Annotated in this window: 48 protein-coding genes; 27 read left to right on the plus strand and 21 right to left on the minus strand. The window is 66.8% G+C overall.

The window, feature by feature from the left end; genetic code table 11:
• Window positions 1-45: 45 nt before the first annotated feature.
• Window positions 46-1,578 carry an anthranilate synthase component I gene (gene trpE, locus EPO41_RS24680; protein WP_296331211.1) on the minus strand — a complete coding sequence of 511 codons (1,533 nt, stop codon included), beginning with the start codon at window positions 1,576-1,578 and terminating at the stop codon, window positions 46-48.
• A 10-nt stretch (window positions 1,579-1,588) separates the two neighbouring features.
• Entirely contained in the window at window positions 1,589-3,517 is a 1,929-nt protein-coding gene (locus EPO41_RS24685; protein ID WP_296331212.1) for a peptidylprolyl isomerase, read from the minus strand.
• A gap of 140 nt (window positions 3,518-3,657) precedes the next feature.
• Here EPO41_RS24685 and tpiA point away from each other — a divergent pair, with 140 nt between their 5' ends.
• The 5 genes from tpiA to EPO41_RS24710 all read left to right on the plus strand — a co-directional run bounded on the left by tpiA (window position 3,658) and on the right by EPO41_RS24710 (window position 8,334).
• On the plus strand, window positions 3,658-4,413 hold the full coding sequence (tpiA, locus tag EPO41_RS24690) for a triose-phosphate isomerase (RefSeq protein WP_296331214.1): 756 nt from the start codon (window positions 3,658-3,660) through the stop codon (window positions 4,411-4,413).
• A 51-nt stretch (window positions 4,414-4,464) separates the two neighbouring features.
• A complete protein-coding gene (gene secG / locus EPO41_RS24695) occupies window positions 4,465-4,872 on the plus strand; it encodes a preprotein translocase subunit SecG (protein WP_296331216.1) in 408 nt (135 codons plus the stop codon).
• A 98-nt stretch (window positions 4,873-4,970) separates the two neighbouring features.
• Window positions 4,971-6,602, plus strand: coding sequence for a CTP synthase (locus EPO41_RS24700; protein ID WP_296331218.1), 1,632 nt, complete (start codon window positions 4,971-4,973; stop codon window positions 6,600-6,602).
• Window positions 6,603-6,662: 60 nt separating this feature from the next.
• A complete protein-coding gene (locus EPO41_RS24705) occupies window positions 6,663-7,415 on the plus strand; it encodes a hypothetical protein (protein WP_296331221.1) in 753 nt (250 codons plus the stop codon).
• Window position 7,416: 1 nt separating this feature from the next.
• Entirely contained in the window at window positions 7,417-8,334 is a 918-nt protein-coding gene (locus EPO41_RS24710; protein ID WP_296331224.1) for a peptidoglycan-binding domain-containing protein, read from the plus strand.
• 85 nt (window positions 8,335-8,419) lie between these two features.
• Here the strand turns inward: EPO41_RS24710 and EPO41_RS24715 are convergent, their stop codons facing one another.
• Both EPO41_RS24715 and EPO41_RS24720 read right to left on the minus strand, forming a co-directional pair.
• On the minus strand, window positions 8,420-9,496 hold the full coding sequence (locus EPO41_RS24715; protein WP_296331227.1) for a tartrate dehydrogenase: 1,077 nt from the start codon (window positions 9,494-9,496) through the stop codon (window positions 8,420-8,422).
• Window positions 9,497-9,509: 13 nt separating this feature from the next.
• Window positions 9,510-10,484: a tripartite tricarboxylate transporter substrate-binding protein gene (locus EPO41_RS24720; protein WP_296331337.1), complete on the minus strand. Its 975-nt coding sequence runs from the start codon at window positions 10,482-10,484 to the stop codon at window positions 9,510-9,512.
• Between the two features lie 125 nt (window positions 10,485-10,609).
• Here EPO41_RS24720 and EPO41_RS24725 point away from each other — a divergent pair, with 125 nt between their 5' ends.
• A complete protein-coding gene (locus EPO41_RS24725; RefSeq protein ID WP_296331229.1) occupies window positions 10,610-11,527 on the plus strand; it encodes a LysR family transcriptional regulator in 918 nt (305 codons plus the stop codon).
• 111 nt (window positions 11,528-11,638) lie between these two features.
• Here the strand turns inward: EPO41_RS24725 and EPO41_RS24730 are convergent, their stop codons facing one another.
• From EPO41_RS24730 to nthA, 3 genes are read right to left on the minus strand one after another with little or no spacing between them, the layout of a single operon-like run.
• Window positions 11,639-12,007: a nuclear transport factor 2 family protein gene (locus EPO41_RS24730; protein ID WP_296331231.1), complete on the minus strand. Its 369-nt coding sequence runs from the start codon at window positions 12,005-12,007 to the stop codon at window positions 11,639-11,641.
• 4 nt (window positions 12,008-12,011) lie between these two features.
• Window positions 12,012-12,629, minus strand: coding sequence for a nitrile hydratase subunit beta (gene nthB / locus EPO41_RS24735; RefSeq protein ID WP_296331234.1), 618 nt, complete (start codon window positions 12,627-12,629; stop codon window positions 12,012-12,014).
• A 15-nt stretch (window positions 12,630-12,644) separates the two neighbouring features.
• A complete protein-coding gene (gene nthA, locus EPO41_RS24740) occupies window positions 12,645-13,241 on the minus strand; it encodes a nitrile hydratase subunit alpha (protein ID WP_296331237.1) in 597 nt (198 codons plus the stop codon).
• Window positions 13,242-13,361: 120 nt separating this feature from the next.
• On the opposite strand from nthA, the gene eno reads away from it, so the two are divergent.
• Window positions 13,362-14,639, plus strand: a complete 1,278-nt coding sequence (eno, locus tag EPO41_RS24745) for a phosphopyruvate hydratase (protein WP_296331239.1) — start codon at window positions 13,362-13,364, stop codon at window positions 14,637-14,639.
• On the opposite strand, the gene EPO41_RS24750 is transcribed toward eno, so the two are convergent.
• Window positions 14,636-14,863, minus strand: coding sequence for an antibiotic biosynthesis monooxygenase (locus EPO41_RS24750; RefSeq protein ID WP_296331241.1), 228 nt, complete (start codon window positions 14,861-14,863; stop codon window positions 14,636-14,638). The genes eno and EPO41_RS24750 overlap by 4 nt on opposite strands.
• A gap of 125 nt (window positions 14,864-14,988) precedes the next feature.
• On the opposite strand from EPO41_RS24750, the gene EPO41_RS24755 reads away from it, so the two are divergent.
• Both EPO41_RS24755 and EPO41_RS24760 read left to right on the plus strand, forming a co-directional pair.
• Window positions 14,989-15,819: an AraC family transcriptional regulator gene (locus tag EPO41_RS24755; protein ID WP_296331244.1), complete on the plus strand. Its 831-nt coding sequence runs from the start codon at window positions 14,989-14,991 to the stop codon at window positions 15,817-15,819.
• Between the two features lie 48 nt (window positions 15,820-15,867).
• The gene (locus EPO41_RS24760) at window positions 15,868-16,584 is read left to right on the plus strand and encodes an alanyl-tRNA editing protein (protein WP_296331246.1); all 717 of its coding nucleotides are present in this window, start codon (window positions 15,868-15,870) and stop codon (window positions 16,582-16,584) included.
• A 67-nt stretch (window positions 16,585-16,651) separates the two neighbouring features.
• Here EPO41_RS24760 and EPO41_RS24765 read toward each other — a convergent pair whose 3' ends face one another.
• Entirely contained in the window at window positions 16,652-17,299 is a 648-nt protein-coding gene (locus tag EPO41_RS24765; protein ID WP_296331247.1) for a glutathione S-transferase family protein, read from the minus strand.
• A gap of 124 nt (window positions 17,300-17,423) precedes the next feature.
• On the opposite strand from EPO41_RS24765, the gene EPO41_RS24770 reads away from it, so the two are divergent.
• From EPO41_RS24770 to EPO41_RS24800, 7 genes are all read left to right on the plus strand, one after another.
• Window positions 17,424-17,699 (plus strand): septum formation initiator family protein, encoded by a 276-nt coding sequence (locus tag EPO41_RS24770; RefSeq protein WP_296331249.1) that lies wholly within the window; start codon window positions 17,424-17,426, stop codon window positions 17,697-17,699.
• 212 nt (window positions 17,700-17,911) lie between these two features.
• Window positions 17,912-18,955, plus strand: coding sequence for a pyruvate dehydrogenase (acetyl-transferring) E1 component subunit alpha (gene pdhA / locus EPO41_RS24775; protein ID WP_296331251.1), 1,044 nt, complete (start codon window positions 17,912-17,914; stop codon window positions 18,953-18,955).
• 4 nt (window positions 18,956-18,959) lie between these two features.
• The gene (locus EPO41_RS24780) at window positions 18,960-20,339 is read left to right on the plus strand and encodes a pyruvate dehydrogenase complex E1 component subunit beta (protein ID WP_296331252.1); all 1,380 of its coding nucleotides are present in this window, start codon (window positions 18,960-18,962) and stop codon (window positions 20,337-20,339) included.
• A 15-nt stretch (window positions 20,340-20,354) separates the two neighbouring features.
• Window positions 20,355-21,638: a pyruvate dehydrogenase complex dihydrolipoamide acetyltransferase gene (locus tag EPO41_RS24785; RefSeq protein ID WP_296331255.1), complete on the plus strand. Its 1,284-nt coding sequence runs from the start codon at window positions 20,355-20,357 to the stop codon at window positions 21,636-21,638.
• A gap of 9 nt (window positions 21,639-21,647) precedes the next feature.
• Window positions 21,648-23,060, plus strand: a complete 1,413-nt coding sequence (gene lpdA, locus EPO41_RS24790) for a dihydrolipoyl dehydrogenase (protein ID WP_296331261.1) — start codon at window positions 21,648-21,650, stop codon at window positions 23,058-23,060.
• 6 nt (window positions 23,061-23,066) lie between these two features.
• Complete coding sequence (lipA, locus tag EPO41_RS24795) at window positions 23,067-24,026, plus strand: lipoyl synthase (RefSeq protein ID WP_296331263.1); 960 nt, start codon at window positions 23,067-23,069, stop codon at window positions 24,024-24,026.
• 7 nt (window positions 24,027-24,033) lie between these two features.
• A complete protein-coding gene (locus tag EPO41_RS24800) occupies window positions 24,034-24,504 on the plus strand; it encodes a type II toxin-antitoxin system RatA family toxin (RefSeq protein ID WP_296331266.1) in 471 nt (156 codons plus the stop codon).
• Window positions 24,505-24,590: 86 nt separating this feature from the next.
• On the opposite strand, the gene EPO41_RS24805 is transcribed toward EPO41_RS24800, so the two are convergent.
• Window positions 24,591-25,082: a CinA family protein gene (locus EPO41_RS24805; protein WP_296331269.1), complete on the minus strand. Its 492-nt coding sequence runs from the start codon at window positions 25,080-25,082 to the stop codon at window positions 24,591-24,593.
• 7 nt (window positions 25,083-25,089) lie between these two features.
• A complete protein-coding gene (locus EPO41_RS24810) occupies window positions 25,090-26,253 on the minus strand; it encodes a bifunctional 2-C-methyl-D-erythritol 4-phosphate cytidylyltransferase/2-C-methyl-D-erythritol 2,4-cyclodiphosphate synthase (protein ID WP_296331271.1) in 1,164 nt (387 codons plus the stop codon).
• A 122-nt stretch (window positions 26,254-26,375) separates the two neighbouring features.
• Here EPO41_RS24810 and dusB point away from each other — a divergent pair, with 122 nt between their 5' ends.
• The 11 genes from dusB to EPO41_RS24865 all read left to right on the plus strand — a co-directional run bounded on the left by dusB (window position 26,376) and on the right by EPO41_RS24865 (window position 38,083).
• Complete coding sequence (gene dusB, locus EPO41_RS24815; protein WP_296331274.1) at window positions 26,376-27,383, plus strand: tRNA dihydrouridine synthase DusB; 1,008 nt, start codon at window positions 26,376-26,378, stop codon at window positions 27,381-27,383.
• Between the two features lie 29 nt (window positions 27,384-27,412).
• The gene (locus EPO41_RS24820; RefSeq protein WP_296331277.1) at window positions 27,413-28,492 is read left to right on the plus strand and encodes an ATP-binding protein; all 1,080 of its coding nucleotides are present in this window, start codon (window positions 27,413-27,415) and stop codon (window positions 28,490-28,492) included.
• Window positions 28,489-29,964 (plus strand): nitrogen regulation protein NR(I), encoded by a 1,476-nt coding sequence (ntrC, locus tag EPO41_RS24825; RefSeq protein ID WP_296331280.1) that lies wholly within the window; start codon window positions 28,489-28,491, stop codon window positions 29,962-29,964. Before EPO41_RS24820 ends, ntrC begins: the two co-directional genes overlap by 4 nt.
• 4 nt (window positions 29,965-29,968) lie before the next feature.
• Window positions 29,969-32,200 (plus strand): PAS domain-containing sensor histidine kinase, encoded by a 2,232-nt coding sequence (locus EPO41_RS24830; RefSeq protein ID WP_296331282.1) that lies wholly within the window; start codon window positions 29,969-29,971, stop codon window positions 32,198-32,200.
• Between the two features lie 32 nt (window positions 32,201-32,232).
• Window positions 32,233-33,642: a sigma-54 dependent transcriptional regulator gene (locus EPO41_RS24835; protein WP_296331285.1), complete on the plus strand. Its 1,410-nt coding sequence runs from the start codon at window positions 32,233-32,235 to the stop codon at window positions 33,640-33,642.
• A 15-nt stretch (window positions 33,643-33,657) separates the two neighbouring features.
• Window positions 33,658-34,521: a D-amino-acid transaminase gene (dat, locus tag EPO41_RS24840; RefSeq protein WP_296331288.1), complete on the plus strand. Its 864-nt coding sequence runs from the start codon at window positions 33,658-33,660 to the stop codon at window positions 34,519-34,521.
• On the plus strand, window positions 34,518-35,174 hold the full coding sequence (locus tag EPO41_RS24845) for an HAD family hydrolase (protein WP_296331291.1): 657 nt from the start codon (window positions 34,518-34,520) through the stop codon (window positions 35,172-35,174). The genes dat and EPO41_RS24845 overlap by 4 nt, the downstream gene beginning before the upstream one ends.
• A gap of 105 nt (window positions 35,175-35,279) precedes the next feature.
• Entirely contained in the window at window positions 35,280-35,525 is a 246-nt protein-coding gene (gene hfq, locus EPO41_RS24850) for an RNA chaperone Hfq (RefSeq protein WP_068189217.1), read from the plus strand.
• A gap of 76 nt (window positions 35,526-35,601) precedes the next feature.
• Window positions 35,602-36,882, plus strand: coding sequence for a GTPase HflX (hflX, locus tag EPO41_RS24855; protein ID WP_296331339.1), 1,281 nt, complete (start codon window positions 35,602-35,604; stop codon window positions 36,880-36,882).
• Window positions 36,883-36,953: 71 nt separating this feature from the next.
• Window positions 36,954-37,241 carry a co-chaperone GroES gene (locus EPO41_RS24860; protein ID WP_296331294.1) on the plus strand — a complete coding sequence of 96 codons (288 nt, stop codon included), beginning with the start codon at window positions 36,954-36,956 and terminating at the stop codon, window positions 37,239-37,241.
• A gap of 5 nt (window positions 37,242-37,246) precedes the next feature.
• Window positions 37,247-38,083, plus strand: a complete 837-nt coding sequence (locus EPO41_RS24865; protein ID WP_296331297.1) for an inositol monophosphatase family protein — start codon at window positions 37,247-37,249, stop codon at window positions 38,081-38,083.
• 67 nt (window positions 38,084-38,150) lie between these two features.
• Here the strand turns inward: EPO41_RS24865 and mazG are convergent, their stop codons facing one another.
• From mazG to EPO41_RS24915, 10 genes are all read right to left on the minus strand, one after another.
• On the minus strand, window positions 38,151-38,984 hold the full coding sequence (mazG, locus tag EPO41_RS24870) for a nucleoside triphosphate pyrophosphohydrolase (RefSeq protein ID WP_296331299.1): 834 nt from the start codon (window positions 38,982-38,984) through the stop codon (window positions 38,151-38,153).
• A gap of 74 nt (window positions 38,985-39,058) precedes the next feature.
• A complete protein-coding gene (locus EPO41_RS24875; RefSeq protein ID WP_296331302.1) occupies window positions 39,059-39,718 on the minus strand; it encodes a hypothetical protein in 660 nt (219 codons plus the stop codon).
• An 84-nt stretch (window positions 39,719-39,802) separates the two neighbouring features.
• A complete protein-coding gene (locus tag EPO41_RS24880; protein WP_296331305.1) occupies window positions 39,803-40,573 on the minus strand; it encodes an MBL fold metallo-hydrolase in 771 nt (256 codons plus the stop codon).
• Complete coding sequence (locus tag EPO41_RS24885) at window positions 40,564-41,352, minus strand: TatD family hydrolase (RefSeq protein ID WP_296331307.1); 789 nt, start codon at window positions 41,350-41,352, stop codon at window positions 40,564-40,566. The genes EPO41_RS24880 and EPO41_RS24885 overlap by 10 nt, the downstream gene beginning before the upstream one ends.
• 2 nt (window positions 41,353-41,354) lie before the next feature.
• A complete protein-coding gene (metG, locus tag EPO41_RS24890; RefSeq protein ID WP_296331310.1) occupies window positions 41,355-42,962 on the minus strand; it encodes a methionine--tRNA ligase in 1,608 nt (535 codons plus the stop codon).
• Between the two features lie 142 nt (window positions 42,963-43,104).
• Entirely contained in the window at window positions 43,105-44,247 is a 1,143-nt protein-coding gene (locus tag EPO41_RS24895) for a DNA polymerase III subunit delta' (RefSeq protein ID WP_296331312.1), read from the minus strand.
• A 3-nt stretch (window positions 44,248-44,250) separates the two neighbouring features.
• Window positions 44,251-44,877 carry a dTMP kinase gene (gene tmk / locus EPO41_RS24900; protein WP_296331314.1) on the minus strand — a complete coding sequence of 209 codons (627 nt, stop codon included), beginning with the start codon at window positions 44,875-44,877 and terminating at the stop codon, window positions 44,251-44,253.
• Window positions 44,878-44,885: 8 nt separating this feature from the next.
• Window positions 44,886-46,178 carry a serine hydrolase gene (locus EPO41_RS24905; protein ID WP_296331316.1) on the minus strand — a complete coding sequence of 431 codons (1,293 nt, stop codon included), beginning with the start codon at window positions 46,176-46,178 and terminating at the stop codon, window positions 44,886-44,888.
• Window positions 46,162-47,232: a septal ring lytic transglycosylase RlpA family protein gene (locus tag EPO41_RS24910; protein WP_296331318.1), complete on the minus strand. Its 1,071-nt coding sequence runs from the start codon at window positions 47,230-47,232 to the stop codon at window positions 46,162-46,164. The genes EPO41_RS24905 and EPO41_RS24910 overlap by 17 nt, the downstream gene beginning before the upstream one ends.
• A gap of 57 nt (window positions 47,233-47,289) precedes the next feature.
• Window positions 47,290-47,744: lytic murein transglycosylase (locus EPO41_RS24915; RefSeq protein ID WP_296331320.1), on the minus strand; the 455-nt coding region annotated here is incomplete at its 5' end.

The raw sequence follows: 47,744 nt of genomic DNA on the forward strand, positions 1-47,744 counted from the left end.
CCGGTCCGCATCGAGAAATCCGACAAGGGCAGGAAAGCGCCGAGGTCAGCGCCGCGTGTTGCCGGCGCTCCACTGGCCGGCGCTGGCGAAGCGCACGGCTTCCTCGGCGGCATCGACCAGCGCGCGCGCCTTGAGAACGCTCTCCTGGTATTCGGCCTCGAGGTCTGAATCGGCGACGACACCGACGCCCGCCTGGACGTACATCACGTCGTCCTTAACCAGCGCCGTGCGCAGCAGGATGCAGGTGTCCATCGAACCGTTGGCCGCGAAATAGCCGGCACAGCCTGCGTAGATGCCGCGCCGAACCGGCTCGACCTCGTCGATGATCTCCATCGCCCGCACCTTGGGGGCGCCGGACAGGGTGCCGGCGGGAAAGCCCGCTTTCAGCACGTCGATTGCGTCGAGCCCATCCTCGATCGTGCCCTCGACATGGCTGCTGATGTGCTGGAGGCGGCTGTACTTCTCGATCGTGAATTGCTCGACGACCCGCACCGAGCCGATCCTGGAGACACGGCCGACATCGTTGCGCGCCAGATCGACCAGCATCAGATGCTCGGCGTGCTCCTTGGGATCGGCCAGGAGCTTCTCGGCGAGTTGCTTGTCCTCTTCCGGCGTGGCGCCGCGGCGGATCGTGCCGGCGAGCGGCCTGATGGTGACGATATTGTCGCGCAGCCGGACCAGGATCTCGGGCGAAGAACCCACGATCTGGAAGTCGCCATAGTCGAAGAAGATCAGGAACGGCGAGGGGTTGATGCGGCGCAGCGCCCGGTAGAGCGACAGCGGCGGTAGCTTGAACGGCAGCGAGAAGCGCTGCGACGGCACGATCTGGAAGGCGTCCCCCGCGCGGATGTACTCCTTGCAGGTTTCGACCATCTTCTTGAAATCTTCCTTCGACATGTTGGCCTGCGGCTTGGGCAGGGCGTCGAGGTCGTCGGCGCTGTCGCGGCGGAAGGGAAGGGTGCGCTCGAAGTCGGAAACGGCATCGGCCAGCCGCTCCTGCGCGGCCTCGTAGGCGGCGCGTGCGCTGGTCCCCGCCTGCGGCCAGACGGGCGTGACCAGGGTCGCGTTGTCTTCCAGCCGGTCGAAGATGCAGATCAGGGTCGGCCGCACCATGATCGCGTCGGGCAGGCCGATCGGGTCGGGATTGGTGTCGGGCAGCCGCTCCATGTCGCGGACCATGTCGTAGCCCAGGAAGCCGAACAGGCCCGACGCCATCGGCGGCAGGCCGGGCGGCAGGTCCATCTGGCACTCCTTGATCAGGACGCGCAGCGTCTCCAGCGGCCGGCCCTCGAGCTTCTCGAAGGCATGGGAATCGGCCTGGGCGCGCCGGTTGATCTCGGCCTGGCCCTTGCGGCAGCGCCACACGACGTCGGGCTTGAAGCCGATGATCGAATAGCGGCCGCGCACCGAACCGCCCTCGACCGATTCGAGGAGGAAGGAGTTGGCGCGGCCGTCGGCCAGCTTGAGATAGGCCGAGACCGGCGTCTCGAGGTCGGCGACGAGCTTGGTCGAGACGACCTGCGGTGTGCCGGAGTCATAGCGCGCCGCGAAGGCGTCGAAGTCGGGCGAGATCGACATGGGAAGTCTTCTATTGCTGGGTCGCGAAGGTCGCCTGGAAGGCGGCCTCGTCGACGGTGACGCCATATTTGGCGCGAAGCGCTGCGACGAGCTGCAGGATCAGGTCGTTGGCCACCATCGTGTCGAGCTGCTTGCCGAAGCGATCGAGCTGGTCCTTGTCCTTGGCGAGATCCGGCGGCTCGACGGATTTGACGCGCACCAGCACGCTGCCATCGCCGGTCCGCACCGATTGCGTCTTGTCCGGCGCGAGCTTGAAGAGCTCCTGCACGACCGGCTGGCTGAGATAGTTTCCGGCATCGGCCTCGAAGCGGGTGACCGGCTTGGTGATCCGCGCCTCCAGGCCGAGTTCCTTGGCCAGGGCCACGAAATCGGTGCCGCTGTTGGATTTCTCGACCGCTTCCTTGACCTTCGCGTCGGCCAGCTTGCGGCGCTCCTCGGCCTGCCAGGCATCCGTGACCTTGGCTTCGACCTCGGAGAGCGCCGGCGAGCGAGCCGGCGTAATGCGGTCGGTGCGGACGATGAAATACTCGCCGCGCGGTGTTTCCAGCAGCTCGCTCTCGGCGCTCTCGCGGGTGGCGAACGCCGCCTGCACGAGTTCGGCGGATGCCGGGCCGATCACGACCTGCTTGCCGGCGGCGTCCTGGCCGCGTGCATCCACGTTCTCGTAGGTCCGGACCTTGAGGCCCATGTCCTCGGCGGCAGCCTTCATCGATTGCGTCCTGCCCAGTACGCGCTCGAAGTCGGTCACCAGCTTGATCAGGAGGTCGGGCGCCTGCTGCGCCTTCAGGTCCTTCTCCAGCTTCTCCTTGACCTCTTCGAAGGGCACCGATTTGCCGGCCTCGATCTTGTTGATGCGCACGATGTGCCAGCCGAGCGGCGACTGGATCGGCGCGGCGGCGATGCCCTCCGGCAGGCCGAAGATACCGTCGGCCAGCGGACCGGGCGGCAGGTCCTTCTTGGTCACCGGGCCGAGCTTGATCACGCCGTCGGCGTTGCCGGTCACTTCCTTGGCGGCGTCCTCGAGCGACTTGCCGCCCTGGACGGCGGCGATGATCGCCTTGGCCTTGTCCTCGGTGTCGGTCATCGCCTGGTCGACGTCGCGCTTCTCAGGTGTGCCGAACTCGGCGGTCCGCGCCTCGTATTCCTGGCGCACGGCATCGGCGGTGACGGCCACCTGGTTCTGCACGTCGTCGACCGTGATCATGACGTAGGAAAAGGCGCGGAACTCCGGCACCTGGAACTTGGCCTTGTTGGCCTCGAAATAGGCGTTGAGCTGCTCCGGCGTCGGCTTCGGCACGTCGACGACGATGGCGTCGGGAATGTAGATCGTCTCGGCCGTGCGCTTCTCGCTCTCGAGCTTGAAGATGTCGTTGCGCAGCGACACCGGCGCGAGACCGTCTGCCCGCACGACGCCGAACAGCTGGCTGGCGGCGATCTCGCGGCGCATGTCGACCACGAACTGCGCCTCGCTGATGCGGGCCTGCTGCAGGCGGTTGCGATAGAGCAGGGGATCGAACGAGCCGCCGGTGCCCTGGAAGGCCGGATTACGCGCGATGACCGCACGGACTTCCTCGTCGCTGATGATCAGGCCGAATTCCTGGACGGCATAGTCGAGCACGGCCCTCTGGATGACCTCTTCGAGGGCGCGCACGTGCAGGCCGTAGCGCAGCGCCTGTTCCTGTTCGGGACGCTGGCCGGTCTGGCGCTGGATCGCCTCGAGCTGGCGATTGAACTGCTCGCGGACCTCGCTGGCATAGACGGGAGCGCCGCCGACCCACCCATAGAGGGGAATCTTCGTGCCGCCGACATGCGCGACTTCGGTGCTGCGCCCGACCGCCTTCAGCATGTCGCCGACGCCCCACAGGCCGAAGCTGATGATCAGCATGCCGAAGAGAATGGAGAGAACGATGTAGCGGGCGTACTTGCGGAACTGATTCACGGGCCAGACAGGGGGTTCTTGACGGGGCGCCATGCCTACCACCGGCCCCATGGACAGGCAACCAAGCGGCCTTTGACCGCAAACGCCACCACCTTTAGATACGCCTCGGGCACGATGGACCGGACGGGAAGGGGAATTCGATGGCGCGTACGAGGCGGCCGCTGATCGCGGGCAACTGGAAGATGAACGGTCTCAAGGCCGATGCCCTCGCCCTCGCCAGGGATGTTGCCGCCGGCGTGAAGCAGGCCGGCTGGAGCGACCGCGAGCTGCTGGTCTGCCCGCCGGCGACGCTGATCGCGGCCGTTGCCGACGCCGCCAGGGGAAGCGGGCTGCTGGTCGGCGGCCAGAACTGCCACGCCAAGGCGAGCGGCGCCCATACCGGCGACGTGTCCGCCGAGATGCTGAAGGATGCCGGCGCCAGCCACGTCATCGTCGGGCATTCCGAGCGCCGCGCCGACTGCGGCGAGACCAATGCGATCGTGCGGGCCAAGGCCGAAGCGGCCTGGCGCGCCGGACTGGTGCCGATCGTCTGTATCGGCGAGACCCTGTCCGAGCGTGAGGCCGGCGACACCCTCTCGGTGCTCGAGACCCAGCTGGGCGGAAGCGTGCCTCCAGGCGCGACGGGTACCAATCTGGTCGTGGCCTATGAGCCGGTCTGGGCAATCGGTACCGGAAAGACCCCGACCGTGTCCGAGGTTGCCGCAGCTCACGCGCATATTCGCGGTGTGCTGGCTGGGCTGACCGGCGAGGCGGCCGCGGTGCGGCTGCTCTACGGCGGCTCGGTGAAGGGCAGCAATGCCGTCGAGCTTCTGGCCGCAGGCGACGTCGACGGCGCCCTCGTGGGCGGCGCAAGCCTCAACGCCGCCGAATTTTTGGCTATCGCCAAGGCCGCCTAAAGGGGCTAGAAGCGCCCGCTTGCGAAGATGCCCTCCTAGCGCTGGACGAAAATGGACGCCGTAAGACACTTCCTCCACGAATGGCGCCTCGTGCTGCTCGTCATCCATGTCGGTGTGACCAGCGCGATGATCATCGTGATTCTCCTGCAGCGCAGCGAAGGCGGCGGCCTGGGCATGGGCGGCCGGTCGGACGCGCTGTTCTCGGTGCGGGGCCAGGCCAACGTGCTGTCGCGCATGACCGCGATCTTCGCGAGCATCTTTTTCGTCCTGAGCCTCATCATGGCGTGGAGCATGACCGATCCGGTTCGTGCCACGAGGTCCATCATGGACCGCGCGCCGGTCGGCTCGGGTGCGCCGGCCGCTCCCGCTCCAGGCAGCGGCGGCCCAAGCAGCGGTGGCATGGCGCCTGCGCCAGCGGCTCCCGCCGCACCGGCGCAACCGGCCGCTCCGACCCGCTAAGGCCCACATGAAACCAGCTTCCTCCCTCCGCCGAATTGTCTCCGGCGGGGCGATATCCCCATGGCTGCGCTCCGCAAGCGCTTGTATGCTGTAAGCCCATGACGCGCTTTATTTTCATAACGGGCGGCGTGGTTTCCTCGCTTGGCAAGGGTCTTTCCTCGGCGGCGCTCGGCGCGCTGCTGCAGGCGCGCGGCTACAAGGTCCGGCTGCGCAAGCTCGACCCCTATCTGAACGTCGATCCAGGGACGATGAGCCCCTACCAGCACGGCGAGGTCTTCGTGACCGACGACGGGGCGGAAACCGACCTGGACCTCGGGCACTACGAGCGCTTCACCGGCGTCGATGCCCGCCAGAGCGACAACATCACCACGGGCCGCATCTATTCGACCGTGATCGCCAAGGAGCGGCGGGGCGAATATCTCGGCGCAACCGTCCAGGTGATCCCGCACGTCACCGACGCCATCAAGGATTTCGTCCTTGCCGACACGGACAAGGAAGATTTCGTCCTGGTGGAGGTGGGTGGCACGGTCGGCGACATCGAGAGCCTGCCGTTCCTCGAGGCCATCCGCCAGGTCGGCAACGAGCTCGGCCGCGAGCGCACGATGTACGTGCACCTCACCCTGCTTCCCTGGGTTCCGACGGCCGGTGAGCTCAAGACCAAGCCGACCCAGCACTCGGTGAAGGAGCTTCTCAGCGTCGGTATCCAGCCCGACCTGCTGGTCTGCCGCAGCGGCGACAAGGAGATCCCGGCCAACGAGCAGCGCAAGATCGCCCTGTTCTGCAACGTGAAGCCGGAGCGCGTGATCGAGGCCCGCGACGTCGACACGATCTACCAGGTTCCGATCGCCTATCACGAACGCGGCTTCGACCGCGAAGTCTGCCGCTATTTCGGCCTGCCGGCCGACGAGGAGCCCAATCTCGACCGCTGGCGCGGCGTCGTGCGCTCGGTGCGCGAGCCCGAGGGCAAGGTCACTATCGCCGTGGTCGGCAAGTACACGGTGCTTCTCGACGCCTACAAGTCGCTCTCCGAGGCGCTGACCCATGGCGGCTTCGGCAGCAACGTGAAGGTCGGCCTCGAGTGGATGGACTCCGAGATCTTCGAGCGCGACGACGCCGTCAGCCATCTGGAGCATGTCCACGGCATTCTGGTGCCCGGTGGTTTCGGCGAGCGCGGCACAGAGGGCAAGATCCACGCGGTGAAGTTTGCCCGCGAGCGCAAGGTGCCGTTCTTCGGCATCTGCTTCGGCATGCAGATGGCGGTGATCGAGGCGGCGCGGAACCTGCTGGGCATCGAGACGGCCTCGTCGAGCGAGTTCGGTCCGACCGACCATGCGGTGGTGGGCCTGATGACCGAGTGGATGAAGGGCAACCAGCTCGAGAAGCGCTCCGCGGACGGTGACATGGGCGGCACGATGCGCCTTGGCGCCTACCCGGCGCATCTGCGGCCGGGGACGAAGGTCCACGAGATCTACGGGCAGGACGTGATCAGCGAACGGCACCGCCATCGCTACGAGGTGAACGTCAACTACAAGGACCGGCTGGAGCAGGTGGGCCTGCGCTTCTCGGGCATGTCGCCCGACGGCATCCTGCCCGAGATCGTCGAGATTCCCGACCATCCCTGGTTCATCGGCGTCCAGTACCATCCCGAACTGAAATCGCGGCCCTTCGCGCCGCATCCTCTGTTCACCTCGTTCATCGGCGCCGCCAAGACACAGAGTCGCCTCGTCTAGGAAGGGACGGGGCCGCGGCCGGGTCGCATTTCCGTCACCTTTCTCAGGTGAATTGCCGTCATGGTCCGTATTGCCGCGCTCGTCACGCTCGCCGTCCTCACGCTCGGCTCGAATGCCTGGGCGCAGTCGTCCTACGGCAAGGCCGAGCGGCGTGATCCCCTCTTCCTGCGCTTCGCTGAGATGGCGAATCGCTACTGGGTGAACACCGAGACCAATTCGGCCAGCCACAAGGTCGTGGCGATCCCGATGCCCAAGCAATGCGCCTTCCTCTATGCCGACGCCTACACGCGCGGGCAGCAGAGCGAGAGCGAGGTGCAGCAGATCGCTCTGTCGAACTGCAATCGGCGCCTCCAGGAGCTCGGGCCCCTGGGCGAGAACTACGGCGTCGACTGCCGGTGCCAGGTGGTCATCAGCGACGAGACCTATGTCGTCCCGAAATCCTCCATGCCGGACGACGCCTATGGTCCCGCCTCGATCTTCTACCGCGACGATCGCGGCAACGTCGCGCGGCTGAACGGGCTGGTGCGCTACGGTGCGCTGATCGGCCGGGATCGCTCCGTCACCTTCACGGTGGACAATCCGCGCGGCGAGCAGGTGTGCAACGGCACCATGACCAACGAGACTCCCGGCAGCGGGCAATTTTCACTGTCCTGCTTCGGCGGCAAGTTCGCCGGCCGCGGCACGTACGAAAGCAAGACCGGCGCGCCCAACGACCACATCATCGCCCGGGGCCAGACCGGACGTGGCCAGCCCGTGACCATGGTGATCGGCCTGCCGGCGCAACTCGCGGCCAACACCTATGGCAGCCTCTGAAATGCGTCTCGCCATGGCCCTGATCGGCCTGGTGCTCGTGGCACCGGCCGTCGCCTCGGCGCAAAGCGCCAGTGAGGTCGAACGCTGCTTCCAGAATCCCGGCGCCTGCGCGTCCGGCGGAGGAGGCGGGGGCGCCGCCGCGCCAGCCCCTCATGCCCCGGCGCCCGTCGCCGCGGCCCGGCCGGCCCCCGCGCCCGACTACACCACGGTGTTGAACAGTCCCGAGGCCGACCGCAGGAAGATCCAGGAGTCGCTGCGCACGCTCGACAAGTACAACGGTCCGATCGACGGCAACCTGCAGTCCGAAGCCACGGTGAAGGCGATCGGCGACTGGCAGAAGGGGCGCAACACGCCGGCCGTCGGCAAGCTGACGCCGCAGGAAGCCGCCCAACTCAATGCCGAGGCGGCGCGCGCCCCGATCCGCCGGCTCGAATCGCCGCCGCCGCAGACCGCCACGCCGGTTCCGCTGGCGCCTGCGCAGCCTTCCAATGCCGATACGCTGAAGGCCATGCAGGCCCGTCTGGCGGAGCGCCGCAAGGCCGCCGAGCCGAAAGCCAATGCGGCGGCGCAGGCGCTGGTGCGCGACCTCAAGGCCTATGTCGCCGCGGACGGCAAGGGCGTGGCCGGCGACCAGTTCGCGGAATTCGCCAAATGGTACGCCGACAACAAGGCGGCCGGCCGCACCATCGGCGAGATCACGCCGGTGATCGACGACTATGGCGACGCCAAGGCGGGCGCCGCGACCGCCACGGAAGTGAAGTTCGAAACGAAGCAAGGCGACAAGACCTACGGCCAGTGCCTGGTCTTCGCCTGGATCGAAGGCACTCCGCGCAAGAACCCGCAGGCCTTCACCTGCGACGATGTCGCCGCGGTCGAGAAGTGGAAGACCGACCAGGCGCTGAAGAGCGCCTGGCGCTGATTCATTGGAGCGCGCCACTCCAGTGGCGCAATCATGAATCATGAGCGCCACTGGAGTGGCGCGCTCCAATGACGACTATCTCACCTTAAGCATTCGCGCCGTGGATCGCCTCGATCACGGCTTTCGTGACGTCGATCGTCCGCGCCGCGCCGCCGAGATCGGGCGTGTGGAAGCGCTTGTCGGCCGTCACCCGTTCGATGGCCTTCATCAGGCGCCCGGCGGCGGCCGGTTCGCCGAGATGTTCCAGCATCATAACCGCCGACCAGAAGGTGCCGACGGGATTGGCCACGCCCTTGCCCATGATGTCGAAGGCCGAGCCATGGATCGGCTCGAACATCGAGGGGAAGGTTCGCTCGGGATTGAGGTTGGCGGTCGGTGCGATGCCCAGCGAACCGGCCAGCGCGGCGGCGAGGTCCGACAGGATGTCGGCGTGGAGGTTGGTCGCCACCACCGTGTCGATGCTGCCGGGCTTCATGACCATGCGCATGGTCATGGCATCGACCAGCATCTTGTCCCAGGTGACGTCCTTGAATTCGGCCGCGACCTCGTTGGCGATCTCGTCCCACATCACCATGGCGTGGCGCTGGGCGTTCGACTTGGTGACGACGGTGAGGAGCTTGCGCGGCCGCGACTGCGCGAGCCTGAAGGCGAAGCGCAGGATGCGCTCGACACCGGCGCGCGTGAACATCGACACGTCGGTCGCCGCCTCGATCGGCGAGCCCTGGTGGACGCGGCCGCCGACGCCGGAATATTCGCCCTCGGAATTCTCGCGCACGATCACCCAGTCGAGCTCGTTGCCGTTCACGTGGCGCAGCGGCGAGGTGATTCCCGGCAGCACGCGCGTCGGGCGGACGTTCGCGTACTGGTCGAAGGGCTGGCAGATCGCCAGCCGCAGGCCCCACAGGGTGACATGGTCGGGAATGTCCGGATGCCCGGCCGACCCGAACAGGATCGCATCGTGTTTGGCGATCTGCTCGCGTCCGTCCAGCGGCATCATGCGGCCGTGCTTCTTGTAATAGTCGCCGCCCCAGTCGAAATGGTCGATCTCGAAGGCGAAGCTGCCCTCTCGGCGGGCAATAGCTTCCAGCACCTCGACCCCCGCCGACACGACTTCGGTGCCGATGCCGTCGCCGGGAATGGCTGCGATCTTGTAGGTCTTCATCAGGATATCCGGATCAATTGCTGGCCTTGACGCCGGCCGCCTTGATCACGGCGTCCCAGCGTTTCACTTCGGATTCGAGATAGCCCTTGAGCGCCTCCGGGCTGACCTGCGCCTCCGCGACGGGCTCCGTGCCGAGACCGGCGAAGCGCTCGAGCACCTTGGGGTCCTTCAGCGCGACCTTGAGCGCCGCCACGAGCTTGTCCGTGACGTCCTTCGGCAATCCTTTCGGCGCCCACAGCGCGTGCCAGGCCGAAACCTCGAAGCCGGGCAGGGTGCCGCTGTCGAAGGTCGGCAATTCGGGCACGGACGAGACCTTGGCCTTGGTAGTGACGGCGTAGCCCTTGATGCGTCCGTCCTTGATATGGCCGGTCGTGTTGGTCGTCTGGTCGCACATCACGTCGAAGGTACCGCTGATCAGGTCGTTCATCGCCGGCCCGGTGCCGCGATAGCCGACGCCCTCCATCTTGATGCCCAGCTCCTTCATCAGGATCAGCATGCAGAGATGCGAGGCCGAGCCGATGCCGGCATGGCCGTAGGTCGCCTTGCTCTGGTTGGCCTTCATCCAGGCGACGATTTCGGCGATGTCCTTGGGCGGCAGACCCGCCTTGGAGACGAGTGTCATCGGCACGTCGGTGATGCGGCCGAGATGGTCGAAATCGCTCACGACGTCATACTTGAGGCCGTCATAGAGGGCAGGGGCCGTGGCCTGCGCGATGTGCCAGACGGCGATCGTGTAACCGTCGGGCGCTGCCCGGGCGACCTTCGCCATGCCGATCGTGCCGCCGGCGCCGCCGACATTCTCGACGACGACGGTCTGGCCGAAGGTCTTTGTCATCGATTCGGCGATCAGGCGCGCCACCGTGTCGGTGGGGCCACCGGCCGCGGCCGGCACGATCAGCGTCACCGGCTTGTTGGGATAGGCCTGCGCGGCGGCAGTTCCGGCCACGGCGAACGACGCGAGGCAGGTGGCGGCTGCGGCGCAGGTCAGCAGGGCACGACGTAGAAAGCTCACGGTTCACTCCCTTGGATTCTTGATTTGCCGCCTCTTTACGTCCGTCGGCGGAGGGCGGCAATTGGCGCTGGATTATACAAATTTCTGATATAATCGCCGTTATGGATCTGCATCAGCTTCGCTGTTTCGTGGCCGTGGCCGACGAATTGCATTTCGGCCGGGCGGCGCGACGGCTCGAGATGATGCCGTCGGCGCTGAGCCGCGACATCCGTCTTCTGGAGACCTCGCTGGGAACGTCCCTGCTGCTGCGCACCACGCGCAACGTGATGCTGTCGCAGGACGGTGCCGCCTTCGTCGACGACGCCCGTGCGCTGCTGGCGAGGGCCGATGCGCTGGCGGCCGAGGTACGCGAGCGCGGACGTCGTCAATCCCGTAGCCTCATCCGGGTCGGCGCGATCGACACGGCGGCGGCCGGTTTGATCCCGCCGCTATTGCACGATTTCCGCGAGCAGCGCGCCGCGGTCGCCGTGCAGCTGGTCGAGGACAAAACCGTCCGCCTGGTGCCGAAGTTGTTGTCGGGCCGGCTCGATGTTGCCTTTATCCGTCCGCCCGCGCGGCTCGACAGGCGCATCGAGACGATGATGCTTTTCCACGAGACGCCGGTCGTCGCCATACCGTCGCGGCACCGCCTCGCGGGCCGGCGCCGCCTGTCCATCGAGGCGCTGGCGGACGAGCCGATGATCGTGCCCGACCGCAGCTCGCGGCCCCACAGCCACGACCTCACGATCAAGCTGTTCCAGCGCGCCGGCCTGCGTCCCCGCGTGTCGCAGATCGCCGAGGAGAAGCAGACCATCGTCCAGCTGGTCGCGGCGGGATTGGGTTTGGCTATCGTGCCGCGCTGGGCCTCGCGGCTCGGCATGGCGGGCGTCCGCTTCGTCCCGCTCGCCTCCCGCGAGGCTAACGCCCTCGACCTGCTGCCGATGGCCGCCGCCTGGCTGCGCAACGCCCGCGACCCGCTGCGCGACGAGATGCTCGACATGCTACGCCTGCGCCTGCCGCGCTACGGGGCGGGTGCGTGAGAGAGGCGATCTATCAACGGAGCGCGCCACTCCAGTGGCGCCCATGATCATGATTGCGCCACTGGAGTGGCGCGCTCCACTGAGCCTGCTTAAGCCGCCCGGACTGGCCTTTCATGACGTCGGCATTGTCTGGCCGGCCGCCCAAAGCCACTTGCCGTTGGCATCGGTGAAGACGCAGAGCGAACGATAGGTCGCCAGGACTTCGCGCCCTCCGGCGTTGAAGCGGTCGCGCACTGTCAGCGTTGCGACGGCGAAGCCGGGAAACTCGCCGACCAGGAGATCGTCGATTTCCTGCTCATGGAACACGACCTTGCCGGATGTGCAGTAAGTCTCGATATAACCCAGCTTGTCGAAGCGCGTGCCGCCGGCATTGACGTAGATGAAGTCGTCGTGGAGCAGCGCGGTCAGCGTCTCGGCTGACCGGCGCACCATTGCATCCGCCTTTGCCGCGAGAACCTGCCGGATGGCGTCGGCAGGCATCGCGCTACTTCGCGCGTTCGAGGTAGCTCTCGAAGACGCCGACATGGACGAACGCCGGGTCGGCCGAGTCCGACCACAGGTCGCGTGCATCGAAGCGCACGTCGTAGGTTGGTTCCTCGTCGGCCTCGATCCCGTGACCGTGGGCGTCGGGGAACGGGTAGGGCGGCGACACGCCGACCACGACACCGCTCTTGCCGCGGATGTAGCCCGGCATGCGGACATGGCCGGGGACGTAATCGGTCTTCACCCTGACCTTGTCGCCGACCTTCAGGGTCTCGCGCGTGGCGACATTGGCTCGGCCGGGAGCGCTGGGCGAGGCGAGGGGGAAGGCGCCCTGGGCGCGGCGTTCCAGCTCCTCGTGGGTGACGATGCCCTTCTCGACGCAGAGGGTGGCAAGGCTGGTCAGCGAGCGCTCGTAGTAGCTGGCCGAGAGATAGTGCCGCGGCTCCATGCGCTCGATGGCGTGGCGGTACTCGTCCATGTTGAAGATGCCGAGCTTCACCGCCAGGGAGTAGAGCGCGTTGACCCGCTTCTCCCACGGCTCGTGGAAGGTCTGGGCGCGGAGCGAATAGCGGACACGGCCGAAGCCCTGCTTGCCGCCGAGATCGTGCATGCCGTCCATGGTGTTTCTCCGATCCTAGAGGCGCGACACGCCGATCATGGAATCCTTGGTGACCAGGCCGGCGAGCTTCTCCTCGGACCAGCCCTCGGTGCCGGCGGGCCGAACCGGCAGCACCATGTAGCGTGTGTCGGCCGTCGTATCCCAGACCCGGATCTCCATGTCGGCCGGCAGGTCGAGGCCCATCTCCTTCAGCACGGTGCGCGACTGGCGCACGATGCGGGCGCGGTATTCCAGGTCCTTGTACCAGTCCGGCGGCAGGCCGATGATCGAGAACGCGGTGCACGAGCATAGCGTGCAGCAGATCACGTTGTGGACGCTCGGCATGTTCTCCAGCACGACCAGATGCCGGTGATGCGGCGGCATCGAGAGACCGAGTTCCGCCACGGCGGCGCGGCCGTTGGCGAACAGGCGCTCGCGGAAGGCGGGATCGGTCCAGGCCCTGGCGACAACGCGCGCCCCGTTCTGCGGCACCCATTCCTCCTCGGCGAGATGCTTGAACTCGCGGATGAAGTTGGCGGGCTCCATGCCGCGCTCCTGGAAGGCGGCCTCGATGGCGTCGGTCCGCGCCTCGACGGAGGCGGCGGCCTGATGGTGATGGGTCTGGTCAGGCATTGTTTTCTCCCAGGCGGCGGCAATTCTCGCCGGGCAGTATAGGAAGCGCGCGCCATTGCGTCACTTGCTCCCCGCCGCCCACGCGGGCTAGACAGGCCGCGCCCAACAGGAGTTTTTCTCATGAGCGCCATCGCCGAAGTCCGCGGCCGCGAAATCCTCGACAGCCGTGGCAATCCCACCGTCGAAGTCGAAGTCGAACTCGACAGCGGCGCGATAGGCCGCGCAGCCGTCCCGTCCGGCGCCTCGACCGGCGCACACGAGGCGGTCGAACTGCGCGACGGCGACAAGAAGCGCTACGGCGGCAAGGGCGTGCTGAAGGCGGTCGCTGCCGTCAACGGCGAGATCATGGACTTGCTGTCGGGCCTCGACGCGCTGGAGCAGATCAAGATCGACCGGGCGCTCATAGAGCTCGACGGCACGCCGAACAAGGGCCGCCTCGGCGCCAATGCGATCCTCGGCGCCTCGCTCGCGGTCGCCAAGGCCGCGGCCATGGAGAGCGGCCTGCCGCTCTACCGCTATGTCGGCGGCAGCCAGGCCTCGGTGCTGCCGGTGCCGCTGATGAACATCATCAACGGCGGCGCCCATGCCGACAATCCGATCGACATCCAGGAATTCATGATCATGCCGGTGAAGGCCGACCGCTTCGCCGATGCGCTGCGCATGGGCGCCGAGGTCTTCCACGCGCTGCGCGGCCAGCTCCATGATGCAGGCCACAACACCAACGTGGGCGACGAGGGCGGCTTCGCGCCGAACCTCGCGACGGCCGACGAAGCGCTGTCCTTCGTCATGAAGGCGATCGAGAAGGCCGGCTACAAGCCCGGCGAGGACGTGATGCTGGCGCTCGACCCGGCCTCGACCGAGTTCTTCAAGAAGGGCAAGTACGAGATGGAAGGCGAGGGCAAGTCGTTCGATGCCGCCGGCATGGTCGACTATTATGCCGATCTCGTGAAGCGCTACCCGATCGTGTCGATCGAGGACGGCATGGCCGAGGACGACATGAAGGGCTGGAAGGCCATCACAGACAAGCTCGGCAAGAAGATCCAGCTGGTCGGCGACGACCTGTTCGTCACCAACCCGAAGCGCCTGGAGCAGGGCATCAAGGACGGGCTCGCCAACGCGATCCTGGTCAAGGTGAACCAGATCGGCACCCTGACCGAGACGATGGAGGCCGTCTCCATGGCGCGCAATGCCAGCTACGGCGCGGTCATGTCCCACCGCTCGGGCGAGACCGAGGACGCGACCATCGCCGACCTCGCCGTCGCCACCAACTGCGGCCAGATCAAGACCGGCTCGTTGTCGCGGTCGGACCGCCTGGCCAAGTACAACCAGCTCCTGCGCATCGAGGAGCAGCTCGGCACCCAGGCCCGCTACGCCGGGACGTCGATCCTGCGCGGCTAGTCGCCGTAGACGACCTCGTAATGGTCGACGACGTCGTCGAACGACGACAGCACGGCGCGCGCCCGTGGTTGGACATGGGCGCGGTCGATATCGGAACCCGCGAAGGCCTCGATCGAGGCGCGTGAGTCCCAGAGAGTCAGGGCGACGAGTTCGACCTCGTCACCCGTCTTGGGACGGAGCAGCCAGGCACCGCGATGCCCGGTCAGGGCCTTGAGTTGCGGCACCACTGTGTCTGTAAAATGCTTGGCGTAGGCGGGGGCATTGCGGCCGTCGCGCGGCCGCGCCAGGTTCGGGCGATCATGGCCGCAGGGTAGTGGCGCGGCACGCAGCGCTATTGGTAAAAATTGCCATGCCGCGTGTCGATCCGAACAATTCGACGGAATACTGGTGGGACCGTCATCTGAGCGGCCTCAGCCTGATGCGCGCCGATTTCACGACGCACGAATATCCGCAGCACACCCATGAGGCCCTGGTGATTGCCGTCACCGAGCAGGGCGGCTCGGTGGTGAAGAGCCGGGGCGAGTTGCAGGACTGCACGCCGGCGACGCTGTTCGTGTTCAACCCCGAGGAACCGCACGGAGGGTGGATGGGGCGCAGCGAGCGCTGGCAGTACCGCTCGCTCTACCTGAGCCGGATCGCGCTCGACCGGATGGCCGACGAACTCGGGGTCGACGAGGTCCCGTACTTCACGCGCAACACCTTTGCCGATCGCGACCTGATCGACATCTTCCACACGATGCACGTAGCGCTGGAAGCGGGACGCGATGTCTTCCGGGAGCGCGAGCTGCTGGTCGGTTCGTTCGGCACGCTGTTCAAGCGCCACGGCAGCGGCCGCCGTCATCTCAAGGCGCCACGGCGCGACCGACTTCTGCTGGCACGGGCGATCGAGCGGATGCGGGCGGAGTATGCCAGCAACCTTCGTCTTGAGGATCTGTCGGCGAGCGTCGGGCTCACCACTTTCCAGCTCATCGGCCTGTTCAAGCGCATGACCGGCCTGACGCCGCACGCCTATCTCACGCAGGTGCGGCTCGGCATGGCCTGCCGCCAGCTGCGGCGCGCACCGGTGCTGGCCGAGGTCGCGACAGCCGTCGGCTTCTACGACCAGAGCGCGCTCAACAAGAACTTCAAGCGCTGCTACGGCATCACGCCGCTGCAATTCGCCCGCGCCGCGGCGGCCTGAAGCAATTTTCGCCAATACGCCCACCAGGCATCTTCCTACGATGTCGTCATGCATCTGTTTTGTCATGAGCAGCCCGAAACGCTGTCCATAGAGACCGAGGTCGTCGACGCGCGGCCGGGCAAGATCGTTCTTTCCCGGTCGCCGTTCTATCCGGGCGGCGGGGGCCAGCTCGCGGATCGCGGCGTCATCCGCTGGCAGGGCGGCGAGGCGAAGGTCACGGGTTTCGAAGCCTCGGCTGGCAAGCTATGGCACCTGCTCGATACCGAAGCCGAGGTGAGCGGCGCGCTCGAAGCCGCCGTCGATGCGGATTTTCGCCTGACCATGCGCCAGCTCCACACCGCGACGCACATCCTGAACGCGCTCGTGTTCAAGGCGTTCGACGGGGCGCTGGTGACCGGCGTGCAGATGGCCGAGGACGGCAGTGCCCGTATGGATTTCGACCTGCCGGGCGCCGACAACGACCGGCTGCGCGCGTTGGAAGGCCCGATCAACGAGACGATCCGTGAGGACCTTGCGGTGAACTTCGTCTACGTGCCGATGCACGAGGCACAGGCCGAGCACGGCCTGATCCGCAGCCGTTCGGTCGCACCGCCGCCGACGCCGGACGGCAAGATCCGGGTCGTCAAGATCGTCGGGCTGGATCGTCAGGCGTGCGGCGGCACACATCTCGCCTCGACCGGCAATTCGCCGCCGGTCCGCATCCTCAAGATCGACAACAAGGGCCGCCACAACAGGCGAGTGCGGATCGCCCTGGAAAAGAACTAGCGCGACTTCGCGCCCGTGCCCTGCAGTTGTCGGCGGGCAATGGCCAGGGATCGCATCGTTTCTGGCATTACCTCGTCGGGCTGATCTGCTTCGCGTCGCCCGCCTCGAAATGTGCCAGTTGGTCGGCATGAGCCTTCCTGAAGGCGGGTCGTTCGGTGATGCGGTTCACATAGGCCTCGGTCGCCGGCCGATTGCCGAACGCCCGCACCTTTCCGACGCGCAGCACATCCGCCATCAACAGGTCCGCGGCGGTGAAACGATCGGCCGCCAGCCATTCCCGCTCGCCCAGGACTTTTTCGAGCTGGTCGAGGCGGTTTCCCATCCAGCCGGTCAGTGTGTTTTCCTTCGCCCCGGTGATTTCGAGGAACCACCAGGGCACGCTCACCATCTCGATCGAATTGAGGGCGGCGAACATCCATTGCAGCGTCGAGGCTTCTCCCTCGGCATCACGCGGCATCAGCCTTTCGCTCTTCCGCGCCAGATGCACCAGCCCCGCGCCGCTTTCGAACATCTGCAGGGCGCCATCGCTCAGGAAGGGCACCTGGCCGAACGGTTGTTGACCCAGATGGTTCGTCTCCCGGCCGTCGAAGGCGACGGTCCGTACGGAATAAGGAAGGCCCGCTTCCTCGCAGGCCCAGCGGAGCCGGAGATCGCGCACGAAACCGCGCGGCCCCTTGGGAACCCAGTCATAGGTCCAGATGATCAGTTCGTTCATGGGGCGTGACCCGCTTTGGAGTGCTAAGGCCATCCAATTAAACGAAAAATCTTGACGTGAGGCCACAATATGTTGCCATATCCCTGCAGGAACGCAGCATATGTTGTTGAGACCACGTCAGATTTTGGCACCTGTCATCTTCGCCACGGTATTCGGTTACTTCGGGTACCATCTGGTGAACGGTGATCGGGGTCTGCTGGCCATGGCCCATCTCCAGCGCGAAGTCCTGGTCGCCGAACAGAACCTCGCCGAAGCGGAAACGACCCGGAAGATCTGGGAACGGCGTGTCGCGGCGCTGCGCAACCAGAGTCTCGAACCCGACATGCTCGACGAGCGGGCGCGGGTGCTCCTGAACTTCGCGCGCAAGGACGACATCATCGTCTTCATGCCGACGCGCTGACAGCGACATCGGGGAACTTCGCGAGAGCGTGACGCCTCGTTCAGCGTTCGCCTCGCGGTCATCCGAAAGAAACTGTCCGGTGTGATCCATCGTAGGCAAACAATCGCTCAATTGCTGCGGCGCACCCGCGTCGGGTCTGCTTTTTCCAGCTAGATCAAATACATCGCCCTGAGCGATGCTATAAGCCGAAGTGCGTTCATGAGGGGACTGCCATGGCGAAGCCGGCCACGAAGCCGAAAGACGATCCTTCTCCCGCCAAGGCGAAGTCGCCTCCGAATCTGGGCGACAACAGCATAAGCCCCGACGAGCTCAAGGCCCATTACCGCGACATGCTCCTGATCCGCCGCTTCGAGGAGCGGGCAGGCCAGCTCTACGGCATGGGCCTGATCGGCGGCTTCTGCCATCTCTACATCGGCCAGGAAGCGGTCGTGGTCGGGATGCAGGCCAATGTCAGGGACAAGGACGCGGTCATCACCTCCTACCGCGACCACGGCCACATGCTGGCCTGCGGCATGGATCCCAAGGGCGTGATGGCCGAGCTGACCGGTCGCAGCGGCGGATACTCCAAGGGGAAGGGCGGCTCGATGCACATGTTCAGCCGCGAGAAGAGCTTCTACGGCGGCCACGGCATCGTCGGCGCCCAGGTGCCGATCGGCACCGGCCTGGCCTTCGCGCATAAGTACAACGGCGACCAGAACGTCTCGCTGACCTATTTCGGCGACGGCAGCGCCAACCAGGGCCAGGTCTACGAGGCCATGAACATGGCTGCGCTCTGGAAGCTGCCGGTGGTCTACATCATCGAGAACAACCGCTACGGCATGGGTACTTCGGTCGAGCGCGCCTCGGCCACGACCGAGCTCTACCGACACGGCGAGGCATTCGGCATCCCGGGCGAGCGGGTCGACGGCATGGACGTTCTGGCGGTGCGGGCGGCCGGCGAAAAGGCCATCGAGCACGCGCGCAGCGGGCAGGGGCCCTACATCCTCGAGATGCAGACCTATCGCTACCGCGGCCATTCGATGAGCGATCCGGCCAAGTACCGGACCAAGGAAGAGGTCGACAAGTTCCGCAACGAGCGCGACCCGATCGAGCACATCCGCAAGCGCCTGCTCGACGCCAAGATCGTCGACGAAGCCGGGCTCAAAGCGGTCGACACGGAGATCCGCAAGATCGTGAACGACGCCGCCGAATTCTCGCAACACAGTCCCGAGCCCGATCCTTCGGAGCTGTGGACCGACATCCTGGTCGAGGCCTGATTCCATGAGCACTCAGGTTCTGATGCCGGCCCTGTCTCCCACCATGACCGAGGGCAAGCTCGCCAAGTGGCACGTCAAGGTCGGCGACGAAGTGAAGTCCGGCCAGGTGATCTGCGAGATCGAGACCGACAAGGCGACGATGGAAGTCGAAGCGGTCGACGAAGGCACGGTCGCCAAGATCCTAGTCGAAGAAGGCACCGAGGGCGTCGCCGTCAACACGCCGATCTGCGTGCTGGCCGGCGAGGGTGAAAGCGCCGCCGATGCCGAGACGCCGGCGCCCGCTGCCAAGGCCGATGCACCGAAGGCGGAAGCTGCCAAGGTCGAAGAGAAGCCGAAAGCCGATACCCCGACGGTAGCGCCGGCTGTTGCCGCGCCGGCGCCTGAGCCGGAATGGAAGGGCGGCACGCAGCACATCACGGTGCGCGAGGCCTTGCGCGAGGCGATGGCCGCCGAGATGCGTGCCGACAAGGCGGTCTTTCTGATGGGCGAGGAAGTCGCGCAGTATCAGGGCGCCTACAAGGTGAGCCAGGGGCTGCTCGACGAGTTCGGCGCCAAGCGCGTCATCGATACGCCGATCACCGAGCACGGCTTCGCGGGCCTCGGCGTCGGCGCCGCGTTCGGCGGGCTGAAGCCGATCGTCGAGTTCATGACCTTCAACTTCGCCATGCAGGCGATCGACCAGATCATCAACTCGGCGGCCAAGACCCACTACATGTCGGGCGGCCAGATGACCTGCCCGATCGTGTTCCGCGGCCCCAACGGTGCGGCCTCGCGCGTCGCCGCCCAGCATTCGCAGTGCTATGCGAGCTGGTACGCCCACGTGCCGGGCCTGCGCGTTCTCGCGCCGTGGAGTGCCGCCGACGCCAAGGGACTCCTTCGCGCCGCGATCCGCGATCCCAATCCGGTGATCTTCCTCGAGAACGAGATCCTCTACGGCCAGTCGTTCGACGTGCCCGAGGACCCCGACTTCGTGCTGCCGATCGGCAAGGCGAAGATCGAGCGTGCCGGCAAGGACGTCACGATCGTCGCCTTCTCGATCATGGTCGGCAAGGCGCTGCAGGCGGCCGAGGAGCTGGCCAAGCTTGGCATCGACGCCGAGGTGATCAACCTGCGCTCGCTGCGCCCGTTCGATACCGAGACGATCGTCGAGTCGGTGAAGAAGACCAACCGACTCGTCTCCTGCGAGGAGGGCTGGCCCTTCGCAGGCATCGGCGCCGAACTGTCGGCGTTGATGATGGAGCACGCCTTCGATTGGCTCGATGCGCCGGTGAAGCGCGTCGCCGGTCTCGACGTGCCGCTGCCCTATGCCGCGAACCTCGAGAAGATGGCGCTGCCGCAATCCTCTAACATCGTCGAGGCCGCGCGCGCGGTCTGCAATCGCTGAGGCGGGAGAGCCGGCATGTCGATCAACATCCTGATGCCCGCGCTCTCGCCCACCATGACGGAGGGCAAGCTCGCCAAGTGGCACGTCAAGGTCGGTGACACGGTCAAGTCCGGCCAGGTGGTCTGCGAGATCGAGACCGACAAGGCCACGATGGAAGTCGAGGCCGTCGACGAGGGCAAGGTCGGCCAGATCCTGGTCGAGGAAGGCACCGAGGGCGTGAAGGTCAACGCCGTCATCGCGGTGCTGCTCGAAGAGGGAGAGAAGGACGTCGCCAAGCCGGCGGCGCCGGCCGCAGCGCCAGCTCCCAAGGCTGAGGAGAAGCCTGCAACCCCGGCGCCCGCGGCGGCGACCCCGGCTCCCAAGCCTGCCGCACAGGCCGCTGTCTCTTCGGGCGGCGCCCGGGTCTTCGCCTCCCCGCTGGCCAAGCGCATCGCGGCGGAGAAAGGGATCGACCTCGCCGGCCTCAAGGGCTCCGGCCCGAACGGCCGCATCGTCAAGGCCGATGTCGAGAATGCGAAGCCCGGCGCCGCGCCCGTGCCGGCTCCGAAGGCCGCCCCGAAGCCTGCTGCTCCGGCGCCGGTCGCCGGCGGCCAGCCGGTCTTCGTGGCGCCCGGCGACAGCCGCGTGCCGCACACCAGCATCCGCAAGGTCATCGCGCGGCGCATGCTCGAGTCCAAGCAGACGGTCCCGCATTTCTACCTGACGGTCGACTTCGAGATCGACGCGCTGCTGACCGCGCGCACGGCGATCAACGCCGTGGTGGAGAAGAAGGGCGCCAAGGTCTCGGTCAACGACATGGTGATCAAGGCCTGCGCCAAGGCCCTGCGCGACCATCCCGAGTGCAACGCCTCGTGGACCGAGGAGGAGATGATCCAGTACGGCGCGGTCGACATCTCCGTCGCCGTCGCCACCGATCGCGGTCTCATCACCCCGATCGTGCGCAACGCCGACATGAAGGGCCTGGCCCAGATCTCGATCGAGATGAAGGACCTCGCCAGCCGCGCCAAGAGCGGCAAGCTGAAGCTCGAGGAGTTCCAGGGCGGCGGATTCACCATCTCCAACCTCGGCATGTTCGGCATCCGCGACTTCGGCGCCATCATCAACACGCCGCAGGCGATGATCCTGGCGGTCGGCGCGGGCGAGGAGCGGGTCGTCGTCCGCAAGGGCGAGATGGTCATCCGCAACATCATGAGCTGCACGCTGGCCGTCGATCACCGCGTGGTGGACGGCGCCCTGGGCGCGCAGTTCCTGCAGACGCTCAAAGCGTACATCGAACAACCCGCCGCGATGCTGGCCTAGGAGCACGTCATGGCCGAGACCAGTTTCGATCTCATCATTGTCGGCGGCGGACCGGGCGGCTACGTCGCGGCCATCCGCGCGGCCCAGCTCGGGCTCAAGACCGCCGTGGTCGAGCGCGAGCATATGGGCGGCATCTGCCTCAACTGGGGCTGCATCCCGACCAAGGCGCTGCTGCGCACCTCGGAGGTCTACGGCCTCATCAAGCATGCCGAGGCCTATGGCCTGTCGGTGAAGGACGTCGCCTTCGATCCGAAGAAGATCGTCGAGCGCTCGCGCAAGGTGGCGAGCCAGCTCAGCAACGGCGTCTCGATGCTGATGAAGAAGAACAAGATCACGGTGTTCGACGGCACGGCGAAGCTCGCCGGCACCGACGGGACGAAGCGCAAGGTCGCCGTCGTGCTGAAGGACAAGAGCACCGTCACCCTGACGGCGAAGGACGTGATCCTGGCGACCGGTGCTCGCGCCCGTCAGCTTCCCGGGCTCGAGACCGACGGCAAGCTGGTGTGGAGTTACAAGGAAGCGATGGTGCCGCCGGAATTCCCGAAGTCGCTGCTGGTGATCGGCTCGGGCGCGATCGGTATCGAGTTCGCGAGCTTCTACCGCACCATGGGTGCGGAAGTGACGGTCTGCGAGGTGCTGGACCGCATCCTTCCCGTGGAGGATGTCGAGGTCTCGGCCTTCGCCAAGCGCGCCTTCGAGAAGCAGGGTATGAAGATCCTGACCAGCGCCACCGTGTCGAACCTGAAGAAGGGCGCCAACAGCGTCACGGCCACCATCACGGTCGGCGACAAGGCGCAGGAGATCACGGTCGACCGGGTCATCAGCGCCGTCGGCATCGTGGGCAACGTCGAGAATATCGGCCTGGAAGGTACCAAGGTGAAGGTCGAGAAGACCCACATCGTGATCGACCCGTGGGGCTTCACCGGCGAGCCGAACGTCTATGCGCTCGGCGATGTCGCGGGCCCGCCCTGGCTCGCCCACAAGGCGATGCACGAGGGCGTGCTGGTGGTCGAGAAGATCGCCGGTGTGAAGGGTGTGCACCCGATGAAGACCGAGAACATCCCGGGCTGCACCTACTGCCAGCCCCAGGTCGCGAGCATCGGCCTGACCGAGGCGGCGGCCAAGGCCAAGGGGCTGGAGCTCAAGGTCGGCAAGTTCCCCTTCATCGGCAACGGCAAGGCGATTGCCCTTGGCGAACCCGAGGGTTTCATCAAGACGATCTTCGATGCAAAGACCGGCGAGCTGCTGGGCGCGCACATGATCGGCGCGGAGGTCACGGAGCTGATCCAGGGCTACAGCATCGCCAAGACGCTGGAGACCACCGAGGCCGAGCTGATGGCCACGGTGTTCCCGCATCCCACACTGTCCGAGATGATGCACGAGTCGGTACTGGCGGCCTACGGCCGGACGCTCCATATCTAGGTCATCATGGACGGAACCCTCGACAAGCTTTCCCTGACCCGGGCCGAGCGCCACCCGGAAAAGGCCCATCGCCCCGACAATCCCATCCAGCGCAAGCCGGATTGGATCAGGGTGCGTGCGCCCAACTCACCGGAATATGCCGAGACGAAGCGGCTGATGCGCGAGCTCAAGCTCACGACGGTGTGCGAGGAAGCGGCCTGCCCGAACATCGGCGAATGCTGGAAGCAGAAGCACGCGACCTTCATGATCATGGGCGAGACCTGCACCCGGGCCTGCGCCTTCTGCAACGTGGCGACCGGCAAGCCGGGCGCGCTCAATCCGCACGAGCCGGCCAACATCGCCGAAGCTGTCGGCAAGCTCGGGCTCGGCCATGTCGTGGTCACCTCGGTCGACCGAGACGACCTGGAAGACGGCGGGGCAGGGCACTTCGCCGAGGTCATCACCGCGCTGCACAAGTCGGCGCCCACGACCACCGTCGAGATCCTGACGCCCGATTTCATGCGCAAGCCGGGAGCCATCGAGACGGTGGTCGCGTCACGACCCGATGTCTTCAACCACAATCTCGAGACCGTGCCGCGGCTCTATCCGACCATCCGTCCCGGCGCACGCTACTTCACGTCCCTGCGTTTGCTGTCGCGCGTGAAGGAGATCGATCCGGCGATGTTCACCAAGTCGGGCCTGATGGTCGGGCTGGGCGAGACGCGCGAGGAGATCCTGCAGGTCATGGACGACCTCCGCGCCGCGGACGTCGACTTCCTGACGATCGGCCAGTACCTGCAGCCGACGCCCAAGCATGCAGCGCTCGACCGTTTTTGGACGCCGGCCGAGTTCTCCGAACTCGCCCAGATGGCGCGGGCCAAGGGCTTCCTGATGGTGTCGTCTTCGCCGCTGACGCGCTCGAGCTATCACGCGGGCGACGACTTCGCGCGTCTCAAGGCGGCGCGCCTGGCGCAACTGAAGGGCTGACGGCTCCTTGGCTACGCGTCATCAGGAACGGCGTGTCGTTCCGTTCCAACCGCGCCAGCTGTTCGACCTGGTCGCCGACGTGCCGCGCTACCCCGAGTTCCTGCCCTGGTGCTTCGCCGGTCGCATCCGCCGACGCGAAGGGCCAAATGTGGAGATCGCCGAGCTGGCGATCGGCTTCGGCCCGTTCCACGAGAAGTTCGTCTCGCGCGTCGAGCTGTCGCCGGACGATCCCGAGGGCCTGCGCATCGTCACGACCGGCACCGAGGGCCCGTTCCGGCTGCTCAAGAGCCGCTGGCTCTTCAAGCCCCATCCCGAGGGCACGCAGATCGACTTCGAGCTCGAATTCGATTTCCGCTCGCTGCTGCTGCAGAAGACGGTGCAACTGCTGTTCGCCGAAGCCGTCCGCCGCATGGTGTCCGCGTTCGAGGCTAGGGCGGCGCAGCTCTACGGGAAGCCGATTGAATCCATGTCGTCCTGAGCGCAGCGAAGGACCTCACGGAACGACCAGCGTACGACTTCGCTGGCGCTAGATCCTTCGCTTCGCTCAGGATGACAGAGTCGTGCCTACCGCTCCGCCAGCTTGGCTAGCATCGCCAGCGCGGTGATCACCGTCAGGCGGCGGATGCCGTCGCGGTCTCCGGGGAAGACGTGATGCTCGGCGATCGGCTCGAAGCCCGTGCGGGCCGCGCCGAAATGGACGAGGCCGACGGGCTTTTCGGGCGAGCCACCGCCGGGCCCCGCCACACCCGTTACCGAGACAGACAGTTGCGCGCCGGAGCGGGCGAGGGCGCCGCTCGCCATCGCACGCGCCACGGGTTCGCTCACCGCGCCGTGGCTCACGATCGCCTCCCACGGCACGTCCAGCATCTCGCGCTTGGCCTCGTTGGAATAGGTGACGAAGCCGCGATCCACGACGTCGGAAGAACCGGCGATGGCGGTGAGGGCGGCGGCGATCAGGCCGCCGGTGCAGGACTCCGCCGTGACGACCTTGAAGCCGCGCTTGCGGCAGGTGAACAAGACGTGCTCCGCGGCTTCGCGCATCTCATGGTCGAACATTCGCCGTTCAGCTCCCTGGCAGTTCTACGGTCGCGATGGCCTGCGCCGCGATGCCTTCGCGCCGGCCGGTGAATCCCAATCCTTCGGTCGTCGTGGCCTTCACGCTCACGCGATCGGCCGAAACGCCCGCGATCCGGGCGATGCTCTTCACCATCGCGTCACGGTGCGGGCCGACCTTGGGGGCTTCGCAGACGATCGTGACATCGAGGTGAAGGATGCGGCCGCCGCGCGCCGTCACGAGATCGACGGCATGACGCAGGAAGCGATCGGACGAGGCGCCGCGCCATTGCGGATCGGAGGGCGGGAAGTGCTTGCCGATGTCGCCAGCGCCGATCGTGCCCAGCACTGCGTCGGTCAGCGCATGCAGCGCAACGTCGGCGTCGGAATGTCCGGCCAATGCCTGGCCATGGGGGATGGCGACCCCGCCCAGCATGACGGCATTGCCCGGCGCGAAGCCGTGCACGTCGAAGCCGAGGGCCGTGCGGGTTTCCATGTGATGGGCGCTCAGATCGTCCGAGGTGGTGATCTTTCGGTTATCCTCGCTGCCAGCGACCATGACAACCTTCAGGCCGGCACGCTCGGCGACGGCCGCGTCGTCGGTGAGCGCCGTGACCTCGACAGCGCCGAGCGACGCCGCCGCACGATGCGCCGCCAGCAGCGGCGCGAAGCGGAAGACCTGCGGCGTCTGTGCCCGCCACAGATTTTGCCGCGGCACCGTCTCCGTTACGGCATTGCCGTCGCCGACGCGCTTCAACGTGTCGGCGAGCGGGATACCGAGGACGGCACCGTCGATACCCTCGGCCGAAGCGGCGGCAAGACAGGCCTCGATGTCGGCGCCGCGCACGAAGGGGCGGGCGGCGTCGTGAACGGCCACCAGGTCGGGCGGATCGATGGCCAGCGCTTCTAGCCCGTTCAGGACCGATTGCTGGCGGCTGGCGCCACCCAGAATCGGGGCTGCCAGGCCAAGCCCCGCCGACGCGGCCTCGTAGTGAGGGGCGTCGTCCGGACCGATCACGACCAGAATGTGGCCTATGCCGGGGGCGGCCTGGAAGGCGGCGATGGTCCGGCGGAGGACCGGATGGCCGGCCAGAAGCGCATATTGCTTAGGCAGTGGGCCACCAAAGCGGCTGCCGCGGCCGGCGGCGACGATCAGGGCGGTACAAGTGAGCACGAACCTAGATAACACTGGCTTTGGGGGATGCGCACTCACGACCCTTGCGCCGGCCGACAGGACCCGCTATTCCTCGACTAATTATTGTGCACTGCACAAGATGCCTAATAACTGAACAAAGAATGCAAAACGCACACCGCCTCAAACCCGTCGACATCGGCCCCGTCCGCATCGAGGACCCCGTCATCCTGGCACCCCTGTCGGGTGTGAGCGACATGCCCTTCCGACAGATGGTGAAGCGGCGCGGTGCGGGTCTCGTCGTTTCCGAGATGATCGCTTCCGCGGCGATGGTTCGCGAGAACCGCAAGACGCTGTTCATGGCCAAGACCTCGCCGGAAGAGTTCCCCATGTCGGTCCAACTGGCGGGTTGCGAGCCCGAGGTGATGGCCGAGGCCGCCAAGCTCAACGAGGACCGGGGTGCGGCGATCATCGACATCAATTTCGGCTGCCCGGTGAAGAAGGTCGTGAACGGCCACGCCGGCTCCTCACTGATGCGCGACGAAGTCCATGCCGCGAAGATCCTCGAGGCCACGGTGAAGGCGGTCAAGCTCCCCGTGACGCTCAAGATGCGGACGGGCTGGGATTCGACCAATCGCAATGCGCCGAACCTCGCGCGCATCGCCGAGGCGTGCGGCATCCGGATGCTGACGGTGCACGGCCGCACGCGCTGCGACTTCTACGACGGTCACGCCGACTGGGCCTTCGTCCGGAAGGTCAAGGCCGCCACGAACCTTCCGGTGATCGTGAACGGCGACATCAACACGCTCGACGACGTCGACCAGGCGCTGGAGCAGTCGGGCGCCGACGGGATCATGATCGGTCGCGGCGCCTACGGCCGTCCGTGGTTCCCCGCCCAGGCGATCCACTATTTGCGGACCGGCGAGCGTCTGCGCGATCCCACGATTGCCGAGCAGTACGCGGCGGTGCGCACGCACTTCGAGGCGATGCTCGAACACTATGGTGTGGAAACCGGCGTACGCATGGCCCGCAAGCATCTTGGCTGGTACTCCAAAGGCCTGCCCGCATCGGCGGATTTCCGAGCCGCGCTGAACCGTGAGACCGATGCCGGAACGGTGCGCCGCATGCTGGCTTCGTTCTTCCTGCCGGCCGTCGAGCGGCAGGCAGCCTGATGTCCCTGCGCCCCCTCAAACGGAACGGCATGAGCGATCAGTTTCCGGCGGCTCTCCTCGATTCGCTCTCGGAAGCGATCATCGTCGTCGATGCGAACGGCCTGATGCACTACGCCAACCTCTCGGCCGAGCAGTTCTTCGGCGTCGGCCGGGCTCGCCTGGTCGGCCATCCGCTGAGCGAGTTCGTTCCCGAGGACACGCCGCTTTTCTCGCTGCTGGAGCAGGTGGTGGCGACCGGCGGCGCGGTCGCCGAGAACGGCGTGACACTCGCATCGCCGCGCATCGGCACGCGCTTCTGCGCGCTGCGCCTGTCGCCGATCGTCGACAGCGACGGGCTGGTCGCTGTGTCGCTGGTCGAGCAGACGATCGCCCGCAGCATCGACCGCCAGCTTTCGCATCGCAGCGCTGCCCGGTCAGTGAGCGCGCTGGCCGCCATGCTGGCGCACGAGGTCAAGAATCCGCTGTCCGGTATCCGGGGCGCCGCCCAGCTGCTCGAACAGTCGGTTCCCGATTCCGAGCGCGAGCTGACCGAACTGATCTGCGAGGAGACCGACCGCATCGTCGCCCTGGTCGACCGCATGGAAGCCTTCGCCGACGGCCGCCCCATCGAGCGGGGGCCCATCAACATCCACCAGGTCCTCAACCATGTCCGGCGACTGTCGCAGAACGGTTTCGGCAAGGGCGTTCGATTCGTTGAGACCTACGATCCGTCGCTGCCGGACGTGCACGGCGACCGCGACCAGCTCATCCAGGTGTTCCTGAACCTGGTGAAGAACGCCTGCGAGGTACCGGGCGATACCGACCGCGAGATCGAGCTGTCGACCGCCTACCGGCATGGCCTGCGGTTGGCCGTTCCGGGCCAGCAGACGAGGGTGAACCTGCCGCTCGTCGTTTCCGTGCGCGACAACGGCCGGGGTGTACCGGACGAGATCCGAAGTCACCTGTTCGACGCGTTCGTCACGAACAAGCCGACCGGAACTGGCCTGGGTCTTGCTTTGGTCGCCAAGATCATCAACGACCATGGCGGTGCGATCGAGTTCGATAGCGAGCCGGGCCGCACGTCATTCAGGGTTATGTTGCCGCTTCAATTCCCGCAGGCCGCGCCATGAGCGCCGGCAGCACCATCCTCGTCGCCGACGACGATCGCGCCATCCGCACCGTCCTGCACCAGGCCCTCGGCCGGCAGGGCCACACCGTCCGCAGCACCGGTACGGCCTCCACGCTCTGGCAATGGGTCCAGGAGGGCGAGGGCCAGCTCGTCATCACCGACGTCGTGATGCCGGACGAGAACGGTCTCGACCTGGTGCCGCGCATCCGCAAGCTGCGGCCGGACCTGCGCATCATCGTCATGAGCGCGCAGTCGACGCTGCTCACGGCCGTGCGCGCGACCGAGCGCGGCGCGTTTGAATACCTGCCGAAGCCCTTCGACCTGAACGAGCTGATTTCGGTCGTGAACCGAGCGCTGTCGGCGCCGGCGGCCTCGATGGCGCGTTCGCCGTCTCTGCCGGAAGAGGGCGAGCGCCTGCCGCTGATCGGCCGGTCGCCGGCAATGCAGGAAATCTACCGCACGCTGGCGCGCCTGATGTCGACGGACCTCACGGTCATGGTCACCGGCGAATCGGGCGCGGGCAAGGAACTGGTCGCGCGCGCGCTGCACGATTACGGCAAGCGCCGGAAGGGACCTTTCATCGCGCTCAACATGGCCGCGATCCCGCGCGAGCTGATCGAGAGCGAGCTGTTCGGCCACGAGCGCGGCGCCTTCACCGGCGCGGTGCAGCGGTCGGCCGGCAAGTTCGAGCAGGCCTCCGGGGGCACGCTGTTCCTCGACGAGATCGGCGACATGCCGCCGGAGGCACAGACCCGCCTGCTGCGCGTGCTGCAGGAAGGCGAATACATGACGGTCGGCGGTCGCACGCCGATCAAGGCCAACGTGCGCATCGTGGCGGCGACCCATCGTGACCTGCGGCGCCTGATCCAGCAGGGCCTGTTCCGCGAGGATCTGTTCTATCGCCTCAACGTCGTGCCGATCCGCCTGCCGCCGTTGCGCGAGCGTCTCGACGACATTCCCGAACTGGCCAATCACTATCTGCAGGCCGCGACCGCCGACGGGCTGCCGACCAAGGTCCTGTCACCCGAGGCGATGGCGCGGCTGAAGCAGCATCGCTGGCCGGGCAACGTGCGCGAGCTCGTGAACCTGGTGCGCCGCCTGTCCGCGCTCTATTCCGAGGAGATCATCGGCGTCGAGACGATCGAGGCCGAGCTTGCGGACGCGGTGTCGGCGATCGATCACGGGCCGTCGTCGTCGGAGACGAGCGAGGACGTCTCGCTGGCCGATGCCGTCGACCGCCACCTGCAGTCTCTCTTCGCCGCGCATGGCGACAGGCTGCCGCCGGACGGCATGTACGATCGTGTCATTTCCGAGATCGAGCGGCCGTTGCTCGCCCTGGCGCTGGGGGCTACGCGCGGGAATCAGTTGCGCGCGGCCCGCCTCCTGGGGCTCAATCGCAACACGTTGCGCAAGAAGATAAAGGACCTCGACGTCCCCGTGGTTCGCACGCCGCAGGTCCGCCGAGGCGGGTGATTTCGTGACAGCTGCGCTGGGCGTTTCACGCTTGGGCGACAAGATGAGCGCGGTGCTTCGCAGCCTCAGCGGCCGCATCGCCGCCGTCTCGTTGGCCGTTCTCGCCATGGCCGCCGGCGGCGCGACCTATGCGTGGCTCGCCGGCTTCGTGCCGGAGTCGTTCGGCACGCGCGGCTGGATGACGGGCCTGCTGGTGGCCGACCTGGTCATCGCGATCGCGCTGGTTTCCGTGGTTGCCGTCCGACTGACCCAGCTCTGGCTCGACCGACGGCGTGGCGCCGCGGGCTCGCGCCTGCACATGCGGCTGGTACTTGTCTGCAGCGTCTTCACCATCACGCCGACGGTCATCGTCACCATCATCCTGTCGCTGCTGGTGATCAGCCTCACCGATTTCGTCGTGAAGCCCTCACAGGCCTCCTACGAGGCGGCGCGGGCCATCGGCGAGCCAGTACGGCGCGCCCGCGAGCAGGAGATCCTGAACGACATCGAGGCGATTTCCGCTCCACTGCAGGCCGAAGGCGTCGAAGGGGTGCGCGACCCGGCGGCCACGAAGGCGATCCTGGAGCGGCTGATCGAGGGACGGCCGATCATCGAGGCCACCGTGCTCGATGCCGACAAGGGCGTGATTGCCCAGGCCAAGGCACCGGACGCGACGGGCATGGCCAATCCCATCCCGCCCGCCCAGTTCCTCTGGCAGGCGGTGAACCAGGCGCGGCCGGTTCAGATCGAATCGCCGACCGGCGCCTACTTCGTGATGCAGCTTTTCGTCGGCGAGCCGCTGTTCCTCGCGACCGGACACGCGGTCGACCTCAGGGTGGTCGACTACATCAAGAGCATCGAGTTCGCGGGCTCCTTCTATTCGCAGATCGAATCGGCGCTGCGCCGCAGCCAGCTCATCATCTTCGTGGTCTGCGGCGCCATCGCCTTCCTGATGCTGCTGGCCGCGGTCTGGCTCGCCATCCTGTTCGCCACGCGCCTCACCGAGCCGATCGGCGGTCTGATGCTGGCGGCCGAGCGGGTGCGGGGCGGCGATCTCAGCGCCCGCGTCGAAGAGGGACCGCCGAACGACGAGTTGGGGCAGCTCGCGCGCTCCTTCAACCGGATGGCCAGCCAGATCGAACAGCAGCGCGGCGAACTGGTGCACGCCAATACCGAGCTCGACACGAGGCGCCGGCTGACCGACGCGGTCCTCGCGGGCGTCTCCGCCGGCGTGCTGAGCGTCGATGGAGAGGGCATCGTGATGCGCTCGAACCGCTCGGCGCTCGACCTGCTGGCCCTGCCCGAAGACGGCGTGCTGGGACGGCCGCTGACCGCGGTGATGCCGGAACTGGGGCCGCTGGTCGCGCAGGCGGCGGAGCGGCCGGATCGGATGACCCAGGGCCAGGTCGAGATCCTGCAGCGCGGGGCGCGGCAGATCCTGCTGGTCCGCATCAGTGCCGCAAGCGGTGCCGGCTTCGTCGTCACCTTCGATGACGTCACCGACCTGATGTCGGCGCAGCGCATGGCGGCATGGGGCGACGTCGCTCGGCGCATCGCGCACGAGATCAAGAACCCGCTGACGCCGATCCAGCTCTCCGCCGAGCGTCTGAAGCGCCGCTACCTGAAGCAGATCAAGGAAGATCCCGAGACCTTCTCGATGTGCACCGACACGATCATCAGGCAGGTCGGCGACATCGGGCGCATGGTCGACGAATTCTCCTCCTTCGCCCGCATGCCGCGGCCGACGGTGAAGGAGGAGGATGCGAAGGAGATGTGCCAGCAGGCGCTGTTCCTGCAACGAAACGGCAATCCCGATTTGCGCTACGTCGCAAACCTGCCGGCCCATCCGGTGCCGCTGAACTGCGATCGCCGCCAGGTCTCGCAGGTCCTGACCAACATCCTGAAGAACTCGGCCGAGGCGATCGAGGGCAGGGACGGGAAAGCGGACACGCCATTGCCACAGGGCGAGATCACGCTGACCCTGCAGGAGGATGGCGCCGGCGTGAAGATCGTCGTGGAGGACAACGGCCGCGGATTGCCGAAGGAAGGGCGCGAGCGCCTGACCGAGCCCTACATGACGACGCGCAGCAAGGGCACGGGCCTGGGCTTGGCGATCGTGAAGAAGATCATGGAGGACCATGGCGGGTTCCTGTCGCTGGAGGATCGCGAGGGTGGCGGTGCCCGCATCAGTCTGGTATTCCGGCGTGACGCGAAGGAAATCGCGTCGGCTCGACCTCACGCGACGGCCGCACAATGATCCGCCGTTCCATGCGGGCTGCTTGAAGTGACATGGCCCACGATATTCTGATCGTCGACGACGAACGCGATATCTGCACGCTGATCGCCGGCATCCTCGAGGACGAGGGCCACTCCGCACGCCGTGCGCACAACAGCACAGAAGCGATCGAGGCCGTTCGCCAGCGCCGCCCGGCCCTGGTGATTCTGGACGTCTGGCTGCAGGGCAGCGAGCTCGACGGCTTGCAGATACTGGAAGTCATCCGCCGCGAGGATCCGCCGATCCCGGTCGTGATGATCAGCGGCCACGGCACGATCGACACCGCCGTGTCGGCGATCAAGAGCGGCGCCTACGATTTCGTCGAGAAGCCCTTCAAGGCCGATCGCCTGCTCCTGGTCGTCGACCGTGCCATCGAGGCGGACAGGCTGAAGCGCGAGAACGTGGCGCTCCGGCGGCGCGCCGGCGGCGAGGTGACTTTCGTCGGCTCCTCCAGCGACGCCGGCAACGTGCGAGCGCAGATCGAGAAGGTGGCGTCGACCGGCAGCCGCGTCCTCATCACCGGCGCCTCCGGCTCGGGCAAGGAAACGGTGGCGCGGTTGATCCACCAGGGGTCGAAGCGCGCCGACGGTCCGTTCGTCGTCGTCAATTGCTCGACCCTGCCGGCCGAGCGGCTGGAGATCGAACTGTTCGGCACCGACGGCGACACCGAGGCCGAGGCCCTGCGCGTGTCGGGTGCTTTCGAAATGGCGCATGGCGGCACGCTGGTGCTCAAGGAAGTAGCGGACCTTCCGCTGGCGCTGCAGGGGCGGCTGGCGCGGGTACTGCATGAACAGTCCTATGCGCGCGACGGCGGCAAGACGAGGGTCGAGATCGACGTGCGCGTCCTGGCGACGACGGCACGCGACCTCCAGGAAGAGATCGCCGCCGGCCGGTTCCGGGAGGACCTGTTTCACCGCCTGAACGTCGTCGGACTGCGTGTGCCGCCGCTCAGCGAGCGCCGCGAGGACATTCCCGAGCTGGCGCTCGACCTGCTGAAGCGCGTCGCCGACGCCACCGGCCTGCCGGCGCGCTCGATCGGCGAGGACACGCAGGCCGCCCTTCAGGGTCACGACTGGCCGGGCAACGTGCGCCAGCTGCGCAACGTCATCGAACGGCTGCTGATCCTGGCGCCGCCGGGCGGCGCGCCGATCCGCGCCGACGTCCTGCCCAACGACGTGAGCGAGGACGCGCCGTCGGTGCTGCGCTGGGAGAAGGGCGGGGAGATCATGCAGCTGCCGCTGCGCGACGCGCGCGAGGTCTTCGAGCGCGAGTACCTGCTTGCCCAGGTGACGCGCTTCGGCGGCAACATTTCACGGACGGCGACCTTCGTCGGCATGGAGCGCTCGGCTTTGCATCGCAAGCTGAAGTCACTCGGCCTGCACGGCGGTTCGCCAGAGGGCGGCGGCGGCGAGCCGTCGGTCTGAGAAGGAGAGGGCGTCATGGCGCGTTATGCCTATGTCAACGGTCGGTACGTCGATCACCGGGAAGCGAGCGTCCACATCGAGGATCGCGGCTACCAGCTGGCGGACGGCGTCTATGAGGTCGTGGGCGTCCGCGACGGCAAGCTGATCGACGAGAAGCCGCACATCGACCGGCTCGACCGCTCGCTGAAGGAACTGCGCATCGGCTGGCCTGTGTCGCGCAACACGATGGGCTTCATCCTGCGCGAGCTCATGCGGAAGAACCGCCTGCGCGACGGCCTGGTCTATATCCAGGTGACGCGCGGCGTCGCCCGGCGCGACCACGGCTTTCCGACGACCCCGGTGAAACCCGCCCTGGTGATGACGACCAAGGCCACGAAGCACATCGTTGCCGACGCCGGTCCCGGCGTCGCGGTGAAGACCATGCCCGACATCCGCTGGGAGCGTTGCGACATCAAGACCGTCGCGTTGCTGCCGAACGTGCTGGCCAAGCAGGCGGCGCGCGAGGCCGGCGCCTACGAGGCCTGGCTGCTCGACGACAAGGGCTGCATCACCGAGGGCGCGTCGACCAATGCCTGGATCGTGACCGACGACGGCGAGCTGGTGACGCGCCAGACCGACAACGGCATCCTGTCGGGCATCACGCGCCAGACGCTGAAGTCGATCTGCAATTCGCTGCAGCTCAAGTTCGTCGAACGGCCCTTCACCCTGGATGAGGCCAAGAAGGCGAAGGAAGCCTTCATCACCAGCGCCACCTCCTTCGTGACGCCGGTGGTCAGGATCGACGGCGACAAGGTCGGCGACGGCAAGGTCGGCGCCACGGCCAGGCGCCTGCGTGAGGAATATGTCCGCTTCTCGGAGGCGGGCGAGGCGGTGACGTGAGCCTGCCCGAGGGCCTGAAACCGCCCCGCGCCGTCCTGTTCGACTGGGACAACACGCTGGTCAACACCTGGCCGACCATCGTCGAATGCTACCGCGACACCTTCACGGCGCTGGGCCTGACGCCGTGGACGGCCGCAGAAGTCCAGGACCGCGCCCACGGCTCCCTGCGCGAAGTCTTCCCGACCCTGTTCGGCGACCGCGCGGGCGAGGCGGAGCGGGTGTTCTACGAGACCTTCTTTCGCATCCACCTCGAACGGCTGGAGCCGCTGGCGGGGGCGGACACCTTGCTGGCGCACTGTCACGCCAAGGGCCTCTACGTGGCGATCGTCAGCAACAAGGTCGGCGACAATCTCCGGGCCGAGGTCGCCCATCTCGGTTGGGACCGTTGGATCGCCCGTTCAGTCGGCGCGCGCGACGCCGCCCGCGACAAACCGGCGCCTGACCCCATCTACCTGGCGCTGGACGGCACGGGAATTGCCCCGGACGACAGCGTGTGGATGGTGGGTGACACCCCTGCCGACCTCAAGAGTGCACACGCGGCGGGGTGTCTTCCCGTTCTCGTGGGGGGCGCGGACGAATTGTCCGGCTCCCTGCTGGAGCATCCGCCGAGACTGCGAGCGCGCAATTGTCATCAGCTGGTGGCATTGCTTTGAGACCAACCTCCCCTATATACGAGGCGACTCGGTAGCGGGGAGGGACCCCGTACCTCCAAACCGGCCACCCTCGGGCAGCCGGCCGCCCACCAAGAGGCCAAGAACATGAGCGAAAAGGCACAAAACGTTCAGGACGTCTTCCTGAACCACCTTCGGAAGAACAAGACTCCGGTCACGATCTTCCTCGTGAACGGCGTGAAGCTGCAGGGCATCGTCACGTGGTTCGACAATTTCTCGGTGCTGCTGCGCCGCGACGGGCATTCGCAGCTTGTCTACAAGCATGCGATCTCGACGATCATGCCGGTCACACCGGTGCAGCTGTTCGACGGGGACAAGGCCGACGCAGGCTGATTTGATCGACGAATTCGAGCAGGACGACTTCGAAAAGCGCACCCGCAAACCGCTGGACACCGTGCGACCCGCCACGGTGGCCGCGGTCCTGTGTCCGTTCGAGCAGCGTTTGCGGGGGCGCAGCGAGCGCGATAGCCAGGCCAAGCTCGAAGAGGCGGTGGGTCTTGCCCGGGCCATCGATCTCGACGTGCGCCTGGCGCAGGTGGCACCGCTTCGCCAGGTAACGCCCGCAACCCTGGTGGGCAAGGGTGTGGTCGCCCGCATGGCCGCCGCGGTCGAGGAACTGGGCATCGGCCTGGTCGTCGTCGACGACAAGCTGACGCCCGTCCAGCAGCGCAACCTCGAGAAGGCCTGGCAGACCAAGGTCATCGACCGCACCGGTCTGATCCTGGAAATCTTCGGTGCGCGCGCCCGAACGCATGAGGGGCGGCTGCAGGTCGAACTGGCGGCGCTCGACTACCAGCGCGGCCGCCTGGTGCGGTCCTGGACCCATCTCGAGCGGCAGCGCGGCGGCTTCGGCTTCCTGGGCGGCCCCGGCGAATCGCAGATCGAGATCGACCGCCGCCTGATCGGCGAGCGCATCGTCAGGATCAAGCGCGACCTCGAAGGCGTGCGCAAGACGCGCGCCGTCAATCGCGCCGGCCGCAAGAAGGCGCGGCTGCCGACCGTTGCGCTGGTCGGCTACACCAATGCCGGCAAGTCGACGCTGTTCAACCGCATGTCGGGCGCCGAGGTCATGGCCAAGGACCTGCTGTTCGCCACGCTCGACCCGACCATGCGGTCGATCAAGCTGCCGAACGGCAAGTCGTGCGTCCTCTCCGACACGGTGGGCTTCGTCTCGGATCTGCCGACCCACCTGGTCGCCGCCTTCCGCGCGACCCTCGAAGAGGTGATCGAGGCCGACCTGATCGTGCATGTGCGCGACATCTCCCATCCCGAAACCGAGCAGCAGCGTGCCGACGTCGAAGAGGTGCTGCGTGAACTCGGCGCACTGGACGAGGCGGGGGGCCGCCCGTTCATCGAGGCACTGAACAAGGTGGACGCTCTGCCCGGGGAGGTCCGCGCGACCCTCGAGACCCGTACGACCACCGGCGCCGAGCGCGCGCGGCAATACCCGGTGTCGGCGTTGACCGGCGAGGGGGTCGACCGGCTCCTGACCGCCATCGCCGACCTGCTGGGGGCGGCCGGCGAGGCGCGCGAGGTCTCCGTGCCCCTGGCCGACGGCGCGACCATCGCCTGGCTCTACCGGCACGGCGAGGTGCGCAGCCGCCGGGACGAGGGGGATACCGCTTGGCTCACGGTTGCGCTGGATCCCGCCGCGACGGCCCAGTTCGAGCGACGCCAGCAGGTGCGTTGATACCTCTGCGTTGACACTCCGCGGGCGCCCTTCCTATAAGCGCCCGACATTCTCACGACGAAGGAAACACCATGGGTTTCAAGCCTTTGCACGATCGAATTCTGCTGAAGCCGGTGGCCGCCGAGACCCGCACCAAGGGCGGGCTGATCATTCCCGACACCGCCCAGGAAAAGCCGATGCAGGGCAAGGTCGTCGCGGTCGGCAAGGGGCGCCGCCTCGAGGATGGCCGCCTGCAGGAGCTCGGAGTCAAGGTCGGCGACACCGTCCTCTACGGTAAGTGGTCCGGCACCGAGGTGAAGCTCGGCGGCGAGGATCACGTGATCCTGAAGGAAGAGGATCTCTTCGGCGTCGTCGGCTGAGGCCGATGCTCGATTCCGGCGGCTCGGAACGGGTCGCCGAACTCATGCGCGAGACGGCGGCAGCCGAGCTGCTGCCCCGTTTCCGCAATCTCTCCAGGGACGACGTCCGCCAGAAGCGGCCGGGTGACATCGTCACGGTGGCTGACGTGGCGTCCGAGCAGCGGCTGGCCACCGGGCTCGCCAAGATCCTGCCCGGCGTTCCGGTCGTGGGCGAGGAGGCCGTCGAAAAAGACGCAGGCCTTCTCGATCTCATCGGCCGTCCAGGCGAGGCCTGCTGGATCGTCGATCCGCTCGACGGCACTGCGAACTTCGCCGCGGGCCGGGACCGCTTCGCGATGATTATCTGCCTGGTGCAGGACGCCACGGCCGTTGCCGGCTGGATCCTCGATGTGCCGAACGACCGGATGGCGGTGACCCAGCGCGGAAGCGGGGTGAGATTCGATGGCAATCTTATCCTGGGCAAGCCGGCCCTGGGCGCCTTGAACGGCTTCGTCGGCTATAAGATCGCGAAATCCTTTGACGAACAGCTGAGCCCCGGACAACGCGCCCGCCTCGGTAACATCACCACCTTGCGCTGCGCCGGCGCAGAATATCTCGAGATCCTCGCGGGCCGCGCGAATTTCAGCCTCTACCGCACGACCAAGCCGTGGGATCACGCCGCCGGCACGCTGATGATGCGGGAAGCGGGCGGCGGCGCCGTGCAGTTCGGCGCGGCGCCCTACACGCCGGCCCAGCCCCTCAATGCCGGACTGATCACCGCCTCTACCGAGGAGGCGCTGAACGAGGCGAAGGCGCTTCTTGAAGCCTCCCGTATGCCGCTGCTGACGCCCAGAACGTCCTAATGGAGTGCGCCACTCCGGTGGCGCTCATGCTCGTGATTGCGCCACTGGGGTGGCGCGCTCCAATGGCTCAGGCTGGCGTCTTGGCCTCCTGCCAGAGGGCTTCCATTTCCTCGAGGCTGGCGTCGGACGGCTTGCGGCCGCTCTCCGCCAGCCGGCGCTCGATGTGGCGAAAGCGTTTCTCGAACTTGTCGTTGGTGGCCCGCAGCGCCACCTCGGGGTCGACCTTGCAATGGCGGGCGAGGTTCGCGACGGCGAACAGGACATCGCCAAGTTCGTCCGCGACCTTGGCTTGCTCGACCTTTCCAGCCACCAGCTCGGCCCGCAGTTCCTTCAGCTCTTCCTCGATCTTGTCGATGACTGGTGCGATCGTGGGCCAGTCGAATCCGACCCGGGCCGCCCGCTTCTGGATCTTCTCGGCCCGCATCAGGGCGGGAAGGGCGCGCGCCACACCGTCCAGGGCACCCGCCGCGCCTTCGATGGCGCCGCCCTTGGCTGCCCGCTCGGCGGCCTTGCGCGCCTCCCAGGAGACGGTCTGGGCATCGGCCGTGCGGATATCCATGTCGCCGAAGACGTGCGGGTGGCGATCGACCATCTTCTCCGCGATGGCGGCTGCAACGTCCTCGAAGCCGAAGGCCCTGGCTTCGCTGGCGATCTGGCTGTGATAGACGACCTGCAGCAGCAGGTCGCCAAGCTCTTCCTTCAGCGCCGCCATGTCATCGCGCTCGATGGCATCGGCGACCTCGTAGGCTTCCTCGATCGTGTAGGGCGCGATCGTGCGGAAGGTCTGGTCGATGTCCCAGGGACAGCCATGTTCGCGGTCGCGCAGCCAGGCCATGACGGCCAGCAGCCGCGGGAGCGGTTCCTTGGGCAGGGAATCCGGAGTGGGCTTGCCTGATGTCATGGCGTCGAACTCATTCCCAATTATCGTATAATATATATTATGACAAATAGAGATATTATACGTATACCAGCATGTTACCAGTCTATGCGCATGTTTTTCGCAATCAGGGCCAGCAGCTGCAGCCCGCGGCCGGCCTCGCTGGCCGGCATGCCGAGGGTGACCAGGACAGCGACCTTCGGGTTCCTGGGATCCGGAATGATCAGGTCGAAGACGGTGCGCGGTCCGCTATTGTCGGACTGTCCCTTCGGCACGTTCTCGTAGACGATCACGAAGCTGCCGTCGCGGAGCTTGCGGGCCTGGGCCTGCACACCCGGACGGCGGGCCTTCATGGAGCCGGCCTTGGTGGCGGCGTAGTGCTCGGCGTCCCGGACACCCTCGTAGGCGAAGTCGACGCGCCAGACGATCAGGCGGATGCGCTTGTCGCCCGTGTAGGCGACGCCCCGCTCTCCGTCCTCGCTGGCCTGCCAGCCCATCGGCAGCAGCAACTCGACCTTGACCGAATCGAAGCGCAGCCGGACCGCCTGGCTGGCCGGGTCGATCCCGAGGACCCGGGTGAAATTTTGTGTGGTACCGCCGCCGATGCTCTGTTCACCGCGGGTGTAACTCGCACCGTTATCGGGCACTCCGAAGTCTCTGAACGTGAGGCCGCCGGGGTCGAGTCGATTGGTGGTCTGGGCGTGGAGTGCCGACACCGGAGCCGTCAGAACGATCGCTGCGACGGCGGAGAGGAACATCCGGCGTCCGGACTCCTTTCGTTTACGCTCGTGCATCAGATTAGGATGATCCGATAGACGCCTGTAATATAACAATTATTCACCCTAAAGGTCGATTTGAAGACCGTCGTGGCAAGGCGTCACGTGAGCCGGCGTCGTCCGGTCGACTTCAGCATAGTCCATATCGACATGCAGGTTGGTCAAGAACGCCCGCCGCGGCCCGAGCCGTTCTATCCACTCCAGGGCACGGTCGAGATGGGCATGTGTCGGGTGTGGCCGATAGCGCATGGCATCGACGATCAGTACCTCGACGCCTTCGAGCGCCTTCAGCGACTCCTCGGGCAGCATGACGACGTCGTTGGCGTAGCCTATGGCGCCGAAGCGAAAGCCCAGCGAGTTGATGGTTCCGTGGTCCTGCTGGAACGGCACGACAGGAAGGCCGGCGGCCCGAAAGGGACCGGCGATCACCGTGTGGCGATAGATCGGATTATAGAAACCGTTCCCCTCGGCATGGAAGCAGTAGCCGAAGCGCCGGCTGAGCACGCCGTAGGTTCGCTCGTCCGACCACGATTCGATCTGGCCGTGGCGCAGCGCAAAGGGGCGCAGATCGTCAATCCCATGGCACTGGTCGGCATGGTCGTGGGTCCAGATCACCGCGTCGATCCGCTCGACCTCGGCGGCCAGAAGCTGGCTGCGCACGTCGGGCGAGGTGTCGATCAGCAGGGTCTTGCCTTGGTCCTGCACCAGGATGGAGCAACGGGTGCGGCGGTTGCGCGGGTCGGACGGGTTGGCCGCCCCCCACTCGCCCTTCCCCCCCGGCCCGCCGACCCGGGGAACGCCGGCCGATGTCCCGCAGCCCAGGATCGTCACGCGCACCGGGAACGCTCCGCCTTGGTGAACAGCCGGAAGAAATTGTCGGTCGTGGCGGCCTCCAGCTCGGCCAGGCTGATGCCCTTGAGCTCCGCCACCTTGGCCGCCGTGTGGGCGACGAAGGCGGGCTCATTGGTCTTGCCGCGCTTCGGCACCGGCGCCAGGTAGGGCGCGTCGGTCTCGACCAGCAGCCGGTCGAGCGGCACGTCGCGCACGATGGCGCGCAGATCCTCGGCCACCTTGAAGGTCACGATGCCCGAGATCGATATGTAGAAGCCGAGCGCCAAGGCGCGTTCAGCCACGGCGCGGCCGGAGCTGAAGCAGTGGATCAGGCCGGGGAAGGCGCCCTTCCCGTATTCGTCCTCCAGGATGTCTCCGGTCTCGGTATCGGCGTTGCGCGTATGGACGATCAGCGGCAGGCCGGTCTGGCGCGACGCGGCGATATGGGCGCGGAAGCTCTCGGCCTGCTCCTCGCGCGGGCTGTGCTCGTAATAGAAATCGAGGCCGGTCTCGCCGATGCCCACGACCTTGGGATGACGCGTCGCCTCGATCAGCCGGTCGGGGGTGCGTTGCCCCTCCTCCTTCGCCTCGTGCGGATGGACGCCGACCGAGCACCAGACATTGTCGTGGCGCTCGGCGATCGCCCTCACCCGCTCGAACTGGTCGAGCCGCGTGCCGATCGTCAGCATGCCGGCCACGCCGGCGGTGCGGGCACGCGCCAGCACGCCCGACTCGTCCTTCGTCAGCTCCGGGAAGTCGAGATGGCAGTGACTGTCGATCAGCATTCTCAGCCCGCGACCTTGGGCTGCTTGGGTGCCTTGGGCTGTTTCGGCGGCTTGGCCGGCGCAGCGGCAGGCGCCGGCTCGACGAAGCGCGGGAAAACGCCCTGCGGCGGCGGCAGCGCCGTGCCAGGGATCAGATCCTCGTCGAAGGCGGCATAGACGCGCTTCTCAGGCGGGACCGCGAGCTGATCCAGGATCTTCGCCGTCGATCCCGGCATGAACGGTTGCACCAGCAGGGTGACCCGCCGGATCGTCTCGGCCAGCACCCACAGGACCGTGTCGCGCCGCACCGGGTCGGTCTTGGCCAGTGCCCAGGGCGCCTGCGCGTCGACGTAGCGATTGGCGTCGGCGATCACTTCCCAGATGGCGGTCAGCGCCTTGTGGAACGCCTGGTCGTCCAGCTCTGCCCGCACGATGGCCAGCAGGCCCTTCGCGCGGTCGAGCAGCGCCGTGTCGGCCTCGACCAGCTCGCCCTTCGGCGGAACCTTCTCGCCGCAATTCTTGGCGACGATCGACAGGACGCGCTGGCAGAGATTGCCGTAGGCGTTGGCGAGGTCGGCGTTCATGCGGCCGATCAGGGCGCGGCGCGAGAAGTCGCCGTCGTTGCCGAACGGCACTTCCCGCAACAGGAAATAGCGCACCTGGTCGAGCCCGAAGGTCTTCACCAGCTCCACCGGGTCGATCACATTGCCCAGCGACTTCGAGATCTTCTGGCCCTCGTTGGTCCACCAGCCGTGCGCGAAGACACGCTGCGGCGGCGGCAGGCTCGCGGCCATCAGGAAGGCCGGCCAGAACACGCAGTGGAAGCGGATGATATCCTTGCCGACCATGTGGAGGTTGGCCGGCCAGTACTTCCACAACGGATCGGCCTGGTCGGGATAGCCGCACTCGGTGATGTAGTTGGTCAGTGCGTCCAGCCACACATACATGATGTGCTTCTCGTCGCCGGGCACCGGAATGCCCCACGAGAAGCTGGTGCGCGACACCGAGAGGTCCTGCAGGCCGCCCTTCACGAAGCTCAATACCTCGTTGCGCCGGCTGTCGGGGCCGATGAACGAAGGGTTCTTCTCGTAGTATTCGAGCAGCCGATCGGCCCAGGCCGAAAGCCTGAAGAAGTAGGACGGCTCCTCGACCCACTGAACCTCGGCGCCGGTCGAGGTGGCGCGGCGCTTGTTGTCCGGTCCCACCTCGGTCTCGCTCTCGACGAAGTAGGTTTCGTCGCGCACCGAATACCAGCCGGCGTACTTGCCGAGATAGATGTCACCCGCCGCAACCAGCTTCTCCCACAGGGCCTGGCAGGCCGCGTAATGGCGCGGCTCGGTCGTGCGGATGAAGTTGTCGGGGGTGTAGTTCATCACGCCGATCAGGTCACGGAACGACTGGCTCACCTTGTCGGTGAAGGCCTGCGGCGGGAGGCCGGCGGCGGCTGCGGCCGTCTCGATCTTCTGGCCGTGCTCGTCGGTGCCGGTCAGGAAGTGAACGTCGTCGCCATCGAGCCGCTTGAAGCGCGCCAGCACATCGCAGGCGAGCGTCGTGTAGGCATGTCCGATATGGGGGACGTCGTTGACGTAGTAGATCGGCGTGGTGACGTAGTAGGTGCTTTTGCCCGACATGATGACTGAACTCCGAACGGCCGCCCCTTCCGGGGCACGAGACTCAAGCGCGTTCAGCCCCGCATTCGTGCGCGGGGCAGCGAGTCTCCGATGTCGGACCGGGGCAACATGGCCGACCTTTTCTCACGCCTACCCCCATGGATCAAGGTGCAGCTCGGCGTGTCGCGGATTGCAGCGCCAGGAAGCTGCCCATGACGGTTTGCTTGCGGTCGAGATTGACGGCGTCGGCGCGTGAAAAGAGCATCGCGACATGCTCCGAGGCCGCCATCCAGCGATCCAGGCTGGCAGCCGCCAGCAGCCTTGCCCGCAGCCCGCTCTCCATCGGCACGACGGGTGCAGCTTCCGTGGTGAGCGCCGCCTGCCGCATCAGGCCCTTCAGCCAGCCGTCGAAGAGATAGTTGAGCGCGCGCCAGTCGGCATTCGCCTCCTCGCCGCGTTTGGCGAAGCGTTCGGCAAAACCGTGCAGCCGCGGCATGTCGAGGTCGGGAAGGGTCGCCAGCACCTCGACCATCTCGCGATAGAGTTCGAGGCTGCCGGCGCCCGCCAGCTCGAGGGCGCGCCCGATACTGCCCTCGGCGAGCCGGGCGAGCGCCCTTCTCTCCTCGTCCTTGGTTTCCGGCGCATAGTCGCCCAGCAGCTTCACCACCGTATCCTCGTCGAGCGGCTGCATCGCCAGGCGCCGGCAGCGTGAGCGGATGGTCGGCAGCAGGCGGCCCGGTGCATGCGACACGATCAGCAGCACCGCGTTGGGCGGCGGCTCCTCGAGGATCTTCAGCACCGCGTTGGCGCTGTTGCGGTTCATCTCGTCGGCCGAGTCGACGATGGCGACGCGCCATTTTCCCATCGCCGGCGTCATGTGCATGAACTCGCCCAGCCCGCGCACGTCGTCGACCGCGATCTCGGCGCGGATACGGCCGGTATCGTGGTTCAGCGCGCGGCGGAGGTGGAAGAGATCGGGATGCGAGCGTGCGTCGATCAGATGGCGGCCCGGCGCATCGGCCGATACGTCGAGCGACTCGGGTCCACCGCCGAACAACCCGCCCTGGTCCTGGCCCGCCAGCAGAAAGCGTGCGAACCGCCACGCCAGCGTCGCCTTGCCGATGCCGCGCGGTCCCGTCAGCAGCCAGGCGTGATGCAGCCTTCCGCTCTGTTGCGCCGCCAGCATCGTCTGCTCGGCCTGCTCATGGCCGATCAGCCGGTCGTTGCGCCAGGGCGGCGGCCAGCCATAGGGCCATTCGAGCTTCTCCAGCTCGGCCGGATCAGACGGCGTCTTGCCCCGCGCCACGGCTCAGGCTCCCAGGCGCCTTGTCACCGCGTCGGCGATCGCCTTGGCAATTTCGTCGATACCGGCGGTGGCATCGATCACGACGCAGCGTTCGGGATCGGCCTTGGCGATGTCGAGGAAGCCGGCGCGTACGCGCTCGTGAAAATCGACCGGCAGCGATTCGTAGCGCGTCTCGGTGCCCCGCCGCGCCGCCGCGCGCTTCAGGCCGGCCTCGACCGGCAGGTCGAGGATCAGGGTGAGGTTCGGCCGGAAATCTCCCACGGCGATATCGTAGAGCGTACCCAGCATGGCGCGATCGGCACCGTGTCCGTAGCCCTGATAGGCCATGGTCGAATCGGCGAACCGGTCGGAGACGACCCAGGTGCCGTTCCTGACGGCAGGCAGCACCGTGCTGCGCAGATGCTCGCGGCGGGCCGCAAAATGCAGCAGCGCCTCGGTGACCCCGTCCCAGCGCTCCACGGGCCCTTCGACCAGGAGCTTGCGCACCATCTCGGCGCCCGGCGCGCCGCCCGGTTCGCGGGTGGCGATACACGTGTGCCCCCGCGCCTCGATCCATTGCTTGAGGCGGGTGACCTGTGTCGACTTGCCGGCCCCTTCTCCGCCCTCCAGCGTGATGAAAAGTCCTTCCACACCTGCCGTCACGAGAGCCAGCCGAACATGTAATGCTGCACCATCGTGGTGATCCTGCCGAACACGCCCATGCGCGGCACGTCGGCACCCGCTTCGAGCGGATACTCCATCGTACGGTTGTCGGGCAGCGTGACGATGGCGGTACCGACTTTCGTTCCCTTGATAATGGGCGCGGCGATCGGGCCGTCGAAGCGCGCGACGACGCGTGGCGTCACCGTCTGGCCCGCGGGCATCGTGAGCTGCACGGTCTTGGGGACGACCAGCGGCACCTTGTCCTGTGCGCCGAGCCAAACCGGGGCCTCGACCAGCATGTCGCCGGCGCGGAACACCGTGATGTTGGTCGACTCGCGGAAGCCCCATTCCATCAGCCGCGCCGTCTCCTGCGCGCGCTCCGCCATCGAGGTGAGGCCGTTGACGACCAGGATCAGCCGGCGCCCGTCGCGCACCGCCGAGGTGGTCTGGCCGTAACCGCCCTCTTCCGTATGACCTGTCTTGAGGCCGTCGGTGCCGGGCGTGATCTTCAGCAGCCGGTTGCGGTTCTCCTGGCGGATGTTGTTGTAGGTCCAGTTCGTCTCCGCATAGTACTTGTAGTACTGCGGGTAGTCGTCGATCGTATGCCAGCCCAGCACCGCGAGATCGCGTGCCGTCGTGTACTGGCCCTCGGCCGGCCAACCCGACGCATTCTTGAATACCGTCTTCGTCATGCCGATTTCCTTCGCGCGCTTGTTCATGCGCTCGGCGAAGGCTTCCTCGGACCCGGCAAGACCTTCGGCGATCACCACGCAGGCATCGTTGCCCGACAGGATGATGATGCCCTTGATCAGGTCCTCGACCGTGGCTTCGCTGCCCAGTTCGAGGAACATGCGCGAGCCGCCCATGTTGCGGGCACGCTCGCTGACCCGGAAGCGCGTGTCGAGCTTGAGGCGTCCGGCGGCCAGCTCGTCGAAGATGATGTAGATGGTCATCATCTTCGACATCGACGACGGCGGCATCGGCGTCTCGGCGTCCTTGAACAGGAGCACCGTCGAGGTCTGCGGATCGACCATGAAGGCGTGGCGCGCCAGGGTGCCGATACCGACCTGAGAGGGCGGCAGCGCTTCGACCTTGGGTGCGGCGGGTTCCTTGGGCGCCGGCTTGGCTGCCGTCGAGGCGGGAGCCCGCGGCTTGGCCGGCGGCTTCTGTTGGGTCGCCGGCTTCTTCGGCGGATCCTGCTGGGCGTAGGCGGCGATCGAGAGGCCGGCGATGCCGGCCGCGGCGAGAAGCGTCGCGAAGACGCGCATCGGGTTATTCAGAGACCACACGGGCATCCCCATAGCCTGAACGCTTGAGCCGGTCGGCGACAATGCCGGCGGCGTCGGGAGTGGTATAGGGCCCCAGCCGTACGCGATAAACATCGCGTCCGCCCGCCGAGGCCTGCGAAATCTCGGGATGTCCGTAGCTGCGCACCGCGCCGCGTTGCTTCTCGGCGTTTTCCTGCGTGGAGAACGCGCCGACCTGAACGAAGAAGCCATTGAGCTGCGACGACGGCGTCGCCGTGGCTGTCGTCGCCGAAAGCGACGCGATGGTGGGCGGAACATCGCCCGACGCTGACCTCGGCGCACCGAAAGGCACATTGCGCGGTGGGGGCGAATATACCGTCTGCGCAGGAGCCGCCGGTGCGGGCGGCGGCTCATAGGCCGCCTGCATGACCGGTGGCGGCGGCGCCGCGACGGGCGCCGGGGCCGGTACCGGCGCGGGGGCCGGTGCCGGAGTCGGGGCCGCCCGGCTGCCACTCGCGAGTTGGGCGACGGCCTGCTGCTGTTCCGCGGGACCGCCGCCGCTCAAGGCGACGTCCTTCACAGCGAGGCTCTCGGCCTGGAGCTGGTCGATGCGAACCCGCGCCGTACCCCTGCCGACCATGTCGATCTCCTCCGCCGCCGTGCGCGACAGGTCGATGACGCGGGAGCGGGCAAAGGGGCCGCGGTCGTTCACCCGGACCACCGTGCTGCGCCCGTTCTCGAGATTGGTGACCCGCACGATGGCCGGCATCTGCAGGGTCCGATGGGCCGCCGTCCGGTCGGACTGGTCATAGCGCTCGCCATTGGCGGTCGATTTGCCGTGGAAGCCCGGCCCGTACCATGACGCGGTGCCGGTCTCGGTGAGGTCGAAGGTTTCCCGTGGCGTATAGGTGACGCCGTCGATCTTGTAGGGTTGGCCGATCTTGTAGGTTCCGCGCTGCGCCACACTGCTGCTGGCGCCTCCCCCGCCCTTGCTGGACGAGCCACAAGCCGCGAGGCTGGCGGCCAACGCGGCGACGCCGCAAAGACGAAGCGTGCCGGAGAGGGGAAATGTCAATTTTACCAACACTAGCGGCATGATGTTAACATTGTACATCATCTTGGGCCGCCAGAGGAACGCCTCCTGCGGATGTCTTCAGGCGGCGATCCGGTCGGACAGGAGACCCACCGCCAGGGCGAAGAAATCCGACTGATTCCAACGCAGGATCACCTTGAAATTCTCCGTCGTCTGGTAGGCCGGACCGCCAGTCCCTGCCGGTCGTACGATGCGGCCCCCGCCCCCGGCCTGCGCCCCCGGAGCGACCTCGTCGCCCCAGCGCAGTCCCGGCCGCCAGCCGACCTTGCGCAGGTAATTCACGATCGAGGCGAAGACGTCGAGCTTGTTGGTCCAGATGTCCTTGCGGCCGTCGCCGTCGCCATCGGCGGCATAGGCGAGGAAGCTGGTCGGGATGAACTGGCACTGGCCCATGGCGCCGGCCCACGAGCCCTTCATCGCATGCAGGCCGACATGGCCCTGCGACAGGATCTTGAGCGCGGCGATGAGCTGCTCGCGGAAGAACTTGCCGCGGAAGTTGTTGTGGACCAGCGTCG

The sequence above is a fragment of the Reyranella sp. genome, from assembly GCF_004297265.1.
GTDB lineage: Bacteria > Pseudomonadota > Alphaproteobacteria > Reyranellales > Reyranellaceae > Reyranella.

Excerpts from the sequence above, each read along its gene's own strand:
- trpE (WP_296331211.1), bottom strand. The coding sequence starts at position 1,578 with ATGTCGATCTCGCCCGACTTCGACGCCTTCGCGGCGCGCTATGACTCC.
- tpiA (WP_296331214.1), top strand. The coding sequence starts at position 3,658 with ATGGCGCGTACGAGGCGGCCGCTGATCGCGGGCAACTGGAAGATGAAC.
- secG (WP_296331216.1), top strand. The coding sequence starts at position 4,465 with ATGGACGCCGTAAGACACTTCCTCCACGAATGGCGCCTCGTGCTGCTC.
- EPO41_RS24700 (WP_296331218.1), top strand. The coding sequence starts at position 4,971 with ATGACGCGCTTTATTTTCATAACGGGCGGCGTGGTTTCCTCGCTTGGC.
- EPO41_RS24705 (WP_296331221.1), top strand. The coding sequence starts at position 6,663 with ATGGTCCGTATTGCCGCGCTCGTCACGCTCGCCGTCCTCACGCTCGGC.
- EPO41_RS24710 (WP_296331224.1), top strand. The coding sequence starts at position 7,417 with ATGCGTCTCGCCATGGCCCTGATCGGCCTGGTGCTCGTGGCACCGGCC.
- EPO41_RS24715 (WP_296331227.1), bottom strand. The coding sequence starts at position 9,496 with ATGAAGACCTACAAGATCGCAGCCATTCCCGGCGACGGCATCGGCACC.
- EPO41_RS24725 (WP_296331229.1), top strand. The coding sequence starts at position 10,610 with ATGGATCTGCATCAGCTTCGCTGTTTCGTGGCCGTGGCCGACGAATTG.
- EPO41_RS24730 (WP_296331231.1), bottom strand. The coding sequence starts at position 12,007 with ATGCCTGCCGACGCCATCCGGCAGGTTCTCGCGGCAAAGGCGGATGCA.
- nthB (WP_296331234.1), bottom strand. The coding sequence starts at position 12,629 with ATGGACGGCATGCACGATCTCGGCGGCAAGCAGGGCTTCGGCCGTGTC.
- nthA (WP_296331237.1), bottom strand. The coding sequence starts at position 13,241 with ATGCCTGACCAGACCCATCACCATCAGGCCGCCGCCTCCGTCGAGGCG.
- eno (WP_296331239.1), top strand. The coding sequence starts at position 13,362 with ATGAGCGCCATCGCCGAAGTCCGCGGCCGCGAAATCCTCGACAGCCGT.
- EPO41_RS24755 (WP_296331244.1), top strand. The coding sequence starts at position 14,989 with ATGCCGCGTGTCGATCCGAACAATTCGACGGAATACTGGTGGGACCGT.
- EPO41_RS24760 (WP_296331246.1), top strand. The coding sequence starts at position 15,868 with ATGCATCTGTTTTGTCATGAGCAGCCCGAAACGCTGTCCATAGAGACC.
- EPO41_RS24765 (WP_296331247.1), bottom strand. The coding sequence starts at position 17,299 with ATGAACGAACTGATCATCTGGACCTATGACTGGGTTCCCAAGGGGCCG.
- pdhA (WP_296331251.1), top strand. The coding sequence starts at position 17,912 with ATGGCGAAGCCGGCCACGAAGCCGAAAGACGATCCTTCTCCCGCCAAG.
- EPO41_RS24780 (WP_296331252.1), top strand. The coding sequence starts at position 18,960 with ATGAGCACTCAGGTTCTGATGCCGGCCCTGTCTCCCACCATGACCGAG.
- EPO41_RS24785 (WP_296331255.1), top strand. The coding sequence starts at position 20,355 with ATGTCGATCAACATCCTGATGCCCGCGCTCTCGCCCACCATGACGGAG.
- lpdA (WP_296331261.1), top strand. The coding sequence starts at position 21,648 with ATGGCCGAGACCAGTTTCGATCTCATCATTGTCGGCGGCGGACCGGGC.
- lipA (WP_296331263.1), top strand. The coding sequence starts at position 23,067 with ATGGACGGAACCCTCGACAAGCTTTCCCTGACCCGGGCCGAGCGCCAC.
- EPO41_RS24805 (WP_296331269.1), bottom strand. The coding sequence starts at position 25,082 with ATGTTCGACCATGAGATGCGCGAAGCCGCGGAGCACGTCTTGTTCACC.
- dusB (WP_296331274.1), top strand. The coding sequence starts at position 26,376 with ATGCAAAACGCACACCGCCTCAAACCCGTCGACATCGGCCCCGTCCGC.
- EPO41_RS24820 (WP_296331277.1), top strand. The coding sequence starts at position 27,413 with ATGAGCGATCAGTTTCCGGCGGCTCTCCTCGATTCGCTCTCGGAAGCG.
- ntrC (WP_296331280.1), top strand. The coding sequence starts at position 28,489 with ATGAGCGCCGGCAGCACCATCCTCGTCGCCGACGACGATCGCGCCATC.
- EPO41_RS24835 (WP_296331285.1), top strand. The coding sequence starts at position 32,233 with ATGGCCCACGATATTCTGATCGTCGACGACGAACGCGATATCTGCACG.
- dat (WP_296331288.1), top strand. The coding sequence starts at position 33,658 with ATGGCGCGTTATGCCTATGTCAACGGTCGGTACGTCGATCACCGGGAA.
- hfq (WP_068189217.1), top strand. The coding sequence starts at position 35,280 with ATGAGCGAAAAGGCACAAAACGTTCAGGACGTCTTCCTGAACCACCTT.
- EPO41_RS24860 (WP_296331294.1), top strand. The coding sequence starts at position 36,954 with ATGGGTTTCAAGCCTTTGCACGATCGAATTCTGCTGAAGCCGGTGGCC.
- EPO41_RS24865 (WP_296331297.1), top strand. The coding sequence starts at position 37,247 with ATGCTCGATTCCGGCGGCTCGGAACGGGTCGCCGAACTCATGCGCGAG.
- mazG (WP_296331299.1), bottom strand. The coding sequence starts at position 38,984 with ATGACATCAGGCAAGCCCACTCCGGATTCCCTGCCCAAGGAACCGCTC.
- EPO41_RS24875 (WP_296331302.1), bottom strand. The coding sequence starts at position 39,718 with ATGTTCCTCTCCGCCGTCGCAGCGATCGTTCTGACGGCTCCGGTGTCG.
- EPO41_RS24885 (WP_296331307.1), bottom strand. The coding sequence starts at position 41,352 with ATGCTGATCGACAGTCACTGCCATCTCGACTTCCCGGAGCTGACGAAG.
- metG (WP_296331310.1), bottom strand. The coding sequence starts at position 42,962 with ATGTCGGGCAAAAGCACCTACTACGTCACCACGCCGATCTACTACGTC.
- EPO41_RS24910 (WP_296331318.1), bottom strand. The coding sequence starts at position 47,232 with ATGCCGCTAGTGTTGGTAAAATTGACATTTCCCCTCTCCGGCACGCTT.